At 61.1% G+C, this 55,914-nt stretch carries 57 protein-coding genes and 1 pseudogene; 21 read left to right on the forward strand and 37 right to left on the reverse strand.

Annotated features, from left to right (window positions below; translation table 11 throughout):
- A complete protein-coding gene (locus tag AC1DTN_RS29475; protein ID WP_477923773.1) occupies positions 1-285 on the reverse strand; it encodes a hypothetical protein in 285 nt (94 codons plus the stop codon).
- Here AC1DTN_RS29475 and AC1DTN_RS29480 point away from each other — a divergent pair.
- On the forward strand, positions 284-574 hold the full coding sequence (locus AC1DTN_RS29480; RefSeq protein ID WP_477923774.1) for a GIY-YIG nuclease family protein: 291 nt from the start codon (positions 284-286) through the stop codon (positions 572-574). The genes AC1DTN_RS29475 and AC1DTN_RS29480 overlap by 2 nt on opposite strands.
- A 233-nt stretch (positions 575-807) precedes the next feature.
- Here AC1DTN_RS29480 and AC1DTN_RS29485 read toward each other — a convergent pair whose 3' ends face one another.
- The 4 genes from AC1DTN_RS29485 to AC1DTN_RS29500 all read right to left on the reverse strand — a co-directional run bounded on the left by AC1DTN_RS29485 (position 808) and on the right by AC1DTN_RS29500 (position 3,122).
- Positions 808-1,140 carry a hypothetical protein gene (locus tag AC1DTN_RS29485; protein WP_310388327.1) on the reverse strand — a complete coding sequence of 111 codons (333 nt, stop codon included), beginning with the start codon at positions 1,138-1,140 and terminating at the stop codon, positions 808-810.
- A gap of 308 nt (positions 1,141-1,448) precedes the next feature.
- Positions 1,449-2,285: a dienelactone hydrolase family protein gene (locus AC1DTN_RS29490; protein ID WP_477923775.1), complete on the reverse strand. Its 837-nt coding sequence runs from the start codon at positions 2,283-2,285 to the stop codon at positions 1,449-1,451.
- Between the two features lie 232 nt (positions 2,286-2,517).
- Positions 2,518-2,832 carry a DUF1476 domain-containing protein gene (locus AC1DTN_RS29495; protein ID WP_442205654.1) on the reverse strand — a complete coding sequence of 105 codons (315 nt, stop codon included), beginning with the start codon at positions 2,830-2,832 and terminating at the stop codon, positions 2,518-2,520.
- The gene (locus tag AC1DTN_RS29500) at positions 2,829-3,122 is read right to left on the reverse strand and encodes a hypothetical protein (protein WP_025669895.1); all 294 of its coding nucleotides are present in this window, start codon (positions 3,120-3,122) and stop codon (positions 2,829-2,831) included. The genes AC1DTN_RS29495 and AC1DTN_RS29500 overlap by 4 nt, the downstream gene beginning before the upstream one ends.
- Before the next feature lie 363 nt (positions 3,123-3,485).
- On the opposite strand from AC1DTN_RS29500, the gene AC1DTN_RS29505 reads away from it, so the two are divergent.
- Together AC1DTN_RS29505 and AC1DTN_RS29510 are read left to right on the forward strand one after the other, a co-directional pair.
- Positions 3,486-3,836, forward strand: a complete 351-nt coding sequence (locus AC1DTN_RS29505; RefSeq protein ID WP_007818485.1) for a hypothetical protein — start codon at positions 3,486-3,488, stop codon at positions 3,834-3,836.
- A gap of 366 nt (positions 3,837-4,202) precedes the next feature.
- Positions 4,203-4,481 carry a hypothetical protein gene (locus tag AC1DTN_RS29510; protein ID WP_477923776.1) on the forward strand — a complete coding sequence of 93 codons (279 nt, stop codon included), beginning with the start codon at positions 4,203-4,205 and terminating at the stop codon, positions 4,479-4,481.
- A gap of 9 nt (positions 4,482-4,490) precedes the next feature.
- Here the strand turns inward: AC1DTN_RS29510 and AC1DTN_RS29515 are convergent, their stop codons facing one another.
- The 3 genes from AC1DTN_RS29515 to AC1DTN_RS29525 all read right to left on the reverse strand — a co-directional run bounded on the left by AC1DTN_RS29515 (position 4,491) and on the right by AC1DTN_RS29525 (position 7,396).
- Positions 4,491-4,706: a hypothetical protein gene (locus tag AC1DTN_RS29515; protein WP_477923778.1), complete on the reverse strand. Its 216-nt coding sequence runs from the start codon at positions 4,704-4,706 to the stop codon at positions 4,491-4,493.
- A gap of 144 nt (positions 4,707-4,850) precedes the next feature.
- Positions 4,851-5,450, reverse strand: coding sequence for a J domain-containing protein (locus tag AC1DTN_RS29520; protein WP_244430578.1), 600 nt, complete (start codon positions 5,448-5,450; stop codon positions 4,851-4,853).
- A gap of 263 nt (positions 5,451-5,713) precedes the next feature.
- Positions 5,714-7,396 (reverse strand): arylsulfatase, encoded by a 1,683-nt coding sequence (locus AC1DTN_RS29525; protein WP_477923779.1) that lies wholly within the window; start codon positions 7,394-7,396, stop codon positions 5,714-5,716.
- Positions 7,397-8,306: 910 nt separating this feature from the next.
- On the opposite strand from AC1DTN_RS29525, the gene AC1DTN_RS29530 reads away from it, so the two are divergent.
- The gene (locus AC1DTN_RS29530; protein WP_007818490.1) at positions 8,307-8,519 is read left to right on the forward strand and encodes a cold-shock protein; all 213 of its coding nucleotides are present in this window, start codon (positions 8,307-8,309) and stop codon (positions 8,517-8,519) included.
- A gap of 177 nt (positions 8,520-8,696) precedes the next feature.
- Here AC1DTN_RS29530 and AC1DTN_RS29535 read toward each other — a convergent pair whose 3' ends face one another.
- Complete coding sequence (locus AC1DTN_RS29535) at positions 8,697-9,152, reverse strand: winged helix-turn-helix transcriptional regulator (RefSeq protein ID WP_477923781.1); 456 nt, start codon at positions 9,150-9,152, stop codon at positions 8,697-8,699.
- Between the two features lie 48 nt (positions 9,153-9,200).
- Here AC1DTN_RS29535 and AC1DTN_RS29540 point away from each other — a divergent pair, with 48 nt between their 5' ends.
- Entirely contained in the window at positions 9,201-10,010 is an 810-nt protein-coding gene (locus AC1DTN_RS29540; RefSeq protein WP_477923782.1) for an SDR family NAD(P)-dependent oxidoreductase, read from the forward strand.
- A 99-nt stretch (positions 10,011-10,109) separates the two neighbouring features.
- Here AC1DTN_RS29540 and AC1DTN_RS29545 read toward each other — a convergent pair whose 3' ends face one another.
- Positions 10,110-10,526 (reverse strand): ASCH domain-containing protein, encoded by a 417-nt coding sequence (locus AC1DTN_RS29545; protein WP_442205650.1) that lies wholly within the window; start codon positions 10,524-10,526, stop codon positions 10,110-10,112.
- Between the two features lie 147 nt (positions 10,527-10,673).
- Positions 10,674-11,567: a LysR family transcriptional regulator gene (locus AC1DTN_RS29550; RefSeq protein ID WP_113321938.1), complete on the reverse strand. Its 894-nt coding sequence runs from the start codon at positions 11,565-11,567 to the stop codon at positions 10,674-10,676.
- A gap of 154 nt (positions 11,568-11,721) precedes the next feature.
- Between AC1DTN_RS29550 and AC1DTN_RS29555 the strand changes: the two genes are divergently transcribed.
- A complete protein-coding gene (locus AC1DTN_RS29555) occupies positions 11,722-12,375 on the forward strand; it encodes a hydrolase (RefSeq protein ID WP_477923835.1) in 654 nt (217 codons plus the stop codon).
- 89 nt (positions 12,376-12,464) lie between these two features.
- Here AC1DTN_RS29555 and AC1DTN_RS29560 read toward each other — a convergent pair whose 3' ends face one another.
- From AC1DTN_RS29560 to AC1DTN_RS29595, 8 genes are all read right to left on the reverse strand, one after another.
- Positions 12,465-12,992, reverse strand: coding sequence for a hypothetical protein (locus AC1DTN_RS29560; protein WP_442205648.1), 528 nt, complete (start codon positions 12,990-12,992; stop codon positions 12,465-12,467).
- Between the two features lie 358 nt (positions 12,993-13,350).
- Complete coding sequence (locus AC1DTN_RS29565; protein WP_310388348.1) at positions 13,351-13,668, reverse strand: hypothetical protein; 318 nt, start codon at positions 13,666-13,668, stop codon at positions 13,351-13,353.
- A complete protein-coding gene (locus tag AC1DTN_RS29570; protein WP_442205647.1) occupies positions 13,665-13,874 on the reverse strand; it encodes a hypothetical protein in 210 nt (69 codons plus the stop codon). The genes AC1DTN_RS29565 and AC1DTN_RS29570 overlap by 4 nt, the downstream gene beginning before the upstream one ends.
- Positions 13,875-13,960: 86 nt before the next feature.
- Entirely contained in the window at positions 13,961-14,515 is a 555-nt protein-coding gene (locus AC1DTN_RS29575; protein ID WP_477923785.1) for an alpha/beta fold hydrolase, read from the reverse strand.
- Between the two features lie 756 nt (positions 14,516-15,271).
- On the reverse strand, positions 15,272-16,459 hold the full coding sequence (locus AC1DTN_RS29580; protein ID WP_477923786.1) for an arabinose transporter: 1,188 nt from the start codon (positions 16,457-16,459) through the stop codon (positions 15,272-15,274).
- A 211-nt stretch (positions 16,460-16,670) separates the two neighbouring features.
- Entirely contained in the window at positions 16,671-17,219 is a 549-nt protein-coding gene (locus AC1DTN_RS29585) for a GNAT family N-acetyltransferase (protein ID WP_477923787.1), read from the reverse strand.
- Between the two features lie 32 nt (positions 17,220-17,251).
- Positions 17,252-17,782, reverse strand: coding sequence for an N-acetyltransferase family protein (locus AC1DTN_RS29590; protein WP_477923788.1), 531 nt, complete (start codon positions 17,780-17,782; stop codon positions 17,252-17,254).
- A 111-nt stretch (positions 17,783-17,893) separates the two neighbouring features.
- Entirely contained in the window at positions 17,894-18,691 is a 798-nt protein-coding gene (locus AC1DTN_RS29595; RefSeq protein WP_442205643.1) for a glycosyltransferase family 25 protein, read from the reverse strand.
- Positions 18,692-18,914: 223 nt separating this feature from the next.
- Here AC1DTN_RS29595 and AC1DTN_RS29600 point away from each other — a divergent pair, with 223 nt between their 5' ends.
- Positions 18,915-20,843: an adenylate/guanylate cyclase domain-containing protein gene (locus AC1DTN_RS29600; RefSeq protein WP_439017227.1), complete on the forward strand. Its 1,929-nt coding sequence runs from the start codon at positions 18,915-18,917 to the stop codon at positions 20,841-20,843.
- A gap of 44 nt (positions 20,844-20,887) precedes the next feature.
- Here the strand turns inward: AC1DTN_RS29600 and AC1DTN_RS29605 are convergent, their stop codons facing one another.
- Entirely contained in the window at positions 20,888-21,673 is a 786-nt protein-coding gene (locus tag AC1DTN_RS29605; protein ID WP_439015340.1) for a YdcF family protein, read from the reverse strand.
- A 465-nt stretch (positions 21,674-22,138) separates the two neighbouring features.
- On the opposite strand from AC1DTN_RS29605, the gene AC1DTN_RS29610 reads away from it, so the two are divergent.
- The 4 genes from AC1DTN_RS29610 (at position 22,139) to AC1DTN_RS29625 (ending at position 26,685) form a co-directional block, all read left to right on the forward strand.
- Positions 22,139-23,080, forward strand: a complete 942-nt coding sequence (locus tag AC1DTN_RS29610; RefSeq protein WP_439017228.1) for an ABC transporter substrate-binding protein — start codon at positions 22,139-22,141, stop codon at positions 23,078-23,080.
- On the forward strand, positions 23,077-23,736 hold the full coding sequence (locus AC1DTN_RS29615) for a L,D-transpeptidase (protein WP_162748055.1): 660 nt from the start codon (positions 23,077-23,079) through the stop codon (positions 23,734-23,736). The genes AC1DTN_RS29610 and AC1DTN_RS29615 overlap by 4 nt, the downstream gene beginning before the upstream one ends.
- A 15-nt stretch (positions 23,737-23,751) precedes the next feature.
- The gene (locus tag AC1DTN_RS29620; protein ID WP_439015341.1) at positions 23,752-24,066 is read left to right on the forward strand and encodes a hypothetical protein; all 315 of its coding nucleotides are present in this window, start codon (positions 23,752-23,754) and stop codon (positions 24,064-24,066) included.
- 234 nt (positions 24,067-24,300) lie between these two features.
- On the forward strand, positions 24,301-26,685 hold the full coding sequence (locus tag AC1DTN_RS29625; protein WP_477923790.1) for a calcium-binding protein: 2,385 nt from the start codon (positions 24,301-24,303) through the stop codon (positions 26,683-26,685).
- Positions 26,686-26,745: 60 nt separating this feature from the next.
- On the opposite strand, the gene AC1DTN_RS29630 is transcribed toward AC1DTN_RS29625, so the two are convergent.
- Both AC1DTN_RS29630 and AC1DTN_RS29635 read right to left on the reverse strand, forming a co-directional pair.
- On the reverse strand, positions 26,746-27,318 hold the full coding sequence (locus tag AC1DTN_RS29630) for an EF-hand domain-containing protein (protein WP_439015343.1): 573 nt from the start codon (positions 27,316-27,318) through the stop codon (positions 26,746-26,748).
- 125 nt (positions 27,319-27,443) lie between these two features.
- Positions 27,444-28,370, reverse strand: coding sequence for a LysR family transcriptional regulator (locus tag AC1DTN_RS29635; RefSeq protein ID WP_113323855.1), 927 nt, complete (start codon positions 28,368-28,370; stop codon positions 27,444-27,446).
- A gap of 260 nt (positions 28,371-28,630) precedes the next feature.
- Here AC1DTN_RS29635 and AC1DTN_RS29640 point away from each other — a divergent pair, with 260 nt between their 5' ends.
- A complete protein-coding gene (locus tag AC1DTN_RS29640) occupies positions 28,631-29,926 on the forward strand; it encodes a sensor histidine kinase (protein ID WP_442205638.1) in 1,296 nt (431 codons plus the stop codon).
- Positions 29,927-30,049: 123 nt separating this feature from the next.
- The gene (locus tag AC1DTN_RS29645) at positions 30,050-30,628 is read left to right on the forward strand and encodes an LOG family protein (RefSeq protein WP_310388379.1); all 579 of its coding nucleotides are present in this window, start codon (positions 30,050-30,052) and stop codon (positions 30,626-30,628) included.
- Positions 30,629-30,711: 83 nt separating this feature from the next.
- Here the strand turns inward: AC1DTN_RS29645 and AC1DTN_RS29650 are convergent, their stop codons facing one another.
- The 4 genes from AC1DTN_RS29650 to AC1DTN_RS29665 form a co-directional block, all read right to left on the reverse strand.
- Positions 30,712-31,197: a YciE/YciF ferroxidase family protein gene (locus tag AC1DTN_RS29650; protein WP_113184288.1), complete on the reverse strand. Its 486-nt coding sequence runs from the start codon at positions 31,195-31,197 to the stop codon at positions 30,712-30,714.
- Between the two features lie 24 nt (positions 31,198-31,221).
- Complete coding sequence (locus AC1DTN_RS29655; protein WP_442205904.1) at positions 31,222-32,148, reverse strand: PhnA-like protein; 927 nt, start codon at positions 32,146-32,148, stop codon at positions 31,222-31,224.
- 366 nt (positions 32,149-32,514) lie between these two features.
- Complete coding sequence (locus AC1DTN_RS29660) at positions 32,515-32,688, reverse strand: hypothetical protein (protein ID WP_442205637.1); 174 nt, start codon at positions 32,686-32,688, stop codon at positions 32,515-32,517.
- 211 nt (positions 32,689-32,899) lie between these two features.
- On the reverse strand, positions 32,900-34,063 hold the full coding sequence (locus tag AC1DTN_RS29665) for a M20 aminoacylase family protein (RefSeq protein ID WP_477923792.1): 1,164 nt from the start codon (positions 34,061-34,063) through the stop codon (positions 32,900-32,902).
- 264 nt (positions 34,064-34,327) lie between these two features.
- Here AC1DTN_RS29665 and AC1DTN_RS29670 point away from each other — a divergent pair, with 264 nt between their 5' ends.
- Positions 34,328-34,732 carry a hypothetical protein gene (locus tag AC1DTN_RS29670; protein WP_477923794.1) on the forward strand — a complete coding sequence of 135 codons (405 nt, stop codon included), beginning with the start codon at positions 34,328-34,330 and terminating at the stop codon, positions 34,730-34,732.
- A 70-nt stretch (positions 34,733-34,802) separates the two neighbouring features.
- Positions 34,803-35,723 (forward strand): ornithine cyclodeaminase family protein, encoded by a 921-nt coding sequence (locus AC1DTN_RS29675; protein WP_477923795.1) that lies wholly within the window; start codon positions 34,803-34,805, stop codon positions 35,721-35,723.
- A gap of 228 nt (positions 35,724-35,951) precedes the next feature.
- Here AC1DTN_RS29675 and AC1DTN_RS29680 read toward each other — a convergent pair whose 3' ends face one another.
- Positions 35,952-36,533, reverse strand: a complete 582-nt coding sequence (locus AC1DTN_RS29680; RefSeq protein ID WP_477923797.1) for a DUF308 domain-containing protein — start codon at positions 36,531-36,533, stop codon at positions 35,952-35,954.
- 156 nt (positions 36,534-36,689) lie between these two features.
- Here AC1DTN_RS29680 and AC1DTN_RS29685 point away from each other — a divergent pair, with 156 nt between their 5' ends.
- Entirely contained in the window at positions 36,690-37,262 is a 573-nt protein-coding gene (locus AC1DTN_RS29685) for a TetR/AcrR family transcriptional regulator (protein ID WP_310388390.1), read from the forward strand.
- A gap of 80 nt (positions 37,263-37,342) precedes the next feature.
- On the opposite strand, the gene AC1DTN_RS29690 is transcribed toward AC1DTN_RS29685, so the two are convergent.
- The 3 genes from AC1DTN_RS29690 to AC1DTN_RS29700 all read right to left on the reverse strand — a co-directional run bounded on the left by AC1DTN_RS29690 (position 37,343) and on the right by AC1DTN_RS29700 (position 42,505).
- A complete protein-coding gene (locus AC1DTN_RS29690) occupies positions 37,343-39,103 on the reverse strand; it encodes an adenylate/guanylate cyclase domain-containing protein (protein ID WP_477923799.1) in 1,761 nt (586 codons plus the stop codon).
- Positions 39,104-39,296: 193 nt separating this feature from the next.
- Complete coding sequence (locus AC1DTN_RS29695) at positions 39,297-41,291, reverse strand: glycosyltransferase family 2 protein (RefSeq protein WP_477923800.1); 1,995 nt, start codon at positions 41,289-41,291, stop codon at positions 39,297-39,299.
- Positions 41,273-42,505, reverse strand: a complete 1,233-nt coding sequence (locus AC1DTN_RS29700) for an HlyD family secretion protein (protein WP_439015354.1) — start codon at positions 42,503-42,505, stop codon at positions 41,273-41,275. The genes AC1DTN_RS29695 and AC1DTN_RS29700 overlap by 19 nt, the downstream gene beginning before the upstream one ends.
- Positions 42,506-43,023: 518 nt before the next feature.
- On the opposite strand from AC1DTN_RS29700, the gene AC1DTN_RS29705 reads away from it, so the two are divergent.
- A complete protein-coding gene (locus tag AC1DTN_RS29705) occupies positions 43,024-44,844 on the forward strand; it encodes a heavy metal translocating P-type ATPase (protein WP_477923836.1) in 1,821 nt (606 codons plus the stop codon).
- Positions 44,845-44,858: 14 nt separating this feature from the next.
- On the opposite strand, the gene AC1DTN_RS29710 is transcribed toward AC1DTN_RS29705, so the two are convergent.
- Positions 44,859-45,329, reverse strand: coding sequence for a nucleoside deaminase (locus tag AC1DTN_RS29710; RefSeq protein WP_477923801.1), 471 nt, complete (start codon positions 45,327-45,329; stop codon positions 44,859-44,861).
- A 301-nt stretch (positions 45,330-45,630) separates the two neighbouring features.
- Between AC1DTN_RS29710 and AC1DTN_RS29715 the strand changes: the two genes are divergently transcribed.
- Complete coding sequence (locus AC1DTN_RS29715; RefSeq protein ID WP_439015355.1) at positions 45,631-46,515, forward strand: AraC family transcriptional regulator; 885 nt, start codon at positions 45,631-45,633, stop codon at positions 46,513-46,515.
- 79 nt (positions 46,516-46,594) lie between these two features.
- Here AC1DTN_RS29715 and AC1DTN_RS29720 read toward each other — a convergent pair whose 3' ends face one another.
- Positions 46,595-47,032 (reverse strand): VOC family protein, encoded by a 438-nt coding sequence (locus tag AC1DTN_RS29720; protein ID WP_477923803.1) that lies wholly within the window; start codon positions 47,030-47,032, stop codon positions 46,595-46,597.
- 337 nt (positions 47,033-47,369) lie between these two features.
- Between AC1DTN_RS29720 and AC1DTN_RS29725 the strand changes: the two genes are divergently transcribed.
- Both AC1DTN_RS29725 and AC1DTN_RS29730 read left to right on the forward strand, forming a co-directional pair.
- The gene (locus tag AC1DTN_RS29725; RefSeq protein ID WP_113324835.1) at positions 47,370-47,624 is read left to right on the forward strand and encodes a hypothetical protein; all 255 of its coding nucleotides are present in this window, start codon (positions 47,370-47,372) and stop codon (positions 47,622-47,624) included.
- A gap of 350 nt (positions 47,625-47,974) precedes the next feature.
- On the forward strand, positions 47,975-48,601 hold the full coding sequence (locus AC1DTN_RS29730; RefSeq protein WP_477923804.1) for a cysteine hydrolase family protein: 627 nt from the start codon (positions 47,975-47,977) through the stop codon (positions 48,599-48,601).
- Between the two features lie 71 nt (positions 48,602-48,672).
- On the opposite strand, the gene AC1DTN_RS29735 is transcribed toward AC1DTN_RS29730, so the two are convergent.
- The 3 genes from AC1DTN_RS29735 to AC1DTN_RS29745 form a co-directional block, all read right to left on the reverse strand.
- Positions 48,673-50,679: an ABC transporter ATP-binding protein/permease gene (locus AC1DTN_RS29735; protein ID WP_477923806.1), complete on the reverse strand. Its 2,007-nt coding sequence runs from the start codon at positions 50,677-50,679 to the stop codon at positions 48,673-48,675.
- A gap of 167 nt (positions 50,680-50,846) precedes the next feature.
- Positions 50,847-51,200, reverse strand: a complete 354-nt coding sequence (locus tag AC1DTN_RS29740; protein ID WP_113322103.1) for an antibiotic biosynthesis monooxygenase family protein — start codon at positions 51,198-51,200, stop codon at positions 50,847-50,849.
- A 158-nt stretch (positions 51,201-51,358) separates the two neighbouring features.
- Positions 51,359-51,697: a hypothetical protein gene (locus tag AC1DTN_RS29745; RefSeq protein WP_477923808.1), complete on the reverse strand. Its 339-nt coding sequence runs from the start codon at positions 51,695-51,697 to the stop codon at positions 51,359-51,361.
- Positions 51,698-52,106: 409 nt separating this feature from the next.
- Between AC1DTN_RS29745 and AC1DTN_RS29750 the strand changes: the two genes are divergently transcribed.
- Positions 52,107-53,813: an adenylate/guanylate cyclase domain-containing protein gene (locus tag AC1DTN_RS29750; RefSeq protein WP_477923809.1), complete on the forward strand. Its 1,707-nt coding sequence runs from the start codon at positions 52,107-52,109 to the stop codon at positions 53,811-53,813.
- A gap of 171 nt (positions 53,814-53,984) precedes the next feature.
- Here AC1DTN_RS29750 and AC1DTN_RS29755 read toward each other — a convergent pair whose 3' ends face one another.
- Both AC1DTN_RS29755 and AC1DTN_RS29760 read right to left on the reverse strand, forming a co-directional pair.
- Positions 53,985-54,893: an RNA polymerase sigma factor gene (locus AC1DTN_RS29755; protein ID WP_477923810.1), complete on the reverse strand. Its 909-nt coding sequence runs from the start codon at positions 54,891-54,893 to the stop codon at positions 53,985-53,987.
- Positions 54,890-55,634: pseudogene (locus AC1DTN_RS29760) on the reverse strand (SDR family NAD(P)-dependent oxidoreductase). The gene AC1DTN_RS29755 and the pseudogene AC1DTN_RS29760 overlap by 4 nt, the downstream one beginning before the upstream one ends.
- Between the last annotated feature and the right edge of the window lie 280 nt (positions 55,635-55,914).

The raw sequence follows: 55,914 nt of genomic DNA on the forward strand, positions 1-55,914 counted from the left end.
CTACATGGCGGCTTTCGTTGCACATAGGTCTACATGGCGGCTTTCGTTGCACATAGGTTGAATACACCATTCGCCAGAACGGCTCAGACCATGGCTGCCAAGGGCAAGCCCTTCAAAGTCATGATCATCGCCATCGCGCGAAAAATCCTCGCCACCGCAAACGCTCTGATAAGGGACAAAACGATGTTCAATCCAACCTGACAAACACAGTTGCCAGCCGGCTTGCGTCTGCAAGCCGAAAAGACTCTTGAAAAACAGCGCCGAGACAGTCCACTCTTCAACCATGAAGGGCTACGTCTACATCCTCGCGTCTAAGAGAAACGGCACGCTGTACACCGGCGTGACGAGTGATCTTCCAGGCCGGCTATACGAGCATCAAAACGAGCTGACGCCGGGTTTTACCTCTCGATATGGCGTCAAGACGCTCGTTTGGTTCGAGGAGTATGATCTCGTCACGACCGCGATCACCCGCGAGAAGACAATCAAGAAATGGCCACGTCAGTGGAAGCTCAATCTCATCGAGGAGAATAATCCGGAATGGGAGGATATTTCCAGGCATTTGATGGGATTATGAGATCGCCGCACCGATAAGAGTCCTTTCGGCTTGCAAACGCAAGCCGGCTGGATTCCTGTGACATCCCTTGTGCCGGCACGAGGGCACAGGAATGACGGAGGAGAGGGATTGCTCGCGTGCCACCCATCAGCTCCGCTGCGACTACCATCCTGGCAAACCACCCCCACGAGAAAACGCCCGGCCACCCATGATGACCAGGCATCCTCGACCCGCGCCGTGTCAGGCGATGGGGATCAATTATTGTGGGCCGCGCAGGCTTCGTCCGTCGGGGTGGCGTTGCTGGTGCCGCCCTGGGTCTGCAACTTGCCGGGGCCGGTGCCGCTGCTGCTGGCGGCTTCGCCGGGGCAGTCGGGTCTCTTCATCTTCATGGCGCTGCCGGCCTTCGTGCTGCCGGTGGTCGTCTTGTCCATCACCGGCTTCTTGGTATGCGTCGTGCCGGCGCCGCCGCCGGAATCGACGGTGCTCTTGTCCATCGTGTGGGCCGTCGGAGCCGGGTTGGACTGGGCGAAGGCGGATGTGGCCATGCCGAGGGCAAGCAGCGACGCTGCGACAATTTTCATGCGCATTGGTCTTCTCCTGAGAGCATTCGGTTGCTGATCTCTAGGGAACCGCGCGTGGCCGAGATTGTTCCCGGCAATTTTCACTTGCCGCGCTCCCTTCCCCTTTTCAATCTCCGAGCGTGCGCCATCTTAAGCTTCAATCGGTTCGGCCGGTGACCGCTTCATTCGAAACGGCCAGAGGGGCAAAGGCCGAATAAAGAGGCGCAGCGGAAACGATTCGCCACGCCCACATTCGACCTCAGGCCCGGAAAACCCCGCCGGGCTTTTTTCCTGCGCCGTCGGCGGGTTTGCGGGAGAAATAGTTCGCCCTGGCTTCAGTTCGCGAGATATTTCTGCAGGAAGCCGCGAATGCTGGCGATCGATTGTTCCGCCGCAGCCGCGTTATATTCCTCCACATGCCCGAACACCGTCTTCGGCTTGATCATGGCCTCATCATCGAAATCGTGACGCGCTCCCGGATAGATATGCAGCTCGACCGGTGGCCCCTTGCCGCTGAGCCGCGACACCCGCTGCCGGCAGCGCTCCGCCGGGCTCCAGTCATCGAGATCGCCATTCAGGATCAGCGTCGGCACCGTCGCATCGCTCTCATGCGGCGCACAGACCGGATAATAGGCAACCGCCGCCCTGAATTTCTTGTCCATCAGCTGCTCATTGCCCTCGATCTTCGTCGCCTCCAGCGTCGCAATCCCACCCGCCGAAAAGCCCATCAGCGCGACGCGCCTGGCATCGACGAAGCCGCTCTTCGTCAGGAAGTCCAGCGCCCCATAGGCATCGAACACCCGATCGGGAAGATAGGTCTTGCAGCTATTCTCGATGTTGCGGGTAGTGAAACTGTCGACCACGAGGGAGACATAACCCCAGGAGACCAGCCGCTCCGGCCAGACCTCTTTCACATGGGCATGGATGCCGCCGCATCCGTGCATCAACACCACGGCCGGAAACGGCCCGTCGCCCGGCGGACGGGTGAGATATCCGATGAGCGGGGTCGCCTGCGGTGATGGCAGCGCTACGCCCTGTTCTTTCGCCTTGCGCTCAAGAAACGGACTTGGCTTGACCGTGGCGCTGTCGAAGTGAACCAGCTCGTCGGCTTGGGCCTGCGGTATGAAGTTCAGGGAGACGACGAAGCAGAACAAGAACCGCGCGATTTTCACTGAACGACCTCTTGCCGGATGGATGGCACGACATTGACACTTTCACCACGCAATTTGGGTGAAGCGACGGTCAAGGCAATGCGGCGGAGAGGCGCACCATCCGGCGACCGCTGCTGGTGCAGAGCGGTGTCACGGTGGGTGACAGTGATTGCGGTTCAGTTCCACGCCTTCGCTGCTCGGATCGTGGCGACTGCCGGGTTTGGCGTGGATGACAGCTCGATCACCGAGAAAATCACAGAGGTCGAGCGAGATACCGCATGGCGTCGGCCGTCAGCGTTTCCATCCGCGCCCTGAGCGCCTTCTCGTCCACATCCTTGCCGGCGGCGCGGATATCCGCAACCATCTTGGCGATCAAGCCTTCGTCATCTGCTCCGGTCACCCTGAGAGTGATGATCTCGCCGATATAGGCCTCGCTGTCCGCGCCCGTCATGCCGCAGACCCAGCGGGCGAGCAGTCGGTCGCGGCGCGATCGCACCCTGAATGCCATGTCGGAATCCAGGAAATACATCTGCTCCAGCGCCTTCTCGCGATCTTCGAATACGGTCATGAGGAAAGTTCCCCTGTCGCATTCGTGGTCTCCAGCAGATGGTGGAGAAATGCAGGCTCGATCCTCACGATCCGGCGCAAGCGGCTGCCTTCCGCAATCGAGGGCAGATGAATGAAGGTTCCGACGCGCCGGTAGGCGATGCGCGAAAGCCCCTCGATCGGCTCCTCATCCTGCACGATCTTGTAGTCGCCGGCCGGATGGATCTCACCAACGAGATCGGGCAGCGTGAAGGAGGCGGAGAAATGGACGATGGTGTTGGTCGTGCGTGTTGACGATTCGTAGGCTGACATGGTGACAGGCTCCAGGTGAAGGCGGTTGACCGCAGCCGGGTGAAAGCCTCATCGGGCTACGGCATCGGTCTGGCAATCGGAATTCGGAAGCGTGGCTGCCTTCAAGTCTCTGACACCGGCGAGAGCCATATGGCCAAACGACGACCGGATATCATTGCGCTCCAATTGAGTCGCGATTAGGACGAAAAGATAAAACAATAGTTTTATTGGGCCTTCATACTCACATCACAAGAATTTTTTTAATATAATTGAACGATTACAACAGAAATGGCGAATAAAATAATAAACAAAGCGAAGATTTTTTATTGTGTTATTATTTAAGTACGCGAAATCGCGTGCTTTTTTTAAAGATTGGAATTCGTGATGCAAAATATAACATGGCTTCGCCCCGGCCTGTGGGGCGCCGTGTGCGGCGCGGCCGCATTGGCGATCGTGGGCTTCAGCTGGGGAGGCTGGGTGACCAGCGGCAGCGCCCAGAAAGCCGCCGGCATCGAGCGCACCTCGGCGATCGCCGCCGCGCTGACACCCTACTGTCTCGACCGCGCCAAGAGCGATCCGGCCTCGGCGCAGATCATGGCCGAGCTGAACGCGGCCGGCACCTATGGACGCAGCGACATCATCAAGAAGGCCGGCTGGGCTACGCCGCTCGGCACCACCGAACCGAACGCGGACCTTGCGCAGGCCTGCCAGATCGCTCTTGGAAAGCCGAGCTGAGCGTTTCGCCCCCGCAAAACCGAGGCCGGCGAGAAATCCCCGGCCGCTTGCCCCACCGACCGCTCACCCAAGCCAACCGCTCGCCCATCCTTCCCGGAGGATGATCATGCACAGACAGAAATTCGCCTGCGCCATGACTGCCAATTCCCGGCCGGCAGCGGCAGACCGCTGAAACCATGGGGAGACCCCGCCTTCGACAGCGATACGGCACTCCATCCGGCGCCGGCGCGATGAAGGGTGGCGGCTTCAAGACACGAACAGGAGGCATGCAACATGCCTGGAAACACACCCGACAACCCCGCCTCTCATAGGGATGGAAGGCATCACAACGCCAATGCGAAGCGCCCGGCAAGGAGCCCCTCGGCCGTGGAACTGATCGCCCAGGCCACCGCTGCCCGCGCCGCCCTGAACGGCCACCAGCCCGGACCGTCAGACAAGGCTCCGGCCGGCAATGATCTTCCGACAATCAAAGAACTCGAGGAAGCGCGCGGCGACCACAAAAAGAAGATCGCCACCGAGAGAGAAGCCGACGGGAGAGCACGCGAAGCCTACAAGAAAGCCCGCGGGGCTGATGGGAAAGACCAAAAATCCAAAGAAGAAACCGAGACGCGAGCAATCCGCGCCCGGTGGAGGCCCGCAGCATGAACGGCAGGCTCAGCGCTGCAGCCGGATCGCCGCCTGGATCAGATCCTGATGGAAGCGATGGTTGCGCAGATCCTCGGTCATCGTGACCAGCCTTTCCCGCGCCAGCCCCGCCGGCTCTCCCCGCACAAGCATCCCGTCGATCAGGATCTCCTGCGCCGAAATCATCTGCCGGTCGGCAACCACTTGCCGGCGCGCCACGTCCAGGTCCTTCAGGGAATAGTTCATGGACAATCATATCACATGCCGGACATGCTGTACGGAAATCCGTTGGGCTCAGGCGCCTGCCATCCGAGTGGCTACAACATCGGCCCGAAAATCGGAATCATGCGCGCGAGCAAGGCCGGATGATCTCCTGCGGCGATGGTTGCCCTACTCCGCAGCCTCTCCGCGCTGCGGCTCCACCGCATCCACCTCTTCCAGCGGCGCCAGAACCTCCACCTCATACGAGTAGCCCTCGAGCATCGTATAGGTGTGCTCGATCGTCTGGATCTGCTTTTCCGTCTTGCGGATGGCGTCGGCGATGGCTTCGCTGCGGGCGCGCAGCATGGAGCCGAGCACGTCGGTTTCCGGGCGCCGGCCGAGGCGGTCTATGTGTTTGCGCACGCGGGCGCGGTGGCGTTCGAGCTCCAGGATGTGGAATCGGCTCTTGACGATATCGTCCGACAGTTTGCGGCGCATGGCGGCGACCGGGTCGAAGCTGCCGGGTTCGCGCTCGTCGAGGATCACCTCGTTGACGAGCGATTCCAGCATCAACACGCCTTCGAGATCCTTGGGGTCGGCCAGTTGCGGATCGTAGCCGGTATCGTCATAGACGCGCCGGCGCACGGGATCCTGCAGGAGTTCGTAGGCGATCTGCAGCCTGTTGAAATGATCGGTGTCGCCGCCGGCATCCGGATGTGCGCCCTTGGCGGCCTTGCGCCAGGCAAGCCTGATCGCCTCGCCATTGGCGTCACGCTCCAGTCCAAGCATGGCATAAGGATCGATCACGCCGGCACTTCCTTCATTCACTGCTTCGTCCCTCCGAGACCTACCGGCTGGCTCGCGCCGCATCAAGCCCCGAAACACCCTGCCATAATTGCGGCCGCTCGGGACGAAATTGTGGAACGGGGCGGATTTTCCCACAGGCAAGGGGTTAACGGGGTGCGATTTCTGCTGCGCTGGTTGGCTAAACCCAGGCAAAAGAACAAACGGGCAGCCCTTCCGGGCCACCCGTCGTCTCGACCCGTTCTCGATCAGTTGCCTGGCTTGTTCTTGATCGCCGCGTCTATCTGCCTCTTCACAGCATCCAGGTTGAAGGAGGCCGGATCCTGCATTGGCGGGTAGTCAACCGCCGTAAGAGCGAGTTTGGCGACTTGCTCCTGAACGCTCACGAAGCGCCAGAACTCGCGAGCAAAGAAGTCATTCATGTAGCCTCCACCCAGATCATTGAGGCTTTGCTCGCCAATCGACGGTGTCCGMTCGAAGGGATCCTGACGGATATTGACCATCGTGGGCATATCCGTCGTTACCTTTGCGCCGGGCCAACCCTGCGGCTGCTGAAAGAACTGAAACTTGAAATTGTCGAGGCGTACAGCACCCAGAGCAGGGCCGCCGAAGTAGAAAAACTCATGACGTGCGGACGGCGAATTGCCTTCCAGCAGGTCCAGCTGGTTGTAGCCATCGAGGTGGTTCTTGTAGGTCACGTCACCCAGCTTCACCCCCTTGAGCAACTGGTCGGTGATATTGGGATTGCCAGCCGCAGCCACCAGCGTGGGGAACCAGTCCAGGGCGGAGAAAATACCGTTCTCGACGGTGCCCGGCTTGACCCTGCCCGGCCAGCGGATGATTGCGGGTGCGCGGAAGCCGCCCTCCATCACAGTACCCTTGGTGCCCTTGAACGGGGTCATGCCGCCGTCAGGCCATGTAAATACTTCTGCGCCATTGTCGGTCGTGAAGACGACGATGGTGTTGTCGGTCTCGTCGGCGTCCTCCACGCATTTCAGGATGGCACCGACGCTATCGTCCAATTGCGCCATGCCGGCTTCTTCGAGACCATAATTGGTCTGGCTGTTCATCAAAGCCTGGTACTTGGGAGACAGGAACGTCCAGACGTGCATGCGCGTCGTGTTGTGCCAGACGAAGAACGGCTTGCCCTCGGTCTTGGCCTTGTCCATGAAGTCGCAGGAAGCCTTGACCAGCACTTCGTCGAACGTTCCCATGTCGTACTTGGCCTTGGGCGTTATGTCATGCATGTTCGGCACGTTGGACATATCAGGGTATGGCGCCAGCGGGCCTTCGTCGATGATCCGCTGCTTGCCGATCTTGCCCCAGCGCGGCTGCTGGGTCGCGTCATCAGTATCAGTGGCAAAGCTGTGCACCAGATTGCGCGGCCCGACCTTGTCACGGTACGACTGGTCATCCGGGAACGAATACCAGTAGGGGTCCGACATCGCATCGAGGTGGTACAAGTACCCGAAGAACTCATCAAAGCCATGCAGAGTTGGCAGGAACTTGTTCAAATCGCCGAGGTGGTTCTTGCCGAACTGGCCCGTGGCGTAGCCCTCGGTCTTGAGGACGGCGGCGATGGTTGCGGCCTTGTCCGGCATGCCCACATCTGCGCCCGCCTGACCCACAGTCGTCAGGCCAGTGCGCAATGGGATTTCACCGGTGATGAAACTCGCCCGGCCAGCCGTGCAACTCGCCTCGGCATAATAATCGGTGAACATCATGCCATCGGACGCCAGCTTATCGAGGTTCGGCGTCTTCCCGGACATGATGCCCCGGTGATAGGCACCGATGTTGAACCAACCAACATCGTCGCCCATGATGACAAGGATGTTGGGTTTCGACTGCTGCTGTGCGACTGCCGGTGCGCCGAGCGCGGTTGCGCATGCGGAAGCCAGCAGACCAAAGCAAAAGTTTCTCATGGCACTCATGGCATATCCTCCGTTGAGTTTGCTCGTTGCTCGGCCCCATTGGCACGGCCTCTCAGAGTAAAAGGATGCCATCCTCTCGGCCGAAGACGATCTGATGTCGTGACAGTTCGCGGCATGATGTTGTGGGAAGTCGGGTTGTTGGCCAGATGAATGCCGCGCTGATCATTCGCCATAGAGTGGCGACAGGCGTACCCGCTATCGAAGCGTCGATGGCCAGTAATGAAATGCTTGCCCTGGCGTCTGCCTAGGTGTCAGCCGCCGCCTTGGCGGATAATCGCACATCTTTGCCTTCACCACCAGATTGAAGACTCTCGTCGCCACACTCCGATGGTCGGGACCCGCCACGTCATGGCCGTTTTGCGCGCAAAATGACCGCTGGAACCGCTGTGAAGCGGCGTGCGGCATTTGCCACATCATACCGCCTTTCTCTACCCTTCTGTCCGCGGGCTGATAAAAGGGATTCCAAGGGAACCGGGAGTCCGTCAGCCGGAAGATGCAGGCCGCCGCCTTCAGGTTGTAAATCTCGCCTCGTCCCGTAATGGCACAACCTTGCAAGGCTCTGCTAATCTTTCGCCAACCATTTGAATCATCACCCATTCTCGCAACCGCGAACGACATGCCACAATATTGCCGCTTGCTTTTTGCCCGAAATGCTGGCACGAACTGCAACACTCGGGCATTTCGCATGCCGGTGACTGGACTGAAGTGGTAATGCCCTTTCGGAGCGCCAACTCCGGTAGGGCGGTATGGGTGACACCCATGCGCGTAGATGTTCTTTCCCCGTACGTGACGTCTCGACTGACCCTTCGCGCCGGGCTCCAGGGCCGAAACGCGAAAGCTAAAGCCGTCCGCCTCCCCACCGCCGGGGGTGCGGATAAACTAACTACCAATGGGAAAAGGACTATCCCCCATGGCCACTAAGGGCACCGTAAAATTCTTCAACCAGGACAAGGGTTTTGGTTTCATCACGCCGGAAGGCGGCGCGAAGGACGTTTTCGTCCACATCTCCGCTCTCCAGGCTTCTGGCATCCAGTCGCTCCGCGAAGGTCAGCAGGTTTCTTTCGACACCGAGCCGGATCGCATGGGCAAGGGCCCGAAGGCTGTTAACATCCAGGCCTTCTGATCTGATTCAGGTCTTTCTGCGTCAAGCAGGCGACGGCGCTCCGTAAGGGGCGCCGTTTTTGTTTCGGGATGGTGCGGAAGATGCGGATCCGGTCTGTATCCCCGAAGGAAGTCCCCTCCCCAACCCCTCCCCACAGGTGGGAGGGGCTTAACGAGCTGCGCCCGCCTTCCAAATCTTCTACGTATCTACAGGAGTGAGGCGGCACCTCGGGGTTAGTCCCTCCCCCTTGTGGGGAGGGGTTTTCACCGTACCGTCAACCCTCGCCCCATGCCCCCGCGAAAATTCCCGCGCCGCCATCAGCACCGGCATCAGCGCCCTGCCCGCCTCCGTCAGCTGATATTCCACACGCGGCGGCTGCTCGCCGAAATCCCGCCGTTCGACAAGCCCGTCCTGTTCCAGTTCCCGCAGATGCTGGGTCAGCATCTTCTGCGAAATGCCCGGCATGTCCCGTTTCAATTGCAGGGTGCGCATCGAAGGCTCGGCAAAGAGCCGGAACAGGATCGGCAGCTTCCTGCGCCCGCTGATCATTTTGAGCACCCGCGTCACATGCGCGACGGAGCCGTCAGGCCCGAGGCAGACGGAGCGTTCTTCCTGTCCTACAGGCACTTTTAAGTGCGTAATTGTGTCAAGCATCGTCCTGTTCTTCTGTGCTTTCCTCCACTCCAAGATAGGAACACCGCGATGGATTTGAAACTCGACGGCAAGACGGCGCTCGTCACCGGCAGCAGCAAGGGCATAGGCGAAGCGATCGCCAGAGGGCTCGCCCGCGAGAAGGCCACGGTCATCGTCCACGGCCGCAACAGGGCCGAAACGGAGCGCGTGGCCCATGAGATCATTGCCGAAGGCGGCCGCGCCCATGCGGTGACCGGCGACCTCACCATCGATGACGAGGTGGAGCGCCTGATCGACGAGGCACAGGCGCTTGCCGGCCGAATCGACATCCTCGTCAACAATGCCGGCGGCTCGGGCGAGCCGGAGGACTGGGCAAACAGCCGCCCCGCCTCCTGGGCCGCGGCCTACGACCGCAATGTCCTGGCCGCAGTCCGGGTCACCACAAGGCTGCTGCCTGACATGCGCAAGGCAGGCTTTGGCCGCGTCATCAATATTTCCAGCCTCGCCGGCCTGATGCCGCCTGCCGGCAGGCCTGATTACTCCGCCTGCAAGGCCGCCATGAACGCCATGACCTCTTCCATGGCCAAGGCGGTGGCGGCCGAAGGCGTGACCGTCAATACGATTTCGCCGGGCACGATCCGCAGCGCCCGCCTGGACGCCCGCTTCCGCGAGGTGGCGGGTGAGCGCGGCGTGGCTGCGGATGCCGCATGGGAGACGATCGAACAGGCGGTGCTGCCCCTCTTCGCCGAGGTGCCGCTTGGCCGGGTGGGAACGCTGGACGAAATCGCCGACGCCGTCTCCTTTCTCGTCAGCCCGCGTGCGGGGTATATTACGGGGGTGAATCTCAGGGTCGATGGCGGGATGCTGCCGGCGATTTAGCGTGGATGCGGCAGAAGACCGGAATTCGGTAGCAGCGCCACCAGTCGAAGGGAGTTGGTGGCCGCTTCGCGCCCGCCAATTGCGGTCATCAGGAAGGCTCTATTGTCGCTCCGCCTCAATGACCGATACCAATCGAAAGGTTTCGCACCACAGCAACAAGTCGGGCCTATAGATGCCTGCTCGTTCAAAATATTCTCGGTGCGAAGTACGCCATTGATGAAGACTAGCATCGCCTTCTCCCTCCTTGGCAGCAAACTCCTGGCCAATTTCATCGAATGCCATCTGCTCAATCAGGACGGTTTCCAACACCGCTCTCGGGCGGCCTGCGCCATCACAAGCCACAGATCGCCGACCGACTTCAGTCTGTTGGCCCTCTTCAATCGGCCAGCATGTGGCAGTCTTCAGGCCGCATAGAACTAAATTAAGCAACTGATCAGCAAGCTTTGGCTCATCACCGAAGGAGAAGCGGTCCAACTTTTCCCAAGACCCTTCTGTATATGGTTCGTCAGCAATCATATCGCGGCTCCAGCCCGTTCCATGTTCAATGCCCGAACCTATATCTTGAGCTTGCGAAGACCGCATGTCTGCTGTTGGCGCCAAAAGCGGTCACCCCGGCGCCCTGACATCGAGCGAGACCGGTCGGGGCTTCCCGCCACCCGGGCCTCAGCGACCTTCGTCCGCAGGGTCACGCGCCTGTTGGAAACAGTCGATCAGCATGTCGGTCAGCACACGCACCTTCCGCGCGGGATACTGACCCGGCGGGCGAATGACATAAACGCCTGCCGGAGGGGGCGGATGGCGTGTCATGACCGGAACCAGCGCGCCGGAGGCGACATGATCATCGATGACCCCATCGGGAATCCAGGCGATGCCTAGCCCTTTCAAAGCCGCCGCAAGCAGAGCCATGGCGTTGTCGGCTTTGAAGCGTCCCCGCGGGTAAACCGTGACAATCTCCTCGCCATCCATGAATTGCCAGGCTTCCGTTCCCTGCATCAGGGCCTCGTGGTTGGCGAAATCCTCCGGCTTTTCGGGAGACCCATGCGTCCTGATATAATCGGGGCTTGCGACCAGCTTCCCATAGATCGGTCCGACGCGCCTTGCGATCAGGTTGGAATCCTGCAGATAGCCGACGCGGATCGCGCAATCGAAGCCCTCGGCGATGAGATCGACGAAACGATCGCTATAGACGGTTTGGAGCTGGAGCTGCGGGTGGCGCTGCGCCATGTCCGCGAGCACGGGCGCGAAGTGGGTCGGGCCGAAGGACAGCGGAACGGCCACTCTCAGGCGGCCACGAAGATCGCCGGTGGGCAGGATCGTTTCCCTGGCGATGTCGATCTCGGCACAGACCCTCGCCGCATGATCCCGAAACGTTATCCCAGCCTCAGTCAGGGCCGCGCCACGGGTCGTACGTGCCAGAAGCTGGACGCCGAGGTCCGCTTCGAGCCGGGCGAGCCGCCGGCTGACGATCGACTTGGTGACGCCAAGCCGGCGCGCGGCGGGCGAAACGCCTCCGGCATCGGCGACCTCGACGAATGTCCTGAGCTCTTCGATATCCATTTTAGCGTTCCCCGTTGCGCGACACAGCATGGCAGAAGCGAGCACTACCGTATCGCAAAGGGGAATGACAATGTCCGGCGCGGAGGCGGCGCGGCTGTCAGCGCAAGTCTTTCGTCGAACCAAACTCAAACAGACGGCAGCAGAGGATCCCTTCATGACCTTTCGTAATGGCCTTGCTTCGCTTCTTCGTCCCGAAGATTCGGTACTCGTGCTGATCGACCACCAGCCTTACCAGCTTGCGAACCTGAACAGTCACGAACCTCAGATGGTCGTCAACAATGCGACGGCTCTGGCGAAGGCCGCCAAGGCTTTCGGCGTCCCCACCATCCTGACCAGCGTGGTCGCTGCGCGTGGCGGTCTCATCTTCCCGCAGATCACCGATGTGTTTCCCGACCAGGAGGTGATCGACCGAACGTTCATCAACACCTGGGAGGACCAGAAGGTTGTGGATGCGGTCAAGGCGACGGGCCGCAAACAGCTGATCATCGCCGGTCTATGGACCGAGATCTGCGTCGCGATGCCGGTAATTCAGGCCCTCGGTGAAGGCTGGGATGTAACTGTCATCACCGATGCATCGGGCGCCGTTTCGGTCGAAGCCCACGCGGTCGCCATCCAGCGCATGATCGCGGCCGGCGCCAACATGATGACGTGGCTGGCGCTGGCCGCCGAATGGCAGCGCGACTGGGCCCGTCTCGAAACTGCGGGCAAGATAACGGACGTGCTCGTGCAGCACGCGGCCGGCAGCGGCATCGCCTATCTGTGGGAACAGCAGCTGCTCAACACGCCGGTGCCAGGCACCGCGGGCTGATCTGGGCGGGGATGACGAGCGCTTATCTAGGTTCGTCATCCCCATCATTTGGATGCGAGGGTTCGGTATTTCGTTTGGGCCGGAAGGCGTCATTTGTAGATTGACCACCTTCGCATTAATTCCCCACCCAGATAGGTCCCGATATACTCCCCCCGCTTCCAGAGCTCGGCGCGCAGCCGGGCCTCGACACCCCCGGATGTCACCGGGCTAAGACACAGCATGCAGTCGGCAATCACCTCCCCCGGCTGCAGGATCGCCTCGATGGCGGCTGCCTCCTGCGCGATATCAGTGTAATCAGACATCGCCAGCAGTTGCCGCTCCGCCACCCTTGCGGCTTCATGCAGTTTGCGCCTGAGCGCAATAAGCACCGCATCGTCATCGTCGGCGGGCGCTTGCTCCATCGTGCCGCCACCCGCCTCGATCCGCGCAAGCAGCAGTTCGATACTGCGCCCGAGATCGTCACCAGCCATTAGCTGCGTCCGCCATGCCTCAACCGCCTGCCTGCATCGCGCGCGTTCCCGGCCGATCGCCGAAGCAATCGCCCTTTCCTGGCAGAAGCCGGCCGAAAGCTGCGCGGCCCGCACCAGCACCATCAGGTCTTCGGGAATATCCTTCAAGAACGCCACCCGTTGGGCGCAAGAATGGTTGGCGTTTCTGCCGGCTGGAAGCATGTCACCGATCGGTGAGAGGCGCCGTCAGACACCGCCGACAATGCTGCGATCCGCCGTGATGGCGCACCGTGCCCGAATGCCTTGATGATGGTGATGTCGCTCCTTTCGAGCGGGCAGGCATGCATGCAAAACTCTCCTGTTGGATATCGCTGCCGTCATAAGGTTGTACCCGCCAATGCCCGCAACAATCAAGGAAATTATTCCTATATTCGATCACGATCCATATCAGGCGAGACTTTTCGGGGACCCGGAACGCGCGAAAGCAAACAAAGATAGGTTTATGTTCCGCACCGGCAGGCGGCGCTCAGGCCGCCTCGCTGTGGCGTTCCACGAGCTCGGCCCATTCCATTGCCGCGTGGCGGCCGAGCACCGTCTTGTCGTTCCCGATGACGGCGGCGATGCGCCGGAAGAGTTCGTCGGCAAAGGGCGCGGGCCTACCGGATTCGGCATTGCCGGCCGGGCGCAGTACCGTGCCCTCGGCAAGATGGATCATCTCGACGCCGAAGCCCTCATGATCTCCCGAGAGCTCTGCCGATCCATATAGCAGCAGGCCGTTATCGTTCCGGCCGAGGATGGGGATGACGAGTTCGTCGAAATCGAACCGCAGGCTGAAGGTGTTCATCGGCCGATGACCTCCTGCTGGATGCGCTCCGCACGGATGAGCTGGGCCTCATAGCGGCCGGCGAGCAAGATCACGAAGCCGGCGGCAAGGAGAAGGCTGGCAAGCGGCGGAAGCATGCCGATGGTATCGAGGCGGCGGACGCCCGGCGTCAGCGCAGGCGCGCGGAAAGGCGCCTTGCCCCTTGCTTCAAAATATCTCGATATCATGCGGCAGCTCCTGCATCGGCTTTAATTTCAGCGACGCGGGAGGATGCGATGCCAATGGTTGAGTGATGGAATGGGGGCCGGCGGGCCTATACGGCCAGCGAACGTATATCCTTGGCCACGTCGGCGAGATCATTGTCGAGCTGGTGATCGCGCCCCGGCAGCGAGCAGAGGACGGCATCCGGGATCGCCCTGGCGTAAGCCTCAATATGGGCAAAGGGCACGGTGTCATCCTCGCTGCCGTGATAGATGAGCACGGGCAACCCCTCCGGCAGGCTTTCGGAAAAGTCGTCACGTCCGGCGATCTCATCGCTCTCCCAACCGCCGGCCCCCATGAAGGGCGGCGCGATCAGGATGACGGCGCCGGGCTCGAATGTCGGCCAGTCTTCGGCAATCGTGTGGAGAAGCACCGTGCCGCCGAAGGAATGGCCGATCAGGATGGCCCCGTCTTCGAGGGTCTGGAACTCAGCGACGACTGCGGCTTTCCAGGCCTGATAATGCGGGTCCGCTTCATCGGGCATGCGGGGATAGCGGATGGCATAGGCCTCGCCGAGTTCGCTGGCGAGGCTGTCGACGAGCTTGTTGTCCCACTGGTCGTGGGTTGTTTCGCCGGCGCCCTGGATGAAGAGGATCTGAGTTGGCATGGGTAATGTTCCCGTTGTGACCGTCAGGGAGATGGGTCGTTACGGGAACAGGGCAAGGGCCTCGACCCGTGCTTCGCCCTCGACAAGGAGGGAGGTCGACGGGTGCCGAATTCGCCAGCGGATGCCACTAACCTTGTTGGCGTCGTTCAGGCCAGCTTGGCGCCAGATCGATCCGGACGAGCGCGTGGCTCACCTTTTCGGCGCTATCGCCTTCCACCGATGCGGCGCATATCCACAACGCGGCCATCACGCTGCCGTATGGAAATTTCGAACCGGCTGTTGCCTCTGCGGGCATGATAAACGAAGAAACGACCACGGCAGTCGATCCGCCTGACGTCGCGGAAACCGCGGCTGCGGAGCAGCCTCTCGCCCTGACTGCAGGTAATCCCTCTGCCTCTGTTGAGATTGGTGCCAACGCTAATGGAGATCTGGGCCTGTGCGCTTGCTTCAGTCGGCACGGTTATTGTTGGGACTGACAGGCCGACGGCCAGCACGAGTGACAGAAAAAACGACGATCTGGACAAGGCATCCTCCCTTGGGTAACGGGGCCTGAATACACCATACTCGTTTGCCGGCGGAATTATACAACCGTGGGGATAGGAGCGATAGAGGGTCGCATCAGGACGAGCCGTCTCCGCTCCCCATTCGGTTAACCACAGGCATATTGAGGACCGGCCAGGACGGGTCGGGACCCGTGGCTCGACCCTGGCCGAACGGAGGGGGCTTCCGACACACCCCCTACTCATCCATGCACCCTCACCTCGCCGCAACCACCTTCCCTCGCCTCAACACGACAGCGATCACAAACCCGCAAACCGCCGTCACCCCACCTACGAGAAACACGCTCCCGTAACCCGCCCGATCCGCCAGCACACCCGCCAGCGGTCCGGTGAGCCCGTAAGCGAGATCCTGGAAGGCCGAAAATCCGCCGAGCGCCGTGCCGCGCAGATGCGGTGCCACGAGATGCACGACTTCACGCCCCATGGCGGGAAAGATCATCGAGCAGCCGAGGCCTGTCATGAAGGCGCCGATCAGGGCGACGGTGGGATCGCCGGCACTCCAGATCAGCAACTGGCCGATGGCCTCGACCGCAAGCGAGACGACGGCGACCGCCAGCCCGCCGTAGCGATCCGGCAAGTGGCCGAAGAGCAGGCGCACCAGCACGAAGCCGCAGCCGAAGGCGGTAAGCCCGAGACCTGCATGATCCCAGCCGAGATCGCGGAAATAGAGAGTGAAGAAGGAGCCGATTGCGGCAAAGCCCATGCCCTGCAGGCAGACGATCAGCCCGTGCACCCAGATGCGGCCGATGACAGCGGCAAGCGGCGGGCGCTCCCTGCCCGGATGGGCGGCAACGGCGGGCACGCTACGGATTGCGGCAAGCCCCAGCAAGGGCAGCACGGCGCTGACGGCCATCGTGCCGGCAAAGCCGAGATGATCGAGCAGCAGCAGCCCAACAGGCCCGCCGAGGCCGAGCGCGCCGTAGATCGCCGCACCGATGAGCGCCAGCACCCGGCCGGAACGCTGCGGCCCGACAAGCCCGATACCCCAGGCAATGATGCCGACGGCGACGAGGCTTTCGCCAAGCCCGATCAACAGCCGCCCGGCAACGAGAATGGCGAAAGCCGCAACCGGCGCCTGCAGCGAGAGCCCCGCGGCGAGCGAGATCAGCGCGCCCGCAACATAGAAAAGCAGGCCGCGCTGCACGGCAAGCTTGGCGCCCCTGCCATCCGCAAGCCCGCCGGCATAGCTGCGGGTGAGGATGGTGGCGAGAAAGGCAATGCCGACGCCAAGGCCGGCCCAGCCATTGCCGAGGCCAAGCGCGCCGGTCACGAATACGGGCACGACCGGAAGGGCAATTGCAACGCAGAGATAGGAGATGAAGAGGATCGCGGTCAGCAGGTAAAGCCGGGCCTGCTCCCGATCATCAGTAAGACGGAAAGCCATGAAAACCTCCTGGCTATTCCCTCGTCCGACGGGCACAAAAAAACGCACTCCGACCGGCGAGGATCGATAAGTGCGTTGCTTGACGTCAAACGCTTACGGCCAGAGGACTGGCATGGGTTGCCAGATACGGGATATGCGGGCGGGTGTCAACGGTGGCTGTGCCGCCACACCACCCGCTTCGTCCTCTCCTATGTCGGACGGCGGTACCCCGCTATCGTCCTGATACGGCCTCTATCAGCGCCCGCCTCATGAAGAGGCTTATGGGTGTCGCCGTATAGGGTGCAAAAGGCTCGCATGGCTTGTACCCGCCGCGGCGATATAGCTGTTGTGCTTCGATGTTGCGTGTTCCAACTTCGAGCAGCATGGCCTGCGCTCCGAGCGTCAGCGCCTGAACTTCCGCTCGCCGAAGCAGTGCCATACCAATACCGGCACCCCGCACACCGGCATCCACGATCATGCGCTTCAGCTCCGTAGTGCCGTCACCTCGCTCAAACAGCACGCAAAGTCCGACCGCTCTGTCAGCAAGACGCGCGATGAGGACATACGTGCCCGGTTTTGCCAGCGACTCCGCGGTGATCGGCCGACGGTATTCACCCGGATAGAGCGCCGCGGCGACAGAATCCGACTGCGACAGAAGCGCCGAGACTTCGTGCTGCAGCGCAGGTTCGATATTGACGGCAACTTCAGACATCACGCCAGCACTCACCTCGTCAACATCAGACAAGCGCAGGTGAATACGGCTGCCGTAGCTTGTCAACAAGCTCGATACCCAGAGCTGAAACGCCGCCCGTATCACGCCATGAGCGGCGTCACATCATCCCAGACGAAGACGAGGTTTTCCGATCGCCAGACCGGGCCGGGATCGATGAATTCGCCGGCAAGATCGCCATCCAGCGCCCGATAAAACGCAATCGCCGCCGCATTCCCCTTCACGACGCCGAGCGCAGCTCCCCGAAACTCCCTCGCCTTGAGATGCTGCGCCAGCCGCGCAAGCAGCGCCCGGCCTATGCCGCGGCGCTGGCTGTCCGGATCGACATAGAGAAATTTGATTTCGCCGCGATCCCCAAAGATCGGCTCCGAAGGTCGGCCGGCGGCGCCGATTCCGACGATCTGCCCGTTCGCTTCGGCAATCAGCACCATCTGGTCGGCGTCGGCAGACGCGAGCTTCTCCCGCCAGCGCTGACCGCGATAGGCTTCGTCGAGCGTCGCGTGGGCCACAGCCGGCGCAAGGGTTGCGTAAGTATGCCGCCAGACCTTCACATGGAACTCGGCAATCGACTGAGCGTCGGCGATGCCTGCGACTCTGATCGAAATATCATACATCTCCCGCCTTATCCTTACCGGACAATCCGCCCGATCGTGACCGCATACCGGCGCCACTATTCCAGGCAGCCCCTATCCGATCACCTGCACCAGCGCCGGCAACAACCCCACCTAACCGGATTTCACCGTACCTGCATTGAACCTGGAGCGATCGACGAGAACATCCCTCTTCTGCCCCCACAACAGGCCGGCAACGAGGTTTCTCGCCTTGATGCTTTCGAGCTCCAGCCGGCGCAACTGCTTACGCACCTTGCTAAGCGGCAGGAACACCAGATCCTTTTCCGGGCGCACGAAATCGGCGCTCTCGGCCTCACCCTCCAGAAACCGCTGCTGGATGACGGGCGCCGGCTCGATCTGGTAGGCGGCAAGCCAGGAGCGGTGCCAGAAATGCGCATCGATCAGCGAATAGGTGTTGGTTTCTGCAAGCATGCGTTTTGCCGCCTCGGGGCCGATGACATAGCCTGCCAGCCCCACGCGGTTCTGATAGACGCGGGTCGCGCCAAAACGGCCGGCCTCGTCCTGCCATGCGCGCTTGCGGTTGAGAATATGGCGCCGCGGAGCGAATTCGAGATCGTAGACGCTGTTCCACGCATCGTTGCGGGCTTCGATATTGGCGAGGACGGCGGCGATATCGTCTGATAGCACCGCATCGTCTTCGAGGATGAGCATCTTCGCGCCATGCGCGATTACCGCCTGCCAGGCCTTGCGGTGGGACAGGAAGCAACCGATGTCCTGCCGGCGCGTCGGGCTCGGCCAGTTGCTGGCAGCCGTCTGGCATTCCTCGGCCGTGAGATCGCCAGCTTCGAATGCATCGAGAAACTCGAAGGACAGGCCGAGTGCGGCCATCTGCCGGATCTGGAAGCTCCGCCGAACCTCCTCCGCCTTGCGGCTGATGATCAATATTCTCAAGTGAACTCCCTGGCGCCCGATGCCTGCCCCGTCAGCGCAAGCATATAACCGTGTTCCGATGCAAGCAAAAGCGCGGAATTCGCGAGCAGATGGCACCGGCCGAAGCGAGTTCGTGGCCGCTTCGCGCGACAAGCAGAGATGCCGTTTTGGCGGTGTGCTGGTTGCGGTGCTTCCGCGGGTGTAAACTGCCGGCACTGTTGCATGTTCATGCAAGGCAACGATGATGAGTACCCCCGCACTCGACCGGAAGCTGCTCGCGATCCTGGCGGCGGATATGGTAGGCTACTCGAAGGCGATGGAGGCCGATGAGGCCGGCACCATCAGGCGACTGAAGGCCATCCGCGCCGACCTGATCAATCCCGCAATTTCTGAGCGCCATGGCACCGTTATCAAGCTGATGGGCGACGGCACGCTTGTCGCCTTCGACAGCGTGGTCGATGCGGTTGCCTGCGCCGCGGAGTTCCAGAATAGCGTGGCAGCGCGCAACGCCGACCTGCCGGAGCCAGAGCGCATCATCTTCCGCGTCGGGATCAATCTGGGCGATGTGGCCTTGGTGGATGGCGACCTCTACGGGGATGGGGTGAATGTCGCCGCGCGGCTGGAGCATTTGGCCGAGCCGGGCGGCGTGATGGTGTCGGGGACGGCATACGATCATCTCCAGGGCAAACTCGACTGGCCGCTCGATTTCGCCGGCGAGCAGCAGGTCAAGAACATCAGCCGCCCGGTGCGGATGTATCGGCTGAGGCTCGACGGCAAACGGGCGCGCCGCCTGGTTCTCGGAATGATACCGCACTGGGCCGGAACGGCTGCGGCGGCAATCATTGCGGTTGCTCTGGCGGGCGGCGCGGCCTGGTGGTTCCTGCAGCCCGAACCTTTGAGCGGCAAGCCGTCGGTGGCGGTGCTGCCCTTCGACAATTTTGGCGGCGACGAGGCGAGCGGGCGTCTGGCCGATGGCCTGACGGAGGACATCATCACCGACCTCGCGCGGTTTCCCGAATTCGAGGTGGTGGCGCGCAATTCGACGGAAGTTTTTAAAGGCAAGCCGGTGGATGCCCGCCAGGTAGCAACTGCACTCCATGTCGGCTTTGTGCTGGAAGGCTCGATCCAGCGGCAGAGTGGCCGGGTCCGGATCACAGCACAGTTGATCGATGCAAACACCGGCCACCATCTCTGGTCGGAGAATTGGGACCGGCCCGCCGAGGACGTGTTCGCCGTTCAGACCGAAATCGCAGAGCAGGTCGCCAACCGCCTCGGCGGCGGCGTGGGACTGATTCAAGAGGCCGGGCGCGCCGCAGCCAAACGCAAACGGCCTGAAAACCTGAATGCCTATGATTATTATCTGCTCGGGTCCGAGAAAATTGAAAAGCTCACCAAAGCCGATGAGGACGAGGCCATCACGTTTCTCAACCGCGCCATCGAGCTGGACCCAGGGCTGGCACGGGCCTGGGTAGAACTTTACCATGCGCATGAAATATTGAGTTTGTTTGGCGTCGATCCCGAGAGCAACCGCAAGGCGGCCGACGATGTGGCCGAACGCGCGGTGCGGCTTGATCCGAGCGACGCCGAAGCACATGCGGTGTTTGGCATGAGCCTTGCCAACAAAGGCGACATGGGCCGCGCCAAGTCTGAGCTGGACACGGCCCTTCGCCTGGCGCCGGGTTCGTCCGAAATCCTGACTTTCTATACCGGCTATGCAGCACGCTTCGGCGAACCCGAACGCGGCGCTCAAATGGTCGACCAGGTAAAGCGGCTCGACCCGAACTATCCGATGTGGACATCCAACTTCTTCTCACCCGCCTATTTCATGGCGGGCCGATATGAGGACGCCGTGAAGATGCTCGAACGCATGACGCCTGACAGCTACCAAAAGTGGACCTGGGTGGTGCGCAGCAGCTCGCTTGCGGCACTCGGTCGAACCGACGAGGCGAATGCTTCGGCAAGCGAAGCTCTCAAGCAGCACCCGGACCTGACTGTGGAGGGCATGATCAATGAACCCGGCCTAAGCTCAATAGAACGCAGCCGGTTCATAGAGACGATGCCGTTAGCCGGCTTCCCGGCATGCGCCAAGCCCGAGGTGCTGGCGAAACTCGCCAGACCTGTGCGGCTGCCGGAATGCGAGGCGGCGAAAGCGGACCCTGCCGGGCAGCCATAGAACAGCCCTCTGCAATGCGCTTGCGAGGCGCAAGCCGCCTGCCCTCACTGCGGATAAAGGGTCGAAACGCGCCCGGCGAAATAATAGGCGACGATGCCGATCCATTCCCGCAGGCCCGTTGTCAACAGGTCGGCATTGTCGATCGGATGGCCGGCCGACAGCGTCAGGCCCTGTTTTCCAGTCGTACGGTAATCGGCGACCCAGGGCGTGACGTTCATGCCCAGATTGCGGAAGATTGCCACCGCCCGCGGCATGTGGAAACCCGATGTCACGAGCAGGCAGTTGTCGAGGTTCAGCCGCTGCAGGATCGCCCTGGTATTGATGGCGTTCTCATAGGTATCGCGCGACTCCGCGTCATATTCGACACGGGCCGGGTCGATATGGAAATCGTCGAACATCCTGCGGATGATATCCGCTTCCTTGACGTAGCCGCCGGTGAGACTGCCATCGCCGCCCGACATGATGATCCTGGCATTGGGATAGACGCCGGCCAGCCGTACCGTTTCGATATAGCGATCAGCCGCGTCATCCAGGTTGTAGCCACCGCGCACGCCATCGACCTTTGTCGCGATCCCGCCGCCGAGCAGGACAATGCAGGCGACATCGGCAGGTGCGGCCGGCCGCGGAAAACGATCCTCCAGCTCCTGCACGATCAGCGCACCCGATGTGGTGTAAAAGCTCACGAAGATGAGCGTGAGCGACAGGAGCCCGGCCGCGATAGCGAGCCGCCGGATACGGAAGATCATCAAGACGACGCTGAGCGCGATCAGCAGGAAGCCGATCGTGACGGGTTGGGACGTGAGCCAGAAAACCTTCGCGAAGAAAAACATGGGCGTGCCGGTATCCTACTGAAATGCGGCCACGAAAGCCTATTCGTGGATTCGGGGCAAGTCTGGTTTTTGGGAGACGTTCTGCCTTCTCCAGCCGATCAGGTCAATTGATGAGGCGAGTGGCGCGTAAGTCCCACTCCTCATTTCCGCTTCGCCGCTCGCCGCACGAATTTACGGCCGCATTTACAGTAACGTACTTCCCCGGCATGCGCGTGGTGTGTTTAGGACGTGTGCAGCAGAGGAGCGCAGACATTGCGCCCGCCGGCGTTCGGCATCGTATATGCGCCGGAGCCCCCGCCATGGCGAGTGCCATGATAGGTGGTATCGGGTTCGTCGCGCGGCTCCTCGGCGCCATCGAGGATCGGAAACGGAGGGGTTTCTGTGAGACATCATCACGAAGACAGTCCGAAACATGCGAGGCGCACGCCCGCCGGACCGCCGCAAAGTTTCAAGCGACCTGCGGCCATGCTTGCCGCTACGGTATCGCTTTTCATCGCCTCGGCATCCCTTGGCAACCTCCAGGCCGCCGATCTCGTGATCGCCGTGCCGAACTGGCCGTCGGGACAGGCGACGGCCAATATCCTGAAGGTCGCGATCGGCAAGAACTTCGGCCTCGAGGCCGACCTGCGCGAGATGGGAGAACTCAATGCCTTCTCGGGGCTGGAATCCGGCGAGCTCGATATCCACCCGGAGGTCTGGCGGCCGAACCTCGATGCGGCAATCGAAAAATATGTCGATGAGAAGAAGGCGGTGGTTCTGGCCAAACGCGCCGTTGCCGCCTGGCAGGGCCTCTGCGCCACCGAGGACGCCGAAAAGGCTGGCATCAAGAGCGTCAAGGATCTCTCGGATCCTGAAAAGGGCGCCCTGCTCGATACCGATGGCGATGGCCGCGGCGAGCTCTGGATCGGAGCGGCAACCTGGACCTCGGCGAGCATCGAGCGGGTGCGCGCCTTGAGCTACGGTTACGCCAGCAACCTCACGCTGGTGGAGGCGGAAGAGGATGTCGGCATGGCAGCCGTCGATGCAGCTGTCGCCACCGGCCGGCCAATGGTCTTTGCCTGCTATGCGCCGCACAATGTCTTCGAACTGCACAAGGTGACGCGGCTGGAAGAGCCGGCTTACGATCCCGCACGATGGAAGATCGCGCCCGGCAGCGATCCGCTCTGGATCGAGCATTCGAAGGCCGATGTCGCCTGGCCGCCATCGGAATTCCACATCGCCTGGTCGACGTCTTTCGGTGCCAAACATGCTGACGTCGCCGCCTTCCTGGAGAAGGTCGATCTGACGCCTGAGGAAGTGACTGCCATGACCTACGCGCTGCAGGTGGAACGGACGCCGCCCGCCGATTACGCGGAAAAATGGGTGGCCGAGAATGCCGCCCGCATCAAGGGATGGGCAAAACCATGAACCGGACATTGCAGAAAGCTGCGCTGACCGCGCTGGCGCTTAGCCTCGCCGCCTATGTCGCCCTTGCGGCCGGCACGCAGATCTACGATCCCAAGACGCGCCAGTGGGTCGATTACGACAAGAATACGGCGCGCAAATATTTCGCCCGTAACAAGCAGGTTCCGGATGCCTTCCGCCGGCAGGTCGTGACCTTCCGCACGGCGGAGGAGCCTGGCACGATCATCATCGACGGCAACCAGCATTTTCTCTACCTCGTGCAGCCGGGCGGCCAGGCGATCCGCTACGGCATCGGGGTCGGTCGCGAAGGCTTCGGCTGGGCCGGCATCGTGCGCGTGGGGCGTACCGCCGAATGGCCGACCTGGACCCCGCCCGCCGAGATGGTGGCCCGTGACCCGAATGCCGCCAAATGGGCGGCCGGCCAGCCGGGCGGCCCCGACAACCCGCTCGGAGCCCGCGCGCTCTATCTCTATGCCGGTGATGCCGACACGATCTACCGCATCCACGGCACGCCGGAATCCTGGTCGATCGGGCTCGACGTATCCTCGGGCTGCATTCGCATGAACAATGACGACATCATCGATCTGCACTCGCGGATAAAGGTCGGCGCCAAGGTCATCGTCCTGATGCAGGGCGCGGCCCTCTATAAAGGCGTCTGAAACGGGGGAATTAGTATGCGCATGTCCTTGAAGAGCCGGCCGCTCCCGGCCCTGTTCCTTTGCTCGCTATCGGCACTTGCCGCCTGCCAGTCGGCCCCGCCGCCCGACCAGATGTCGCGCACGGCGGTCGAGACCGCTCCTGCCGACCTGCAGCTGCTCTGCGCCGATGCCGCCGCCAAACAGGCCGGTCTCGACAGGGCGAAAGTCCTGCCGACGAGTTCGCGCCCGGTCGAAGCCGGCGGCTTCACCGTCGATCTCGACGCCTCGGGCCGCAAGTTCGCCTGCGTCATCGACCGCACGGGCGTGGTGAGGAGCGTTCAGCCCGCGTAAGCGCGGGCCGCTCCCAGCGCCCGCTATTTTATCCCGCCGAAAGGTGAGAGCCCCGATGCCTGCTCGTCGATTTGATATTGCGGGCGATCGACGGGTTGCATGTCCATACCGTTCTCTTTTGAAGATTGTCGGGACTGTCGGGCAATCGTCAAAAAAGAACGGTATGGTAGCAATACGCATCGGGTCTGCAGCGCGTTCATTTTCTCGGGACTGTCTATCTGAGGAGGAAGGTAAATGCCGTTTGTAGAATCTCAGGTCAACACGTTCACGGTCAATTCCCAGTACAGTACTGTGACCACACAGCTGCCGGGCGGCGGATGGGTGATCACATGGGCCTCCACTCTGGAGGATGGCAGCGGCACCGGCGTCTACCAGCAGGTCTTCGACGCCACAGGCGCCCCCTCCGGTCCTGAAACCCGCGTCAACACCTTCGTCGAGGGCAATCAGGAAATGCCGGCCATCGCGGCCCTTGCCGATGGCGGCTGGGTGATCACCTGGGGAGACCAGGGGATCTCCACGCCCGGGGTCTATCAGCAGGCATTCAACGCGGACGGCACGCCGCGCGGCAGCGAGACCCACGTCAACACTTTTGAAGGCGCCGGACAGGGGTCGCGGTCGGTCATGGGGCTAGCCGATGGAGGCTGGGTCGTCAGCTGGCTGTCGGTAGGCCAGGACGGTTCCGGATACGGGATCTACCAGCAGGCCTTCGCTGCCGACGGCTCCAAGATCGCCGGAGAAACCCGGGTCAACACCCACACCGATGGAAACCAGTGGCTGGGCTCGATGGCGCCACTCGATGGTGGCGGCTGGGTCGCCACCTGGTCATCGCCCGGGCAGGACGGTTCCGAAACCGGCGTATTCCAGCAGATCTACAATGCCGACGGCACGCCGCACGGCGGGGAAACCCTCGTCAATACCTACACCAATTCCTATCAGGACAGCCCGACCGTGCTGGCACGCGACGGCGGTTGGGTCGTCATCTGGGAATCGAATGGCCAGGACGGTTCGAGCGGCGGGATCTATCAGCAGGCCTATAATGCCGACGGAACACGGCTCGGCACGGAGACACGCGTCAATACCACGACGGACGGCAACCAAGCCTATCACGGCTCCGCAGCATTGGGCGACGGCGGCTGGGTGGTGATTTGGCTTTCGGGCGACGACGGCCATATCATGCAGCAGGCCTACAACGCGAACGGGACGCCGCAAGGCGGCGAGGCCCAGGTCGATACCGACGGGACATATGCATCGAACCAGAAGGTGACGGCTCTTGCCGACGGCGGCTGGGTTGTGACCTGGACGGTGATGGGATTCACCGACACCTTCTATCACGTCTACCAGCAGGCGTTTAACGCCGACGGGACGAAAAACGGCGATGAGGCGCTCATCAACACGCTGACCCACAGCTATAAGGATATACCCCAGGTGGCGGCGCTCGATGACGGCGGCTGGGTCGTCAGCGGGGCGTCCGACAGTGATTATACCGATGTCCAGGGATACGACTCCGGCATCTTTCAGGTCCGCTTCGATACCGACGCCCATGCGGTGGAGCTTCCGAGCAACCGCATCTACGGCACCTATCCCGACAAGAACCTGGTCGGCACGGCCGGAGACGACGCCATATATGCAAGCTCCGGCAACGACACGCTGACGGGCCTTGCGGGCAATGACCATCTGGACGGAGGATACGGCCACGACCGGATGACGGGCGGCCTGGGCGACGATACCTACATTGTCGATACCTCGGCCGACAGGGTCGTGGAGCTGGCAGGACAGGGTACCGATACGATCCTCGCCCAGGTGAGCTATTCGCTGGGGGCCAATGTCGAGAACCTCGCCTTTGTCGCGGAGGGTAACCTGTATGCGAGCGGCAACGCGCTCGCTAACGTCATCACGGGCAATAGCGGCAACAATACGCTCTGCGGCGCTGCCGGAAGCGATACGCTTTCCGGTCTCGATGGCAACGATTATCTCGATGGCGGGGCAGACAATGACAAGCTGGACGGCGGCTCCGGCGATGACATACTCGCCGGCGGTACCGGCGACGACACCATGGATGGCGGGGATGGAAACGACAAATACAAGGTCGACAGCGCCGGCGACGTCGTCCACGATACCGGTGACAGCATCTGGGATTGGAACGATATCATCTATTCCACGGCCGAAACCTATTCGCTCGCGGGAACCGGCGCTGAAACACTGATCCTTCAGGCGGGCGCCGTGACCGGGATCGGCGATAGCGGCAACAACCAGATATCAGGCAATTCTGCAGCCAATACGCTCGTCAGCGGCGGCGGCAGTGATGGCCTGGCCGGCGGCGGCGGCGCTGATATTTTCGTCCTCGCCGCACCCAGCGCATCGAACTTCGCTTTCATCAACGATTTTGGCGCGGACGATTTCCTGGCGTTCCAGTCCAGCGATTTCCAGGGCATGACCACGTCCACCCTGGATTTCCATGTCGGCAAAACCGCCATTGGCACAGACGCCCAGTTCTACTTCAACACCTCCGACCGCACGCTCTACTGGGACGATGACGGCACCGGAGGAGACAGCGCCGTCAGAGTTGCCACATTCAACGGAGCCTATGTCCTGCAGTCCGGCGACTTCCTGTTCGCCTGACTTCCTGTTTGTTTGATCAGGCGCCGACGCAACATTCGTGGCCCCGCCGGCTCTGCTCTCCTATTTGAACTCGTCATAGAGCGAGAGAAGCGAGGCCTGCTCGGCAATCGTCGTCTTGATCGTTTCCGCCATTGCCGGCTTCTTGCTCTCCGCGTCCATCGCCTCCTGGAAATTCTGCAGGGCTTCCTTGGAAGCCTCCAGTGCCTGCTTCTGGATACGCTCGGCCATGTCGGCATCGAGATGGCCGACCTTGAGCGGCAGAAGGATCTTCAGGCCCTCGATGATCTCATTCTTGTCGACCGCCCCCTTGCCGGTCGGATCGAAGGTCGACCAGCGTTCTTCGGCGGCATCGATATCGAAGATCCTGTTGTCGGCATCGGCCAGCCGTTTTTGAGCGGCCATGTACTCGTCCTTGCTCATCAGCCCGTCGCCATCGATATCGGCATCGTCGAGCGTCTGCTGGGCGGTGCGATCGTAAAGTTCGGCCAGTAGCTGATCATCCGTTTTTGCCGGAACCGTATTCACCAGCTCCCCGGTTGTCTTTTCGTATTTCCCCTCGCCAAAAACACTGACGGAGACTCTGGGCATATAGCTGAACAGGTTGCGGGTTGAATTATCGGAGCCGACGATCACGGTGTTTCATCCTTTTGTTTGGCGTGTGGATGCGCGCAAACTGGAAAGCAGAACTTGCTTGAAACTGGCCGAAAGCGGGTATCTGCGCCTTGTGTTACAACTGTAACGAAATTCCCGGAGAGGGGCTATTCTCCTGCCCGCAGGACCGAGGGATAGGCAGCACTGCCCTCCCCGCCAAGCCGCTCCAGCATGATATCGATCAGCGCCCGCACCTTGGCCGGAACATGCGGCCCCGGCGGGCGCACGACGTAGATCGCGCCCTCATCCAGATAATAATCGACAAGCACCGGCACGAGCGTGCCCTTGCGGATCTCATCGGCGACGATGAAAGACGGCAGCTCCGCCACGCCGAGCCCCGCGAGCGTCCAGCTCAGATGCACCTCGGCATTATCGGTCAGAAGCCGCCCGTTCGGGCGGATCGACACCATGCGCTCGCCGACACGGAACTTCCATTCCGGAATATGGCGCCCGGAATAGATGATGCAGTCATGCGAAAGCAGGTCTTCGGGCCTCCCCGGGCGGCCATGGCGGGCGATATAATCGGGGCTGGCGACGATGAAGGGCCTGACCGGCGCGATGCGGCGCGCAATCAGCGAGGGGTCGCGCAGCTCGAAGAGCCGGATCGCCGCATCGTAATGCTCGCCGATGAGATCGACGGCGCGGTCGGAAAAGGACACGTCGAGCTCGAGGCGCGGATGGCGGCCGGCGAGCTCGGTCAGGATCGGGCCGAGATAGCGCTGGCCAAAAGCAAGCGGTGCGGCAAGCCTCAGACGCCCGGTGACATCGCCGCCGGCATAGGTGGCGACCGCATCCCGCGCTTCCTCGAGTTCGGCCAGGATGCGCCCGCAGCGCAGCTTGAATTCAAGCCCGGCCTCCGTTGCGCTGATGCCGCGCGTGCTGCGGTTGATCAGCTGCGCGCCGAGATCCGTTTCCATGCGCGCGATGCGCCGGCTGACGATCGACTTCGAGACGCCGAGCTGCTGGGCGGCGCGGTTGAAGCCGCCGCTTTCGACCACCGCCACGAAGCTTCTGATATCATCCAGGTCGATCATCTGCGTTCCACTGAGCGCAACACCCTGTTGACGGAAGCGGGCATTGTGCCGCCCTTGCCCCCGCTCTAACCTGCCACGACTCTATTCAGCCTGATGGCTACTATCATGACGGATGTGGTGTCGCCAATGGCGGCCGCGAGGTGGATGCGCGCTCAAAAACGGCGCGCGCCCACAACGGGAAACTATTGTCTCAAGCAAACTATTGCCCCCGCTGAAACATATGGGCCGAAATATATTGGCTGAACACATAGGAAGAGCGCATGGCCGACACGCCGATAGCGAGAAACATCGCTGCTCGATGGAATGACGCCAGACGCAGCGAGCGATCTGCCGAACAGGCGCCGATCGTCGTCATCAAGGGCGGTGCCGGAAGCGACCTGCCGGCAAAGCGCCCGCGCGGCGAGGCGCACCATACGGTCTCCATCCATCACCTCCCGGTTCCGGTCCTGCAGCTCGATGCCATGGGTCTCAGGGCGCTCTTCGCCGGATTGAAAGCCAGGGGTGATGCCGAGCACCTGTTGTCGAAGGGCCTATGGCAGGGTGGTATCGCGCAGGCCGGCCTTTTCATCGCCGATGCCAACGAGATGGCTGTTTCTCTTTTACAGGCCTCTTCGTCAGATGATCTCGTGGGGCCGGCGAGCTACCTGTTTGCGGCTTCGCCCGAGACCATCAAAAGGCTGATGCGCGCCTGGTTTGACGGAACCAAGCTCTTCTCGGAGCCAATGAAGATGCGCAGCTTCAAGGGCGCCGTCCTCGATGTCAAACTGTCGGTTACCTTCCCCTCGGCCGAAAGTCTCGACACATTGCTCGTCGTGCTGGAGGATATCACCGGGCGGAGACAGCCACACGAACACGAGGTCGACCCGCTGCATACGGCGCGTCTTTCCATGCTCGGCAGGCTTGCGACCTCGATCGCCCACGAGGTGAACCAGCCGCTTGCCGCGATCGTCACCGACTGCGAAACCACCATGCGGCACCTCTCGCGCGACGAGCCCAACCTTGCCAAACTCGGCGAGCTTGCCGCGCGCATGGCGGCGAGCGCCCATAGGGCGAGCGAAATCGTCAAGCGCGTCCGGGGCATGGCGAGCGGCCAGACGAACACGCGGATGCCGCTCGATCTGAACGACATCGTCAAGGACGCGCTGTCCTTCGTCGGCCATGAGACCGATATGCACGCGATCCGCCTTTCGGTTGCGTGCGGGCCCGGCCTGCCTGCCTTCCTCGGAGACCGCATCCAGATGCAGCAGGTCGTCGTCAACCTGCTCGTCAATGCCATCGAAGCCGTCGTCAGCAGTGGCAGGCGGCCGCGACGCATCGAGATTGCCACCAGCGAGGCGGACGGGAGGGTCCAATTCTCCATCCGCGACAGCGGTGACGGCATCTCAGCTGCCGATCTCGGCCGCATCTTCGATTGCTTCTATACGACGAAGCAGGACGGCGTCGGCGTCGGCCTCTCCATCTGCCAGTCAATCGTCCTTAACCACGGCGGCGATATCAGCGCCGCCAATGCCGGCGATGGCGGCGCCCTCTTCCGCGTCTCGCTGCCGGCGGGCTGACATTGCGTGATCGGCGTTGTGCATATCGGGACTGACGCCGCACAGAGCCTCCCGACAGCTTTCCTTTGCGGCAGCCGGCCGCTAATGCGTGTGAGCAAAAGCATAGGAAAGGCGCGCCCGATCATGACACGTTCCATCAAGTCCATCGCGGTATTCTGCGGATCGAACTTCGGCGCAACGGAAGATTTCGCCGATGGCGCCCGGGCGCTCGGCCGGGCCATGGCCCGTGAGGGTATCGGCCTCGTCTATGGCGGCACGACAAAGGGCCTGATGGGCGTCGTCGCCGATGCCGTGCTCGAAGCCGGCGGCACGGCGCATGGCGTCATCACCGAAAGCCTGCACCAGCGCGGACATTCCCACCCGCGCCTGACGACAGACGAAATCACGCCGACCCTGCGCCTGCGCAAACAGCGTATGGCCGAACTCGCCGATGCCTTCATCGCGCTGCCAGGCGGCATCGGCACCATGGAGGAACTGATGGAGGTCTGGACGATGAACCAGCTCTCCGAAATCGACAAACCGGTCGGCCTGCTGAACTCCGCCGGATTTTTCGACGCGTTTCTGCAATTCATCGACCATATGGTGGAAACGAAATTCCTGCCGCCGGCCCATCGATATTCGATTTCGGTCAATGCGGATGCGGATGGATTGATCGAGGAGCTACGCGCGTTTCAGCGGGTTGAAGTGCCGAAGTGGCTGTAAGGTGCGCTCCCAACCGGATGTTCGCCGGGCAAACGAAAGCCGGCGTGCTCTGTTAAAAGCACGCCGGCCAATGACGACCAGTATCAGGCAGCTTCGGCATTCACCGTCGTCTCGGCGATCTCGGACAGCAACTCGTCGGTTGCCTCCTCCTCGTCGAGGGTTTCGGCAAGCAGGGCCGCGACCTCATCGAGGCCGAGACGTTCGGCCCAGGCGAGCATCGTGCCATAGCGGCTGATCTCGTAGTGTTCGACGGCCTGGGCGCCGGCGAGCAGGCCGGCATCGAGTGCAGCCGTTCCCTCGAATTCCGACATCACTTCTTTGCCTTCCTCGATGATGCCGAGAATTGCCTTGCAGGGCTTCTGCTCGGCGGGCTTGTCGATGATGTCGAAGATCTGTTCCAGACGCTCCACATGGGTGGCGGTCTGGGTGGCATGGGTTTGGAAGGCCTCTCTCAGTTCGGTCGCCTGGGCCGCTTCCGCCAGTCTCGGCAGGGCTGTCAGGATCTGCTTTTCTGCGAAGTAGATATCCTTGAGCGTTTCATAGAGAAGATCGTTGAGATTCTTTGGCATGGTCTTGTCCCTTCAGGGGTTGGATCAGGTATTTCTGCCAAGCGTGTATTCTTCGACGACGACGGCAGGCTTGGTGCCGGCAACACCGCCGAACCAGGCTGCAACGACGCCGAGCACGAGCGCGAGGAAGCCGAGGAGTGCACCTCTGGAAACGGCCGTGGTCGTGGCCTGCGCTGCAACGAGCGCCTGCTGGCGGGCAGCTTCGACCGTAGCCTTGTAGTTGGCTTCATATTGATCGACCTTGGTGCGCGCCTGATCGACGGGGATGTTCTGGGCCTTGGCCAGAGCATCGGCAGCATGGGCCTTGGCATCATCGACGCCGGCCTGGTTGCCTGTTGCCACGGCCCGCATGGCGGAGACTGCGGCAGTCTGCAGGGCCTGCGGCTCGTTGCCACCGCTCGCATCGCGGATCTGGCGTTCGATATCGCCCATCGGATCGGTGGCCGAGGCAATTGCCGGTACGGCAGCGGTCACAGCAGTCGCCGCACTGTTGCCGACGCCGCTGACCACGCCCGAAAGGCCGCTGAATGCACCGCCGACAAGAGCACCGACGGAGGTTGTCAGAAGATAGAGAATGACGAGCGTCGTCACCGCCCAGGAGGTGATGCCGTGAAAACCGCCCGTGGATTGGCTGGGACGGCCTGAGAGGCGGCTCGCGACATAGGCGCCGATGAAGGCGGCGATAATGCCGGCAACGACGAACCAGAGGCCGCCGATGATGGAAAAGGTGCTGGCGGCCGGATTGTCCGATCTGACGGGATCAAGCACGGCAGCGCCGATGCCGACACCGAGCAGGTTCAGAAGAAACTGGGCGGCAAGCGCGAGAACCACGCCGGCAAATACCGCTCCCCACGAGATCTTGTTGAGGGCGCCGGTAAGCGAGGGATCGAAGACCCCGGTATCGGCGGTCACGGCATCGCCGCGCGGCCGGGAGATCGATGGCTGGGCCATCGTTGGCTGAGAGGTGGGCATAGGCATATTCCTTTGGTTCACGCCTGCATCGATGCAGCGTGCTGAACACAGATTCCGCTCGGGTGTTTGCGTGGTGGCCTGCCGGCATTCGCGCGCCATCCTGGGATGGGCGGTGGAGAGCACGGAAAGCCCCGAGATGTTTCAGAGAGAGGGTCTCTCACGACCTGCCGAGGATCTGATGCGTCGGTGGGTCAATGCCTAACAGAAGCGGAGCCGAATAGTTCCGCGCCGGGCGCGTCTTATTGATCGGATGGAGAAATGAAGGTTGCGCAATTTCCGCAACCGGCATGGCGTGGGCACAAAAAAAGCCCGCTTGCTGCGGGCCCTTCCCTGATCGTTTCCGATCTACTTGCTGCTTTTATGGCTCTGCTCGCCGGCCTTGACGTGCTGCTCGTGAGTGCCGCCGCGTGTGCTCGAGCTGCCCTTCGTGTCCGCAGCCTTCTTGGTGGACTTGACGTCGCTGCTCTTGCTCGACTGGCCGGATTTGCCGCTGTCGTTGGAGGCGCTTTGGTTCGGCATGATATTCTCCTTAAGGGTTGAAGCCGGGATCGGCCTCGCACCTCAACCCCCGGGACGCAGCTCTGTTCCATAATCAATTAAGGCAATCGGCGACCGGGATCGGCATTCGTGACGCATTTGGGCTTGAGCCGGAAAGCGAGTGACTCGAAAGCTGCTGTCCATTGCGTGGGCAGCAGACCGGGATGCTCCGCGGCCCCACTGCCAGCATGCTCTACTTTCCCCCAAGCTCCTGCCCGACCAGCGACAGCCAATAGCGCACCCCATGCGCAATCGCCTTGTCGTTGAAATCATAGGCCGGGTGATGCAGACCCGCGCTATCCCCGTTGCCGATCAGGATCATCGCGCCAGGCCGCCTCTCCAGCATGTAAGAGAAATCCTCCGCCCCCATCGACTGCTCGTAAGCCGGATCCACCTGGCTCTCGCCGGCCACCCTTGCAGCCGCCGCAACGATGGCTGACGTCCTCCCGGCATCGTTGACCGTGACAGGATAACCCGGCCGCCAGTCGATCTCGGCTTCCGTCTCGAACAGCTTCGCCGTGCCATGCACGATCTCCCGGAACCGCTGTTCGACGGCCTTCCTCGTGTCCGCCTGCATGGTGCGGATCGTGCCGCCGAGGCGCACGGAGGCGGGAATGACGTTCAGTGCCTTGTCGTTGCCGGCTTCCGAGAAGGTGATGGAGACGACGACGGGATCGAAGGGATCGGTGAAGCGCGAGGCGATCGATTGCAGCGCGGTGACCATATGGGCGCTGACGAGAACCGGATCGCGCGTCATGTTCGGCGCTGCCGCATGCCCGCCCTTGCCGTTGATGGTGATGACGAAACGGTCGGCACCCGCCATGAAGGGGCCGGCGCGCGTGGCAAAGGAACCGATCTCAAGGCCCGGCTCGTTATGCATGCCGTAGACCTCGTCGATGCCGAAATTTTCGAGCAGCCCCTCCTCGATCATCACCCGCGCTCCGCCGCCGCCCTCCTCCGCCGGCTGGAAGATCAGCACGACCTTGCCGGAGAAATCCCGGTTCTCCATCAGGCACTTGGCGGTGGCAAGCAGCATGGCGGTGTGCCCGTCATGGCCGCAGGCATGCATCCGGTTGGCATTTCTGGAGGCATAGGGAAGATTGGTCTGCTCCGACATCGGCAGCGCATCCATGTCGCAGCGCAGCGCGATCACCTTGCCGGAACCTTTCGCCCCCTCGATGACGGCGACGACACCGGTCTTGGCAAGCCCGGTCGTGACATTCTCGCAGCCGAACTCCGCGAGCTTGCCCGCCACGAACGCCGCCGTCTCCGGCAGATCGAAGAGCAGCTCCGGATTCTGATGAATATGCCGGCGCCAGCCCTTGGCCTCTTCGGCGACGGCTTCGATGATGCTCATGATGGTATCCTCGTAATGTGGCTGGCCGGGCCGCGGGGAGCGGCGGCCGAAAGTGGGGTTGTGCGAGATTAGCCGCTGCGGCGGCAATTTGCCAACCGGGGAATGGATCGGGAATAGGAGAGAGCCGGACTTATCGATCGTCGCCGGCCATGCGCGTCCCAAGGCAAAACCCCTTGACCTCAAGTGCACTTAAGGTTGTAGGGGACTTATCGCGGCAAGACAAGATACGTGATTCTCGCATTTGGGCCGCGGTCAGGATGACGGATGGCTTTCTTCAGATATTCAAAAATTCGGAACTCCAGGGGACGCACGGCGATCGCGGCTATGGCCTCGCAAACCTTTGCAGTTGCGTTCCTCTTGCTTACGTTTCGCGCGATCAGCGCCTATAGCGAAGCATCAACTGATGCCATCTCAGAATTTGTGACAGCGATCGTCGGTTTTGAAACGGGTTTTTTCTACGCTGTATTTGCCTGGCCGCTGACGGTTCGACAAGCCGTCCTCGTTACTGTCGCAGCAGTTGCGCTCGCAGCGTTCTACTGGGCGGTTTCTCCAGAGCCCCGAGACCAGTGGCTTGCCGAAATCATAGCTGGCGCAGGCGCCGGGCTATTGACCGCGGTAGCATTTCGATGGCGCTTCTTCACCCCTCCTGCTTTTCCAAGGGTGCGGTGATGCTCGTATCTAGATACCCGCCAATGCGTAACATCAAGGCAACTTCTCTCAATCATCGGAAGGCGTCGCAATGGTCAAACTGCTCGGTGATCGCGACCTCATCGGCCACGATGTGATGGCTAAGGCAATCGATGTCCTGGAGTTGGCCTTTCGAGCGAGGCTCGATAACAAGATCGTATCGCCACCAAGGCATCACGTCTCCTTCGGAGAGCATGGCGATCTGGTCTTCACGGTGGGAGGGATCCTTGGCGAAGCTCCACTGGCTGGATTCCGTGTGTACGATACGTTTCAGAATTCGAAGCAGTCTCAAATCGTCGCCGTCTGGTCGACGAACGAGGGGACACTGAAAGGCCTGGTTCTCGGGGAACGTCTCGGTGCCATCAAGACCGGCGCAATTGGCGGCGTTGCGATACGGCATCTGAGCTCACAGAATGCGAAGTCTGTCGCCGTAATCGGTAGTGGCGTCCAAGCACGAACTCAGCTTGCTGCGGCCGTAGCAGTCAGAACTATATCCTCTGTTCGTGTGTACAGCCGGGATGTGGTCAACAGAAAAGCTTTCGCCGAAGAGATGCAACRCAATCTCAGTGTAGAGGTCACGCCCGTCGAAACTGTTGCCAAGGCGACGATGGATGCCGACATCGTTATCTGCGCGACCTCGAGTAGGACCCCAATCCTACATGCTGCAGATCTAGCGCCAGGCGCTCACGTCAATACCGTTGGCCCCAAGCTTGTTGGAGGGCATGAAATTGGGCTCGACGTCGCCGATACTGCCAAGATCATAGCCACGGATGCGCCTGAACAAGTGCAAGCCTACGCGTCGCCTTTTTTTCTCGCTGGCACGCAACACGAAAATCGAATGGTCGATCTGGCTGAGTTGGTTTCTATGCCCGGAAAGACCCGGTCCTCGTCAGAGGACATAACTCTATTCTGCTCTGTTGGGCTCGCCGGAACCGAAGTATTGCTGGCATCTGCTCTGCTCGACGCATTTTGACCTCATAGATATTCCTGCGGCGTGCGCGCGGTGGCTGGATTCCCGTGACTTCCCTCGCGCTGGTGCGGGCACACAGGAATGAAGGAGGTATATGGGTGCCTCCCCGGCAGCATTCATCCCACCTCGCCGGGATATGCCGAAGCGAACGATGTAATTTTGACTAAGCTCTCGAGGCCACGCGCGCGTCCGGCGCGTGGCCTCGAGACAAGATTGAGCTCAATGCTATGCTCAAGGCAGAACTTCATGGCTGCCTTTCCGATACGCAGCAACCGTCATCCACACAGCCGACAGCAGGAAATAGAAGGCACCGAACCCGGCATAGGGCGCAATGTCGAGGATGCTCGGCGGCGTGGAGCCGAAGGACTGGCTGATCATGAAACCGCCGGCGAGCGTGGATTGCGCACCGCTGAGGATCATCGCCCATTGCGCGCCGTAGATGCGCCAGCGCCGCACGCCGGCCGAAAGCTGCAACAGGCCGGAAAGGATGGCCCAGACGCCGAAGACCGCGAGGACGGCATAGGTGCTGTTCAGGACGGCTATGATGACGGCAAGCGTGGTGATCGTGCTGACGGCGACGTTGAACGTCTGCGCGGGATTGGCCTTCAGGCCGCCGTTAGAGCGGGCGTCCACAAGGTTCGCCGCCGCATCCCAGGCCGGGTAGGTGACGAGCAGCAGGGAGGCGAGCGCCGATTGGCTTCCCGACAGAGTGGCCGAGAGAATGGCGGCGATGATCCAGCCGATCGAGAACAGCGCACGGACGAAATAATAGGATCGCAACCAGCTCGATTGCGGAGAAGATTGGTTTTGCATGACAGGCTCCTTGTTTTGACTTCCTACTAGTAGGTAGAGACACTTGGAGAGTCAACCGTCAAACGCCGCTGGCCTCTGCCGGCTGGAACACATGCGCGTGAGCGAGCCCGCTGTGCCAAACTTGACAGCCTCCCTACCCGCAGATAGGCAAGCTGCATGGAACAGACGACCTCGGAAAAGATCCTTGACGTAGCGCAGTCCCTCGTCGTGGCGGGAGGCTATAACGGCTTCAGCTATGCCGATATTTCCGATGCGGTCGGCATCCGCAAGGCGAGCATCCACCACCATTTCCCCACCAAGGCCGAGCTGGTGCAGGTCCTGGTCGACCGCTATACGCAACGCGCCGAATCCGGCCTGAAGTCGCTGCGCGAGCACGTCCCCGGCCCTGTCGAGCAGCTGCAGGCCTATCTGGACTACTGGCAGAAATGCATCCTCGACGCGTCCGAGCCCTTCTGCGTCTGCGCCATGCTCGCGGCCGAAATACAGATGCTGCCGGAGCCGGTGGCCGCCCATGTGCGCCGGCATTTCGAGAACCTGGCAGCCTGGCTGACATCGGTGCTGAAGGCTGGTGTGGAGAAGAAGCTCTTCCGGCTCGCCAGATCGCCCGAGGAAGAAGCGCAGATCCTGATGGCGTCAGTTCATGGCGCAATGCTATCGGCCCGAGCGCTTGGCGAGCCCAGCCTCTTTGCCGCGATTGTCGGCCCGCAGATCGCCAGACTTAAGGCGTAGTAACACTCAGGTATAGAAGCGGCAGCCGCGTCATCCCGATGGACCACATGCGTCTGATGGCATCTGCGCGATGGCGATCATCATCTCAGCGAGAGTGACTTCTTCCGGGCTACGGGCTTGCGCGGCGTCAGCGGCAGGCCGGCATCGCAATTCCGCTCAACAAGGGTGTCAGTGACGGACTCGTCTGCATAGGTCTCCTGCATCCGGATGTAGACCGCCGACAGGCTCGGATCGAGGGAAAGTGCTTGCCGAACCAGGAATTCAGCCTTTCCAGCGTCGCCGCAGGCCATGCTTGCAGCAATCTGGTAGAGCGACTTGCGCCTTGTCTGGAAGGGCAGCGTCAGGGCGACGCGCATCATCTCTTCGAAACGGCTCAACGCGTATAGGGCCGCCACCCGCTCTTCGGTGATCCAGACCGGCAGGAAGGGATCAAGCGTCTCGGCACGATCAAGCATTTCGAGGGCGCGCTCAGCCTCCCCGACATAGACATAGAACGCCGCGCTGCGGCCGAGAATATAGGCGTCGTTCGGAGCAAGTTCGTGGGCACGAATGTGATGGTAACGCGACGAAACGAAGTCGCCCGATTTCATCTTGATCGCGCCCATGATGCGATGCGCTTCCGGGTCGGATGGGTCGAGGGCGAGTGCGTGCGCGACCTGCTGTTCGGCCCTATTGAGGTCAAAGCTTGGCAGGTTGCTCCACGAGCAGACATGCATTGCGAAGGGACGGCCGAAACCGGGGTCAGCCGCCATTGATCGCTCGAACCAGGCCATGGCTTCGTGGACGTGGATATCCGACACGCCAACCAGGCGGTGATGGTCCAGACCACGCAGATAATACTCATAGGCCGTCATATTCTCCGGGCGCTTCAGCCGTGCTGCCGCAAGTTCCGACTGCTCGATCCGTCCGGACACGGTTGCTGCAACACGAGCGATGATCTCGTCCAGCACATCGAGCAACTCGCGAAACGGACGCCTGATACGATCCGACCAGATGACGAGCCCCTCTCCCGTCTCGGTAAGCGCGATGTTGACCCGCAGGTCGTCGCCCACTTGCCGGATCGAGCCGCTGATGACGTAGCCGACGCCGAGAAGGCGGCCGATTTCGACGGGATCTTTCGTCGTCAGCGCGGTTGCCGCCGAGCGCGAACTGACAAACAGGCCCCTCAGGCGGCTGAGTTCGAGCGTTAGATCGTCGGTAATGCCCTCCGCCAGGAAACATTGATCTGCGACAGCGCCAGGTGCCACGTCGAACCGCGCCACTGCAATCGAGTTGGTCCGTGGGGATTGGGCAGCATTGGGGGCGGATCGCGTCGGAGCGAACTGAAAGACGTGACGGTCCACCAGTTCAGTGACCCGGTAGATCCGGATCGGCTCTAAAATTCCCTTCAGCTGCCTTTCGCCGATATCTTCGAATCCGCAAGGCGAGACCCGCCGGACCTGGTCGTAAAGCAGCCCTGAAACCTCGATTGCGCCGGGTGGCGCAGACGCCTCGATGCGCGCGGCGATGTTCACCCCATCGCCGCGCAGGTCCGAGCCTACGACGACGACCTCGGCGAGATGGAGGCCGAACCGCATGTCGCCGCCGCTCGCCCCAGGAAGGGCAGCGATCTCGGCGCGCGCCTCGATGGCGGACCTGAGCGCATTGACGGGGCTCCCGAACTCGGCAAGCAGCGCGTCACCCGCCGTGCCGAAGACACGGCCGTCATGGCGCTGGACGACCATGCGAACAGTCTCGAGGATAGTGTCGATCCGGGCAATCGCGCCTTCCTCATCCGATTCCATTGCGGTGGTGGAGCCGACGAAATCCCCGACCATGATCGTAGCCAGCTTGCGCTGCATTCTCGATCCCTCCCGCAACAGAAGCACGCGATGACGCAATGTAGCACATTCGCGGGCGCGGATGTTTTGCGATTGGCAACGCGGTGGCAAGCCGGTGGGCCATTGGCCGCTTCTGGCGCATGATCGCCGTGCCTATTAAGGCTTCTGGACCTCAAGAGGACGCCGGCCGGACGATCCGCGCTTTGACGGTCGACTACAACGTGCGCGTTCGCCCGAACGACCGCAGAAGAAGATTAAGAGAGACCGCGACTTTATCGATGTCGCGAATGTCCTGCGAATATTGACCAGTGTAGAGTTTCACAATCATGCTGTCGCGAGCAGAGTCACCGAGTTCGAAGTACAGGTGCAGGTAGTAAGATTGCTTGTCACCGCTGCGACTTATGGTCCTGCGTCGTTGGGTGACCTGTCTGAGTTCTGATTTGAACGGAGCAAAGCCGGGCAGTTTAAGCACGACGGATTTGGATTGAAATCGGGCCATGGTAGGGACTGCAACGACCGCCTTGTCCAGTGCCAAACTTACGATTTGGCCAGGGACATCGTCTACGATCGCGGGTTCATCGAGCTTGAACGCATGAAACAGGCGCCGGGGTTTCTCAAAGCAGATGAGTGATGCGATGAGCAAGACGACGATATTGATACCTGCCCACCAGGCCGCGACCGGTGAAAACTGGCCATGCACGTGCGACGTTTCCGGTACGATGTTGACCAGCAGACCAAAGACAGTGACCGTAATCATGCTTGCGATCCAGGCGAAGCTGTAGCGGTCGAACTGGTTTGCCTCGTTGCCACTGCCCTTTGGCGTCACCCTGAACGGCTTGCCAAATGGTCGCACCAGGCTGGAGACCACGGTAGGCAACATGCGAAATGTCGCAAAGGTCCCGACGGCACTGGAAATCACAGGCAGATAGCGCGTCGGGGTGATCCACAGCATAAGCAGAAAATAGGCCGCCAGCAGCGGCACCTGATGAGCCACATAATCGGCTATATCAGTGAAATAAAGCGGGATCAGGCCGAGCCAGAGATAGACGATGGGAACGAGCAATATCATGAAGCGGACCAGATATTGCACGAGCCATGATGCTGGCAGGAACATGATCCGTTGAAAGAGCGTCAATCCCGGGCCGCGCAGCGGGCCGTTATAAAGGTAAAGGGTTTGAATTCCTCCCTGACACCACCGTTCTCGCTGCACAAAATAACCGGTCAGGTTTTCGGCAGCCAATCCCATCGACAGCCGCTCGTTCAGGTAGCGGGTCTTGTAACCTTTGTTGAGCATCGAAAGAGTTGTCAGCAGGTCTTCCGTGATCGACTCCGTCGGAAACCCTCCTATTGCGTCGATGGCCTTGCGGCGGGCAATCGAGCATGACCCGCAACAGAAACTGACGTCCCAGGCGTCTCGGCTGGGCGCGATCTCGTCGAAGAACAAGCGCTGCTCGTCCGGCCAGATATTCTCCAAACCCAGGTTCGATTGCACCGGATCGACATTGAAGAAATGTTGAGGTGTCTGGACGATGCCGATGCTTTCATCGCTGAAGAAGGGCAGAGTCCGGCGAAGAAAATGTCGATAGGGAACAAAATCGGCGTCGAAGACTGCAATAAACTCGCCCGAGCTGACCTTCAGCCCATTGTTCATATTGCCTGCTTTGGCATGGCTGTTGTCGCCGCGAGTGACGTGGATGGCGTTCTTCTCCTCGCAATAGGCCTTCAGCCAGTCTCGGCGTTGATCGTCAAGCACATACACATTCAATTTGTCGGAAGGATAATCCAGCGACAGAGCGCCGACGATGGTTCGCTCGAGCACGTCGAGCGGCTCATTATAGGTGGGAATGAAAACATCGACAGTCGGAAGTTCACGTTGCTCTCGCGCAAAGAAAACGCGAGCCAGCCTGTCCGCTTCTGCGCTCCGGTCGACGTAGCGGCTCATCAATACCAGAAAAAGGATGACCTCGACGCACGCGAGAATCTCCACGACGAAGAGGATCCAAACCCAGTAGAAATTCGCACCGTCGTTGGGATAGGGAAGCACTGTCTCCGTCAAGCGCCAGAACATGTATCGCAATGCGACTGCTGCGACAAACGCGCAGGTCACCGCCCGTGTCCAGGTGTGATGGCGCGACCAATTGAACGGCCCCAGGAAAAAGAAGGCTAAAACGAGAAAGGTCGGAGCCAGCGCTACAAGATACTGAACCACAGGCTTTTGACCCAGTTGGACACGTCGATGCCGTGCTTGGAAAACCGTACCTGCACTGTGCGCCCCACTTGGCAGGAATTCGCAAAATCGTCGTTCATGACGGATGGATCAAGGCGAACCAAAATACGGGCATTGCGCTGTGTCGACGGCGGCAAACTGGCGGCAAAGGAATCGGTCTCGAACGAAGCCGAGTTGCCTCTGACAGAAATGACCGTGCCCTTGAAGACATCGCTGCGGCCGAATAAGCGCACCTGCGCGACAAGACCAGGATAGATCTCGTCATAATTGACCTCGGGAACAAGGATATCCACAAACAGCTCTCGACAGTCGAGGAGGCGCATCAGCTCGTCGTTCAGCACGACGTTCGAACCGTTGACGATACTCCTGCTCCAAACAACGCCGTCGAACGGCGCTATCGCGGTTGCGGATTCAAGGCTGCCGACACGGTTTCCCTCTTCGACCAACTGCTTTTGAACTTCAGTGGCTTTTGTCTCATTTTCCGCTATGCGTGAGTTCAAGTCGTTGATGCGAACGACAACTTCGTCCTCGCGCTGTCGCGAATAAGGCACGTCATTCTGTCCGTCGCCGAAGACAAAGATTCCCTGGCGGACCGCATTGAGCCTTTGTTGCAATTGATCGACGGTTAGATTGCTGATTTCGACTTCGCCGCCGGTTGCAGCTCCCGCGGCGCGCGCGGCCTCAACCAGCTTCTGCGTAAGTATGCCTTTTGACTCGAGCTCCATCCGACGGTTCAGGTCGACTTGCGCGACCAGATCCTGCGCTTGCGACACCTCGACTTTCTTCCGCAGGATTTCGACTTCGCGTTCGAGATTGGCAATGGTAGTCTGCTTGTAGACTTCCAATCTGGCAGATAATTCTCCGCGAAGCGCGGAAAGCTCCTCCCGTTCCTTTTTTAGTGCTGCGACGCGGTCGAGCGCCGTATTGCGATCTGCCTCGAGCGAAGCGAGGATTGCGCGATTGACGCGCGTATTTTTGATTTCTGCGAGGGATTGTCCCGCTCTGACCGGGCTGCCGACCTTGAGGGGTTCTTCCGCAATCGTGCCGTCGATAGGAGCATTAACAAAAGCGAACCGCGCATTGACGGTGCCATCAAGGCTCGTAAAGCCGGTAATCGCTGGCAATGAGACGACAGCGATGATTGCCAGCAGCAGCAGACCAACGGTGATGCGTGTGATGCGATTGTTCCAGATCATGGTGTCATCCGAAGGTATCGCTTCGCCATCCATTGACCTGTCGATCCGGCGCAATGAATGCAACTAAATCTTGCATAATTTAACGCAGCAAAACCTAATAGACAAGTGATGGTCGTATACGCTCGGCAGAAACAGGTCAGCCATGGACGAGGCGCCGCATTGAAAGCCTGTAGCGCCCATTAAGTGTTCCGGAATTCGGCGCCGAATCCAGGTTTTCTGTCAACCTGCAACGGCACACGTTTACGCCGGCTCTTTGTGGCGCTTGCGCGCCACTGCAGATGCGCACTTGTGCCTCGGTTGCCGGCCCTCTCCGGCCAGGCAGGCGCAGCTTGAGAGAGATCAAGGAAAAATCCTGCTATTGTGCCAAATTCCCGGGCGCATAACCGGTGTCGGGCAACGATTTCAAAGCATCGATCCTGCGCACCCGAAAGGAAAATGGGAGGCATTCGACCATGAGCGTTCTGGACGAGACGAAGGCTCACCCCCGAATTCGCATTTTCGGGGAATTGCCGGCATGGATGCCCAGCATCGGCCTGAGGTCGACGATCATGGCGTCGGCATCCCTCATCGGTCTGTTGGTGGCTCTCTGTCTGTTCCTGCTGGGCTATGGTTCTGCAAGCCGGTTCGTGCTGGCGGCAAGCACCTGCACTGCTCTCGCATTCCTGTTGATCGACATCTTTGCCAAACTCAGAAACGGCGATCTCGGTCTCGACCTGATCGCCGCGCTCGCAATGGCCGCGACCCTCTGGTTCGGCGAATATCTTGCCGGAGCGATCGTCGCCCTCATGTATGCCGGCGGCCAGTTTCTGGAAGCCTATGCGCATCGGCGTGCCGACGAAGGCATGACGGCCTTGCTGGCGCAGGTGCCGCGAACGGCACTTCGCCTGCGCCAGAATGGTATCGAAGAAGTCCCCATTCCGGAACTTGCAGTGGGTGATGTCCTGATGATCCGCAGAGGCGACGTCATCCCCGCAGATGGCACGCTGATGACAGGCCATGCATCGATCGATCAATCCGTCCTGACCGGCGAGGCCTTTCCGGTCGCCGTCTCCAGTGGCGAGCGGATTTCGAGCGGCGCCACCAATGCCGGGGACGCGGTCGAGATCAGGGTGGAAAGCCGCGCCGAGGACAGCACCTATTCCGGCATCGTCAAACTGGTCGAGGCATCGAAGCGTTCCAAGGCGCAGATAGCGCGGCTGGCCGATCGATATGCGATCGCCTTTCTTCTGCTGACGCTGGCAATCGCGCTCGGCGCCGCCATCCTGTCCGGTGACATGGCGCGCATCGTCGCGGTTCTCGTCGTTGCGACCCCCTGCCCGCTGATCCTGGCCGTTCCCGTCGCCCTTGCGGCCGGAACCTCGAAGGCAGCAAAGGCGGGCGTGCTGGTGAAGGGCGCAGGGCCGCTGGAGATCCTGGCCGACGCCTCCGTCGCGGTCTTCGACAAGACCGGCACGCTGACGGCGGGCGATCCCGAGGTCGTATCCATCGATGGGCCGGAAGGCCCAGACAGGATCTTGCGGCTTGCCGCCTCGCTGGACCAGGCATCCTCGCATGTCGTCGGCCGCGCGATCGTCAGGGAGGCGCAGAGACGCCAGCTGACGCTGTCACGCCCGACTGATGTATCGGAGCTTCCGGGCGCCGGCATCTCCGGGCTTGTCGATGGTATCAGGGTGAGCGTTGGCGGCGATACCTATTTCACGCCCGATGGCAAGCCGCCGCGTGCCCCCGAGAAAAAAGGCACAATGCAGGCAAGCGTCTTCATCAATGGCCGGCTTGCAGGCGAAATCGGCTTCGAGGATCGCCTGCGCGGCGATGCCGTCGAACTTGTGGCCAAACTCCGCAAGTTGGGTTTTGGCAGGATCGTGCTTGCGAGCGGCGATGAGCGCAGCGTCGCTGCCGCCATTGCCGGCTCCCTGTCGCTGGATGCCGTCGAGGCGCGATTGTCCCCCGTCGAGAAGGTCGAGGTCATCGCCAGGGAACGCGCGGCGAGTAAACGCCTGGGCGGAAAGGTTCTCATGGTCGGCGATGGCGTCAACGATGCTCCAGCACTCGCAGCCGCCGATGTCGGCATCGCCGTCGGCGCCACCAATCTTGCGGCCGCAGCCGAAGCCGCTGACATCGTCCTGATCCGCAACGATCTGGGTAGGATCGCCTCGGCCATCGAAATAGCCAGACGCTCCCGCGCCATCGCGGTCCAGAGCATTTTCGCGGGCATCGGCCTCTCGCTCGTCGCCATGATCTTCGCCGGCGCCGGCTTCCTGCCGCCGGTCACGGGGGCCATGCTGCAGGAGGTAATCGATGTGGCCGTGATCCTGAACGCACTGCGGGCGCTGCGCTAGTTAATCAACGAGTCCTAGGCCTTGCCCAGATGCTTCGGCCAGAATGCTCTATGTACCTCGGCGGCTTCTTCTTCGATGTTCGGGCCGTCGACGGTGACAATGCGCGCGCCGGTCTGCAGCACCGCCCGGCTCGGCACGTTCAACCCGATCCCGGCAATCTCACCAAGCCGCGCTTCGGAGCACGCAAACACCATACGCCCGATGCCCGACCAATAAATCGCCCCGGAGCACATCGCGCACGGCTCCGTGCTGGTGTAGAGCGTGCAGTCAGCAAGATATGCAGTGTCGTAATGCTGTGCCGCCAGTTTGATCAGGTTCATCTCGGCGTGGTTCGTCATATCATGACCGGTGAAGACGCTGTTTTCGGCGCGCAGGATGACTTTGCCGTCCTTCACCAGCACGGAGCCGAACGGTTCGTCTCCCTGTTCCACCGCGGATTTCGAGAGCGCAATCGCCTCACGTAAAAACGGCTCGTGGTTTTCCATCAGCGCCTCCCCTCTAAAGCTAGAGCGGGATGATCTTCTCTTGGATCGGAGAGATTTCCAAGGGCTACAAATGGGGTACAAGGCGCCGATCCGTATCGCCGCGCCGTCATCGTCCGGCTCCAGTCAATGAGTCCGGAGCCTGGGTTACCGAGGACAGACGACGTCGCCGTCAACCGGATCTCGGATGGCTTCCCCCTTTTCGCCATTGTCGACGGTCTGCGACCCGTGACAAAACCGCAAGATCGGTCGAGCGCGTCATGTCTGCCTGCGCTTAGTTGGTGCGGCCACGGAGGACGGAACGATGAAGGCGGCGCTTCAAGCCTACCATGCCCGGATGCAGCGGGTGCTGGATCACATAGACCGGCATCTGGACGACGATCTGGACCTGGACGCGCTGAGCAGCGTCGCAGCCTTCTCGAAGTTTCACTTTCACCGGCAGTTCTCGGCAACCTTCGGCTTGTCGGTGCATCGCTATGTCCAACTCGCCCGTTTGAAGCGCGCCTCACACAAGCTGGCCGCAAAGGACGATCAGAGCGTCACCGACATAGCGATGGACGCCGGTTACTGTGCGCCTGATGCCTTCGCCCGCGCCTTTCGGCAACGGCTCGGGCAATCGCCTTCGTCGTTCCGGAAGTCTCCCGACTGGGCTCCGTGGCTTGCCGCCTTCAGGCCCCTCGAAAACGCAAGGAGCAAGCTCATGCAGATAACCTATGAAGAAGACGATGTGACGATCCGCGATGTGCCGCCCACGCCGGTGGCGATCCTGGAGCACCGGGGCGACCGGGCGACCCTCGGCGCCAGCATTGAGCGGTTCATCGCCTGGCGCAAAGCCGCCGGCCTGTCACCAGAGACAAGCCCTACCTTCAACATCTTCCGATCGCCGAGAACCCCCGCGATTCCCGCCGAATATAGCATGGACCTGTGTGTCGGGACCGACCGGCCGATCGATGCCGATGATGAGGTGATGAAGGCCGGCGTGATCCCGGGCGGACGCTGCGCGGTCATCCGCGTCGTCCACGATACCCACAATCTGGAGCCCGCCGCACTCTACCTTTATCGTGACTGGCTTCCGGCCAGCGGCGAGGAGGCGCGCGAYTTCCCGATCTATTGCCAGCGGCATTTTTCCTTCCCTCCGAATGTGCCGGTCCATGAGGTCGTCGTGGAATTGTTTCTGCCGTTGAAGTAGCGCCCTGCGACAGCGGCCTGTCCCTTCCGATCGTAGGGAAATGGGCAGGCCGCGATCCAGCCGACCGTGGAGGATGCGCTCAGCCGAGTTCCTGGGCTAATCCGATGAGAATCCCTTCAGGCCCACGGATGTAGCAGAGCCGATACGCGTCCCTATACTGGACGACTTCGCCGACGAGCTGCGCACCGCGCGTTCGCAGCCTTTCAAGCGTCTCGTCGATGTCATCGACGGCGAACATGACACGGAGGTAGCCGAGCGCGTTGACCGGGGCATTCCGGTGATCTGCGACGACATCAGGCTTGAGGAATCGGGAGAGCTCGAGCCGGCTGTGGCCATCAGGTGTGCGCATCATGGCAATCTCGACATGCTGATCGCCCAGTCCGGTGATGCGCCCGGCCCATTCTCCTTCGACCATGGCCCGCCCTTCGAGCTCAAGGCCGAGTTCGCCAAAGAAATCAATCGCCGCTCCGAGGTCTTCGACGACGATTCCTACATTGTCCATCCGCTTGAGCGCCATGTTTTCCAATCTCCAAACTGTCGTTTCAATCGACAAGGTGTCGCCTCGTCGAACATAGGACGTTTGAGGTGCATCAACACCGACAGCCGTCCAGGCGAGTTCGCTGCTGTCGACATCAGAAGCTTGAATATTGGACTGCCTGAAACCGCTACTCCGTTTCCAAAAGGTCTCTTGGAGCGATTCCGGACACAAAACCGCTGCGCACTTCTACTGGAATTGCTCTCTTGTTTCACGCAACGCCGCCAAAAACCTCCATCGCGCTTCACGGGTCATCAGTCACAACTTGGGGCATCCGCCTCAGGTTCCGCTCATCACAGATAAGTTTTGACGTCAGTCGATGCGCAACGGCGCCCGGCAGCGGACTGCGAACGCGATCAACGCCCGCCCCGGCAAGCGGCGCGGCGAAGGCCCGGCAGCCAATCGATGCCGGGCAGGACAGCGGTCAGTGGCACAGCGCAAGAGCGCGCACGCGCCCTTCGATGTCATGGGCGCGATGATGTTCGACCGAGAGAATGTCGATCAGGTCGGCGAGTTTGAAATGGTGCTCGCAGCCGCCAACGTCGATGTGAATCTGGTTGCCGCTAATGTGTAAGCCGACGGCAACGAAGTTTCTCTCTTCGCCTTCATCCAATACCGATACAATAAACAGAGGTCCCTCCCTCTTTCGCTTATCCCTTTTTATAAAGTAAATCGGTGAATGCTTTATTATTATCAGTTAATAATAATTTGTACTCAATGCATTGCTATAATTCAATATACGGCAGGCGGAAATGCGCCTGTCTTCGAACTCTACCGACAGCAGAGACCCTGATGGCATCAGGAGCGCCAGAGCATTTTCCTTTCGCCGATTGCGGCAACTGGACCGCGCGAGCGTTGGATCGCTGTTCAAATGGACATCCATGCCCTACTTAAGGGCCGTCACCATTGTCAGGGAACGCGCCAATGACGATACCCACGGCACTTGTAGACTGGCTTTCTCCCGATCGAACCGCATTGCTGGTCTACGATATGCAGGTCGGCATTGCCCGGCAGGTGGCGGGATCGGAAGAGACGGCTCGCCGCATCGTTGAGATTGTCGCGGCGGCCAGACGCTCCGGGATGAGAATTGCCTTCTGCCGCCATCTTTCCCTGCCCAAGCCTTGGATGGGGCTGTTTGCAACGCGCATGGCAATGGCATGGCAACGCACCGATGACCCAGAGGCCGTAAAACCCTGGTTCCTGAGGGACAGCGAAGCGGTTCAGATCATTCCGGAACGCCGTCCGCAGGAGCAGGATTTCGTGTTCGACAAGCTCGGAATGTCGGCTTTCGAGGGGACGCCGCTCGAAATCGCCATGCGGGATGCCGGCCTTTCGGCATTGGCGATCTGCGGAATTGCGATGGAGATCGGCATAGAGCCGACCTGCCGCCACGCCGCCGACCTCGGCATCGTCCCGATCCTGATCGAAGACGCATGCGGATATGGAGACGCGGAAGCCGCCAGACGATCCGTCGACTCCCTTCGCTTCATGGGCGACACCATTCTCTCGAATACGCAGGAATTCCTGTCAGCCGTCGCGCGTCCGCAATAGCGGCCCGGGCACGGAACTCCGGCGGGCTATCTGCGCCACGGCTACGATTTGGACACCCCGCCAGGCGGATGTCACTTTTTCTTCCCGGACAATTCCTCCTTGCCCGAACCCGTGCTGCCTTTCGCCAGGGAGCGTGGATTATCCAGAAAGCGCGCGAGCACATTCCGTTTTCTCTTGCGCGGGATGAGATCGATGTCGCTCACGAGCTTCGCGCCACCCTCGCGCCGCTCCAGGGTGATCTTGCGGCTATGGAAGACCTCGAGCTCGGCGCGATGCGCGACACTGACGATGGTGACCTTGGGCAATTCYTSGATCACCATCTCCATCATCCTGTCCTGGCTCTTCTCGTCGAGCGCCGAGGTCGCCTCATCGAGCACGATGATGTCGGGGTTGTGGAGCAGCAGACGCGCGAAGGCCAGCCGCTGCTTCTCGCCGCCTGACAGGATCTGGTCCCACGGCGCCTCTTCTTCGAGCTTCTCGTTCAGATAGTCGAGCCCGACCTTCTGAAGGGCCGTTTTGATCTCATCCAGCGGCCAGCCGTCGGCGGCCTTGGGATAGGCGACGGCGCGGCGCAGCGTGCCCGAGGGGATATAGGGCCGCTGCGGCAGCATGAACAATTGCCTGTCGGCGTGGAAATYGACGCTGCCGCGACCCCAGGGCCAGAGACCTGAAATGGCGCGTACCAGCGTGCTCTTGCCCGAACCGGATTCGCCCGCAACCAGCACCCGCTCGCCCGGCTCGATCTCGACCTGCGTTTCCGTGACCACGGCGGTGCCGTCGTCCAGCGATACGGCGAGATCGTTGAGGCTCAGCATCGCCTCGCCTTCCGTTTCGCCATGCTGGATGCGCCCGAGCGCGTCGCTCTGTTCGGCCCGCTCCAGCCCGTCGAGCGACATCATCAGCGAGGCGACACGACGCGCGCAGGCGTTCCAGTCGGCAAGCCGCGGATAGTTGTCGACGAGCCATCCGAAGGCGGTCTGGACGATGGCGAAAGCTGACGCAGCCTGCATCACCTCACCCAGCGTCATGCTGCCTTCGAGAAATTTCGGCGCGCAGAGCAGCACCGGAACGACAGGCGCAATCAGCATGGACCCATGCGACACGAAGGTCGTGCGCATGTACTGGTGGGCAAGCTGCGCCCATTGGCGGAGCACATTGGTAAACGTCTTGTCGAGGTCGTTGCGCTCCTCCTCCTCGCCGCCGAGAAGCGCGATGCTCTCGCCGTTTTCGCGCACATGCGTCAGCGTATAACGAAACTCGGCTTCCACCTGGTTCTTGACCTCGGAGACCTTGACGAAATGCCGGCCGATGACGGCGATCGTCGTGGAGGTGATCGCAGCGTAGAGCACCGCCGTGACGACGAGAAAGCCGGGAATGGTGATCGACATCCCGCCGATCGGAAGGGTCAGGGCACCGCCGATCGTCCACAGAACCACGATGAAGGTCGAGGCCGAGAGAAAGGCCGAGATGACGCCGGCGGTGAAATCGACGGGCGATTCCGTCGCGATCCGCAGATCCTCGGAAATACGGGCCTCTGGGTTCTTGTGATCGCCGCCGATGAGGTTCAGCTGATAGTAACGACCGTTGGCAAGCCAGCGCGCAATCAGTGCAGTCGCCAGCCAGCGGCGCCAGTGTCGCTGGATCATCATGCGGACATAGACTTGCGACGTCACGAGAACGACACTGCCGGCCACGAGCGGCAGGAAGACGGCGCTGAGATAATAGACGGTGCCGGCATCGTGCCGTTCTATGGCGTCGAATATGCCGCGGTTCCACCTGTTGATCCCATACTGGAACCCGACATTCATGCCGATCATGACCAGCAGCCCGATGGAACACGGCCAAGCAAAGCCATCGCCGCTGCGGCCCCAATAGCCGCGCGCGCTGATCCAGAAACGCTTCAGCAGATATTTCTTGCGCGCCTGCTCGGCCTCCTCCGGTGTCAGGTCCGGATCGGGTTCGATAACATCTGGCGGCGGCGCGACCTCGACAGTCGATGCCTTCCCCTGGGGTGTCTCCTCGGCACCATCAGGCTTGGCGCCGTCGACCGATGTCGGCTTCAGTTTTGCGTCGGTCATGCCAGCGAAAACGGATTACCGATCGAAAGGTTTCACGGGCGGGGCCAAGCTTCGTGCTTGCCGGAAACCGGAAGGTGGATCGAAGGCTTCGACCGGACCGATATGTCGGGGAGAAACCCGAACCAGGACACAATCGGCACGCGAAAATCCGCTATTCGGCGCTTCCATTATGTGGCACTCGCCATCTGTTGGCTCCCGCTGTCAAACCCGTAGGCTCGCTGCACGAGAGCGACGCGAATTTCGTATTTCGAGTACCAGTCTTTGCGGCCTCTTCGTTGTGCTTCAACATGATCGACGACGGCCTTCCATGCGCGGATACTGTCTTCGTCTTTCCAGAACGATACCAGTATTCCGAAGCCATCTGCGCCGCGAGCGCTTTCGAAGCCGAGATACCCCGGTTGTTGACTAGCAAGTTTGGTCATTGCGTAACCAATCTCGCCATAACCATCGTCCAGGTTTGTTCGCTGTGAGGTGAAGCTGACCATATAGTATGGTGGTTCTGGTAGGACGGCTATCTGCATGTGATTTCCTCTGTTTTCGAGGCAGAAGCTACTTGCGCAATCCATTCTCCATCCATTTCGGCAGGACCGCTAAGTCCGCTTTCGGGCCCGAAGCAGATATCCGCTGCCTCCGCCCCTGGAGAGATGATCGGAAGTGGGTGATGCTTGCCCGCAAGAGTTCAAGTTAAAAAGGGCATGATATCGACTCCGTCACCAGGAAACACGGTGATGTGCGGATGGTCCTCGAACATTCGTGCGGCGGCATCAGCGGTTTCCGCCTGGACCACGAGATAGCCGCAGAATGGATTCACAGCTTCGGCGACGCCGTCCCTGGTTATGCGCGTCGTCTTGCCCACCATGCCGCCCCGATCAAGGATGGACGCAGCATGTTTTTCCTCCCRCGCTGCCCACTGTGCTACGCCAACGATGTCGACAGCATCCTGCTCGGCTTTGGGCATGCTTCGGAAGGACGCAAGGTCTTCGGGCTTCATGGTGTAAACGGCAAGAAAACGCGGCATTGGCGCTACCTCCTATGCTCAACGGTGTGTCAGCTTACACGCCACTCGTCGGAAATCACCTGCGTAGCCCTATAAAAATGGCGGCTTCGAGGGCGAAGCCGTATCTGGAGAGTTAGCCAGAAATGCAGACTTAGCGCCGTTGCAGTTCGGGTCTCCCCCGGAACGCCATTTCGCGAACAGAACTGGGCACTTCGGCCGAAGCCCCGCTCGCCGCCCATCACCAGACGTTCAAGAACCGTCCGCTTTCCGCGGATACTCATTTCCGTGTCGTCCACCTCGACGCCGTCGGTCACAAAGAAGGATGACGCTCGATGGAGGTGGAGATCGCCTGGACTTACCTCTTACCACTTGTTGACTCACCCGCGGTTGAACAATAACTTGCTAACTCAGTCGTTAGGCTTGTCCTCACATGACGGATCAATCTCTTCAGCGTCGCCTTGCCGCCATCGTCGTTGCCGATGTGGTCGGATATTCGCGCCTGATGGAGGCAGATGAAGTCGCAACGCTGGAGAACCTCCGGGAACTCCGTTCTGGCACTATCGAGCCGGCTGTGATGCGCCACAAAGGTCGCATCTTCAAGGTCATGGGCGACGGATTCCTGATCGAATTCGGTAGCGCGGTGGAAGCGGTCGCAGCAGCGTTGGAAATGCAACGGGCCACCGCTGCTGTCGACGCTTCCGGAGACCGGCGCCTGCTCTTGCGTATAGGCGTCAATCTGGGAGATGTCATTGACGAGGGTTCAGACGTCCTCGGCGACGGGGTCAATGTCGCGGCGCGCCTCGAGAGACAGGCCGCGCCGGGAGGCATCTGCATTTCAGCCAGCGTTCACGGCGAGATCGTCGGCAAGATCGACGACCGGTTCTTCGATGCAGGCGAACGCTACCTGAAGAACCTCACTCGCCCGGTCCACGTGTGGCATTGGCCGGATGCGCTGCAGAGCATATTGCCGCTGCCCGAAATTCCCTCGATCGCCGTATTGCCGTTCACGAACATGAGTGGGGATGAAGCGGACGCGCCTTTCGTCGACGGCTTGACTGAAGACCTGATCACCGACCTTTCCCGTACGGCTGGCCTGTTCGTCATCGCGCGCAATTCCGTCTACGGCTACAAGGGCAAGCCGGTCAACGTAAAGCTGGTCGCCCAGGAACTCGGCGTCCGCTACGTCCTGGAGGGCAGCGCCAGACGCGCAATGGGCCGTGTCCGCATCAATGCCCAATTGGTCGACACGCTTGGCGGCCGGCACTTGTGGGCCGAGAGGTTTGACAGGACGCTGGAAGATGTTTTCGAATTACAGGATGAAGTTAACGCCAAGATTGTTGAAGCCCTCGTCGGTCGGCTGACCATCCCGCCGCAGCGCAATCGGCCGAAGAGCTTTGAGGCCTACGATCTGTGTGTACGCGCCCGCCTCTTGACGGAAGAGTCGCCGCAAACCGAGCGTGAGGCCTATATGCTGCTCCAACGCGCGGTCAAGCTCGAGCCAACCTATGCCGAGGCGCTCGGTCTGCTCGCCTATAACCGTTGGCTKGCCTGGACTCATTTCGGCGAGCCCGAAGATCCCAACCGYCGGATGGCGGTGACATCAGCGCAGAAGGCGGTCGACCTGGATCCCAACGATGCCGGCTGCCGTTACGTTCTGGGGACCATTYTGGCTTATGAGCGGCGATGGGAGGAATCGGAGGCCGCCTTCGCCAAAGCCCTCGAGCTGGACCCCAACCACGCCGACACCTGGGCCGCCATGTCGGACATTTCCGTGCTGGACGGCAGGGTTGCCGACGGACTGGCGCAGATCGAAAAAGCCCTGCGGCTCAACCCCTATCCAGCCTGCTGGTATCTTTGTCATCTTGGCCAGGCGCAATACGCCGCGCGTGACTATGAGGCCGCAGCCGCGACACTCCGCAGGGAAGACACGTATCGCACCAACTCACGCAAATTTCTGGCCGCTACGCTTGCGCAATTGGGCCACCGTGAGGAGGCGCGGCGAGAAGCAGAATTGTTCCTGATCGCCCACCCTCATTTCACGATCGCCCATTGGCTCAGCTCCCAGCCGCTGCGCGATGCATCTGTACGAGATCACTTTGTCGACGGCTTCCGAAAGGCCGGCCTGCCGGAGATGTGACAGCGGGTGGGGGCAATCCCGACGCGTTTGAGGACTTGATCAACGGATATGCGCTGCGGGAGAACGGCGGTCTGGATCGCAGTGCCAAGCTTCTTCAGACGCTCCACAAAACGCGTCAACCAGCCCGAGTCTCGCATGACTTTTCCGCTGGACCGCCTTGACCAATGTCGGTCACCGCGATGAGGCCAGCATGACATCAGCACCTTCCATGACATAGGTCGCATAGCGATGGTCGCGGATCAGGCTTATCTTTTGCTCCCGCCATTCGAGCAGCATGAAATAGGAAGGACCATCAGGCGGTTCGGCTGATACCAGCAAAATTTCCCGGCCTTCCAGCCAGGCCGGTTCGATCCTGACCGGCGGATATTCGGCATAATAGGTGAAAAACCGACCGACATCGGCGGCACCAGAGATTTCCGGCCGTCGCGCCTGACGAAGCCGAACATCCTGCGCCAGCATGCGGCGCAAAGCGTCCCAGTCTCGGGCGTTGAAGAGCGCTGCAAAGTTCAGGACCTCGGGACTCGGCGGTGGCGGAACCTCGGAGCGCACGTCGGAGATGGCGCGCAATCTCGCCCGACCGCGCGACAGATGGGCCTTGACGGCATCGACACTCAGTTCCAGGAGCGCTGCGATGTCCGCAAGTGACTCTCCCAGCACATCCTTGAGGATGACAGCGCTGCGTTGCGGCACCGGCAATTCTGCAAAGTGGCCGAGGGCCACCCGCACCGCGTCCTGCCGGATCAGCGCGTCCTCCGGGCCGACGGCGCTGATATCGGCCAGATCGAAAGCCATCTCAAGTGGCTCCGATCGCAGCGTACTGCGCCGGCGCAGGGCATCTATGGCTCTGTTATGGACGATGCGAAACAGCCAGGGTCGCAGCGGCGTGCCCGGCGGGATCGAGCCAGCCGTCGCAAATACCCTGGCAAACGCGTCCTGAATCACATCCTCGCCGTCGATAACAGAACCCACCAAACGGGCAGCATAGCGGTGCAGTTCGGGGCGAAGCGCGTCCGCTTCGCTCGCGAGCGCTGCGAGCAGAGTTTTCCTCTCTTCGTCTTCGAGAGCAGCGTCTTCTGTCATTCGATGACCGTCACACCCGTATCCCCACGCACCGCGTAGACCATGGCCTCGGTAAGACCCGTCCTGCCGATCAGGTCGGCGACCATATCGCCAAAAGCCCGCGGCGTCATGTCCGGCCAGGTGGCGGCCTGTTCGGCAAATGTCCGACCCGCCGCCGCGGCATAGGCCGCGATGCCGGTATCGCCCACACCGGTTCCTGCAAACATCTGCCGGGGAACGATGACCCGGAACCGCAGACCCAGGCCGAGTTGCGCAGACAGGCTCTCGGCATATTTTGCAATGAACCATTGCGCGCGCTTGGCTCCCGCATAACCGCCCGATAGCGGCGACCCCTGCACGGCGGCTCCGCTGGAGACCAGGACGACAAGCCCGCCCGGCGTCATCGGCAAGGTCAGAGCCGCTTGTACCCAGTGCAGCGCGGCCTTGACGTCCACATTCCAGTTGGTCGTGAATGCCTCCCAGCCAATACGGTCGATCCGTTCCATGGGCGGTTCCGCACCGGCATTCATGATGACGAGATCGGGTCGCGCCTGCTCCATGATCCGCCATGCCGCGTGGACATCGGTTGCATCGGCCGATATGGCGGTGACGGTCCCTTGCTCGCCTGCCCCCCTGCGCGGCCGTCGCATTTCGGGCGACCACGGTGACGTCGGCTGCGCGAGCCACGAACGCCTCGGCGAGTCCCCTCCCCAAACCGCGGCTCCCGCCGACGACCACAATTCGCTTTCCGTCCAGATCCATCTCTCAGTCCTCATTCGGGTCGGTCCAACCGTTCGACGACGGTCGCAACTACGACGTTCCAGCGAGGCAAAAAGAGTCACTGCCATCTGCGATTTGTGGCGGCCGGCGTTTAAAGATCTGGCTCGACCGAAATTCGGCGGTGATCGATATCGGCCTGGAACGGAAGCGGCCATGGATTTCGCCCTCCCGAAACAACGGCATCCGCGAAGGCGCGGATGATTGCGCGCAATTTTCTGATATTGTACATTCGCGCAACTGCATTGAGAGCTTCCGTCCGGGG

The organism is Rhizobium sp. 01T444 (assembly GCF_056398305.1).

Bases quoted from the DNA above. Each gene is read 5' to 3' on its own strand.
- AC1DTN_RS29605 (WP_439015340.1), bottom strand. From the start codon at position 21,673: ATGTTTTTCTTCGCGAAGGTTTTCTGGCTCACGTCCCAACCCGTCACG.
- AC1DTN_RS29480 (WP_477923774.1), top strand. From the start codon at position 284: ATGAAGGGCTACGTCTACATCCTCGCGTCTAAGAGAAACGGCACGCTG.
- AC1DTN_RS29625 (WP_477923790.1), top strand. From the start codon at position 24,301: ATGCCGTTTGTAGAATCTCAGGTCAACACGTTCACGGTCAATTCCCAG.
- AC1DTN_RS29580 (WP_477923786.1), bottom strand. From the start codon at position 16,459: ATGGCTTTCCGTCTTACTGATGATCGGGAGCAGGCCCGGCTTTACCTG.
- AC1DTN_RS29720 (WP_477923803.1), bottom strand. From the start codon at position 47,032: ATGGCGCTCAAGCGGATGGACAATGTAGGAATCGTCGTCGAAGACCTC.
- AC1DTN_RS29655 (WP_442205904.1), bottom strand. From the start codon at position 32,148: ATGGCCCAGCCATCGATCTCCCGGCCGCGCGGCGATGCCGTGACCGCC.
- AC1DTN_RS29505 (WP_007818485.1), top strand. From the start codon at position 3,486: ATGCAAAATATAACATGGCTTCGCCCCGGCCTGTGGGGCGCCGTGTGC.
- AC1DTN_RS29515 (WP_477923778.1), bottom strand. From the start codon at position 4,706: ATGAACTATTCCCTGAAGGACCTGGACGTGGCGCGCCGGCAAGTGGTT.
- AC1DTN_RS29620 (WP_439015341.1), top strand. From the start codon at position 23,752: ATGCGCATGTCCTTGAAGAGCCGGCCGCTCCCGGCCCTGTTCCTTTGC.
- AC1DTN_RS29565 (WP_310388348.1), bottom strand. From the start codon at position 13,668: ATGAACACCTTCAGCCTGCGGTTCGATTTCGACGAACTCGTCATCCCC.
- AC1DTN_RS29570 (WP_442205647.1), bottom strand. From the start codon at position 13,874: ATGATATCGAGATATTTTGAAGCAAGGGGCAAGGCGCCTTTCCGCGCG.
- AC1DTN_RS29730 (WP_477923804.1), top strand. From the start codon at position 47,975: ATGACGATACCCACGGCACTTGTAGACTGGCTTTCTCCCGATCGAACC.
- AC1DTN_RS29615 (WP_162748055.1), top strand. From the start codon at position 23,077: ATGAACCGGACATTGCAGAAAGCTGCGCTGACCGCGCTGGCGCTTAGC.
- AC1DTN_RS29555 (WP_477923835.1), top strand. From the start codon at position 11,722: ATGACCTTTCGTAATGGCCTTGCTTCGCTTCTTCGTCCCGAAGATTCG.
- AC1DTN_RS29610 (WP_439017228.1), top strand. From the start codon at position 22,139: ATGCTTGCCGCTACGGTATCGCTTTTCATCGCCTCGGCATCCCTTGGC.
- AC1DTN_RS29590 (WP_477923788.1), bottom strand. From the start codon at position 17,782: ATGTATGATATTTCGATCAGAGTCGCAGGCATCGCCGACGCTCAGTCG.
- AC1DTN_RS29710 (WP_477923801.1), bottom strand. From the start codon at position 45,329: ATGGAAAACCACGAGCCGTTTTTACGTGAGGCGATTGCGCTCTCGAAA.
- AC1DTN_RS29680 (WP_477923797.1), bottom strand. From the start codon at position 36,533: ATGCAAAACCAATCTTCTCCGCAATCGAGCTGGTTGCGATCCTATTAT.
- AC1DTN_RS29725 (WP_113324835.1), top strand. From the start codon at position 47,370: ATGCGCAACGGCGCCCGGCAGCGGACTGCGAACGCGATCAACGCCCGC.
- AC1DTN_RS29545 (WP_442205650.1), bottom strand. From the start codon at position 10,526: ATGATTGCTGACGAACCATATACAGAAGGGTCTTGGGAAAAGTTGGAC.
- AC1DTN_RS29690 (WP_477923799.1), bottom strand. From the start codon at position 39,103: ATGCAGCGCAAGCTGGCTACGATCATGGTCGGGGATTTCGTCGGCTCC.
- AC1DTN_RS29575 (WP_477923785.1), bottom strand. From the start codon at position 14,515: ATGCCAACTCAGATCCTCTTCATCCAGGGCGCCGGCGAAACAACCCAC.
- AC1DTN_RS29705 (WP_477923836.1), top strand. From the start codon at position 43,024: ATGCCCAGCATCGGCCTGAGGTCGACGATCATGGCGTCGGCATCCCTC.
- AC1DTN_RS29670 (WP_477923794.1), top strand. From the start codon at position 34,328: ATGGCTTTCTTCAGATATTCAAAAATTCGGAACTCCAGGGGACGCACG.
- AC1DTN_RS29535 (WP_477923781.1), bottom strand. From the start codon at position 9,152: ATGCTTGACACAATTACGCACTTAAAAGTGCCTGTAGGACAGGAAGAA.
- AC1DTN_RS29530 (WP_007818490.1), top strand. From the start codon at position 8,307: ATGGCCACTAAGGGCACCGTAAAATTCTTCAACCAGGACAAGGGTTTT.
- AC1DTN_RS29540 (WP_477923782.1), top strand. From the start codon at position 9,201: ATGGATTTGAAACTCGACGGCAAGACGGCGCTCGTCACCGGCAGCAGC.
- AC1DTN_RS29640 (WP_442205638.1), top strand. From the start codon at position 28,631: ATGGCCGACACGCCGATAGCGAGAAACATCGCTGCTCGATGGAATGAC.
- AC1DTN_RS29660 (WP_442205637.1), bottom strand. From the start codon at position 32,688: ATGCCGAACCAAAGCGCCTCCAACGACAGCGGCAAATCCGGCCAGTCG.
- AC1DTN_RS29495 (WP_442205654.1), bottom strand. From the start codon at position 2,832: ATGACCGTATTCGAAGATCGCGAGAAGGCGCTGGAGCAGATGTATTTC.
- AC1DTN_RS29520 (WP_244430578.1), bottom strand. From the start codon at position 5,450: ATGCTTGGACTGGAGCGTGACGCCAATGGCGAGGCGATCAGGCTTGCC.
- AC1DTN_RS29650 (WP_113184288.1), bottom strand. From the start codon at position 31,197: ATGCCAAAGAATCTCAACGATCTTCTCTATGAAACGCTCAAGGATATC.
- AC1DTN_RS29485 (WP_310388327.1), bottom strand. From the start codon at position 1,140: ATGCGCATGAAAATTGTCGCAGCGTCGCTGCTTGCCCTCGGCATGGCC.
- AC1DTN_RS29600 (WP_439017227.1), top strand. From the start codon at position 18,915: ATGAGTACCCCCGCACTCGACCGGAAGCTGCTCGCGATCCTGGCGGCG.
- AC1DTN_RS29475 (WP_477923773.1), bottom strand. From the start codon at position 285: ATGGTTGAAGAGTGGACTGTCTCGGCGCTGTTTTTCAAGAGTCTTTTC.
- AC1DTN_RS29500 (WP_025669895.1), bottom strand. From the start codon at position 3,122: ATGTCAGCCTACGAATCGTCAACACGCACGACCAACACCATCGTCCAT.
- AC1DTN_RS29550 (WP_113321938.1), bottom strand. From the start codon at position 11,567: ATGGATATCGAAGAGCTCAGGACATTCGTCGAGGTCGCCGATGCCGGA.
- AC1DTN_RS29685 (WP_310388390.1), top strand. From the start codon at position 36,690: ATGGAACAGACGACCTCGGAAAAGATCCTTGACGTAGCGCAGTCCCTC.
- AC1DTN_RS29700 (WP_439015354.1), bottom strand. From the start codon at position 42,505: ATGATCTGGAACAATCGCATCACACGCATCACCGTTGGTCTGCTGCTG.
- AC1DTN_RS29740 (WP_113322103.1), bottom strand. From the start codon at position 51,200: ATGCAGATAGCCGTCCTACCAGAACCACCATACTATATGGTCAGCTTC.
- AC1DTN_RS29645 (WP_310388379.1), top strand. From the start codon at position 30,050: ATGACACGTTCCATCAAGTCCATCGCGGTATTCTGCGGATCGAACTTC.
- AC1DTN_RS29665 (WP_477923792.1), bottom strand. From the start codon at position 34,063: ATGAGCATCATCGAAGCCGTCGCCGAAGAGGCCAAGGGCTGGCGCCGG.
- AC1DTN_RS29755 (WP_477923810.1), bottom strand. From the start codon at position 54,893: ATGACAGAAGACGCTGCTCTCGAAGACGAAGAGAGGAAAACTCTGCTC.
- AC1DTN_RS29635 (WP_113323855.1), bottom strand. From the start codon at position 28,370: ATGATCGACCTGGATGATATCAGAAGCTTCGTGGCGGTGGTCGAAAGC.